At 55.5% G+C, this 55,905-nt stretch carries 56 protein-coding genes, 1 tRNA gene, 2 pseudogenes and 1 other annotated feature (2 of these 60 only partly in view); of the genes and pseudogenes, 21 read left to right on the top strand and 38 right to left on the bottom strand.

Features of this window, described 5'->3' with window-relative positions; all coding sequences use genetic code 11:
* A protein-coding gene (locus PGS10_RS11985; protein ID WP_316423076.1) for a PLP-dependent aminotransferase family protein crosses the window boundary here: on the top strand, positions 1–371 show its final stretch. Its footprint begins 1,084 nt before the window's first position; the window shows 371 of its 1,455 coding nt (coding positions 1,085–1,455); its start codon lies off the left edge, out of view; it ends in the stop codon at positions 369–371.
* Here PGS10_RS11985 and PGS10_RS11980 read toward each other — a convergent pair.
* From PGS10_RS11980 to acrA, 6 genes are all read right to left on the bottom strand, one after another.
* Positions 346–810 carry a YlaC family protein gene (locus PGS10_RS11980; protein ID WP_047047056.1) on the bottom strand — a complete coding sequence of 155 codons (465 nt, stop codon included), beginning with the start codon at positions 808–810 and terminating at the stop codon, positions 346–348. The genes PGS10_RS11985 and PGS10_RS11980 overlap by 26 nt on opposite strands.
* 127 nt (positions 811–937) lie before the next feature.
* Positions 938–1,498, bottom strand: a complete 561-nt coding sequence (gene maa, locus PGS10_RS11975; protein WP_045393539.1) for a maltose O-acetyltransferase — start codon at positions 1,496–1,498, stop codon at positions 938–940.
* A 131-nt stretch (positions 1,499–1,629) separates the two neighbouring features.
* Positions 1,630–1,848, bottom strand: coding sequence for an HHA domain-containing protein (locus PGS10_RS11970; RefSeq protein WP_015367918.1), 219 nt, complete (start codon positions 1,846–1,848; stop codon positions 1,630–1,632).
* Between the two features lie 26 nt (positions 1,849–1,874).
* Positions 1,875–2,249: an Hha toxicity modulator TomB gene (gene tomB, locus PGS10_RS11965; protein ID WP_045393536.1), complete on the bottom strand. Its 375-nt coding sequence runs from the start codon at positions 2,247–2,249 to the stop codon at positions 1,875–1,877.
* A gap of 473 nt (positions 2,250–2,722) precedes the next feature.
* Positions 2,723–5,869: a multidrug efflux RND transporter permease subunit AcrB gene (acrB, locus tag PGS10_RS11960; protein WP_047047062.1), complete on the bottom strand. Its 3,147-nt coding sequence runs from the start codon at positions 5,867–5,869 to the stop codon at positions 2,723–2,725.
* Positions 5,870–5,891: 22 nt separating this feature from the next.
* Positions 5,892–7,091, bottom strand: a complete 1,200-nt coding sequence (acrA, locus tag PGS10_RS11955; RefSeq protein WP_045393531.1) for a multidrug efflux RND transporter periplasmic adaptor subunit AcrA — start codon at positions 7,089–7,091, stop codon at positions 5,892–5,894.
* 141 nt (positions 7,092–7,232) lie between these two features.
* Here acrA and acrR point away from each other — a divergent pair, with 141 nt between their 5' ends.
* Positions 7,233–7,883, top strand: a complete 651-nt coding sequence (gene acrR / locus PGS10_RS11950) for a multidrug efflux transporter transcriptional repressor AcrR (protein ID WP_316422992.1) — start codon at positions 7,233–7,235, stop codon at positions 7,881–7,883.
* A gap of 129 nt (positions 7,884–8,012) precedes the next feature.
* On the top strand, positions 8,013–11,357 hold the full coding sequence (gene mscK, locus PGS10_RS11945) for a mechanosensitive channel MscK (protein WP_045393525.1): 3,345 nt from the start codon (positions 8,013–8,015) through the stop codon (positions 11,355–11,357).
* 37 nt (positions 11,358–11,394) lie between these two features.
* On the opposite strand, the gene rsmS is transcribed toward mscK, so the two are convergent.
* Both rsmS and priC read right to left on the bottom strand, forming a co-directional pair.
* Entirely contained in the window at positions 11,395–11,568 is a 174-nt protein-coding gene (gene rsmS / locus PGS10_RS11940; protein WP_015704613.1) for a pleiotropic regulatory protein RsmS, read from the bottom strand.
* 12 nt (positions 11,569–11,580) lie between these two features.
* Positions 11,581–12,108, bottom strand: a complete 528-nt coding sequence (gene priC / locus PGS10_RS11935) for a primosomal replication protein N'' (RefSeq protein ID WP_316422991.1) — start codon at positions 12,106–12,108, stop codon at positions 11,581–11,583.
* 69 nt (positions 12,109–12,177) lie between these two features.
* Here priC and PGS10_RS11930 point away from each other — a divergent pair, with 69 nt between their 5' ends.
* The 9 genes from PGS10_RS11930 to PGS10_RS11890 all read left to right on the top strand — a co-directional run bounded on the left by PGS10_RS11930 (position 12,178) and on the right by PGS10_RS11890 (position 21,634).
* Positions 12,178–12,555 carry a DUF454 family protein gene (locus PGS10_RS11930; RefSeq protein WP_316422990.1) on the top strand — a complete coding sequence of 126 codons (378 nt, stop codon included), beginning with the start codon at positions 12,178–12,180 and terminating at the stop codon, positions 12,553–12,555.
* A gap of 150 nt (positions 12,556–12,705) precedes the next feature.
* Entirely contained in the window at positions 12,706–13,257 is a 552-nt protein-coding gene (apt, locus tag PGS10_RS11925) for an adenine phosphoribosyltransferase (RefSeq protein ID WP_045393521.1), read from the top strand.
* Between the two features lie 92 nt (positions 13,258–13,349).
* Positions 13,350–15,260, top strand: a complete 1,911-nt coding sequence (gene dnaX / locus PGS10_RS11920; RefSeq protein ID WP_316422988.1) for a DNA polymerase III subunit gamma/tau — start codon at positions 13,350–13,352, stop codon at positions 15,258–15,260.
* Positions 14,593–14,657 (top strand) — a sequence feature (DnaX frameshifting element). (Overlaps the previous gene by 65 nt.)
* Before the next feature lie 56 nt (positions 15,261–15,316).
* Entirely contained in the window at positions 15,317–15,649 is a 333-nt protein-coding gene (locus tag PGS10_RS11915) for a YbaB/EbfC family nucleoid-associated protein (RefSeq protein WP_008805448.1), read from the top strand.
* Entirely contained in the window at positions 15,649–16,254 is a 606-nt protein-coding gene (gene recR / locus PGS10_RS11910; protein WP_015367906.1) for a recombination mediator RecR, read from the top strand. The genes PGS10_RS11915 and recR overlap by 1 nt, the downstream gene beginning before the upstream one ends.
* A 114-nt stretch (positions 16,255–16,368) precedes the next feature.
* Complete coding sequence (gene htpG / locus PGS10_RS11905; RefSeq protein ID WP_316422986.1) at positions 16,369–18,243, top strand: molecular chaperone HtpG; 1,875 nt, start codon at positions 16,369–16,371, stop codon at positions 18,241–18,243.
* 287 nt (positions 18,244–18,530) lie between these two features.
* Complete coding sequence (adk, locus tag PGS10_RS11900; RefSeq protein WP_015367904.1) at positions 18,531–19,175, top strand: adenylate kinase; 645 nt, start codon at positions 18,531–18,533, stop codon at positions 19,173–19,175.
* Positions 19,176–19,303: 128 nt separating this feature from the next.
* Positions 19,304–20,266 (top strand): ferrochelatase, encoded by a 963-nt coding sequence (hemH, locus tag PGS10_RS11895; protein ID WP_316422983.1) that lies wholly within the window; start codon positions 19,304–19,306, stop codon positions 20,264–20,266.
* A 63-nt stretch (positions 20,267–20,329) separates the two neighbouring features.
* Positions 20,330–21,634 carry an inosine/guanosine kinase gene (locus PGS10_RS11890; protein WP_015367902.1) on the top strand — a complete coding sequence of 435 codons (1,305 nt, stop codon included), beginning with the start codon at positions 20,330–20,332 and terminating at the stop codon, positions 21,632–21,634.
* 39 nt (positions 21,635–21,673) lie between these two features.
* Here PGS10_RS11890 and ybaL read toward each other — a convergent pair whose 3' ends face one another.
* Together ybaL and PGS10_RS11880 are read right to left on the bottom strand one after the other, a co-directional pair.
* On the bottom strand, positions 21,674–23,350 hold the full coding sequence (gene ybaL / locus PGS10_RS11885) for a YbaL family putative K(+) efflux transporter (protein WP_015367901.1): 1,677 nt from the start codon (positions 23,348–23,350) through the stop codon (positions 21,674–21,676).
* A gap of 235 nt (positions 23,351–23,585) precedes the next feature.
* Positions 23,586–24,806: an MFS transporter gene (locus tag PGS10_RS11880; protein WP_045393513.1), complete on the bottom strand. Its 1,221-nt coding sequence runs from the start codon at positions 24,804–24,806 to the stop codon at positions 23,586–23,588.
* A 369-nt stretch (positions 24,807–25,175) separates the two neighbouring features.
* Between PGS10_RS11880 and ushA the strand changes: the two genes are divergently transcribed.
* Positions 25,176–26,828, top strand: coding sequence for a bifunctional UDP-sugar hydrolase/5'-nucleotidase UshA (gene ushA, locus PGS10_RS11875; protein ID WP_063416585.1), 1,653 nt, complete (start codon positions 25,176–25,178; stop codon positions 26,826–26,828).
* 88 nt (positions 26,829–26,916) lie between these two features.
* Here ushA and ybaK read toward each other — a convergent pair whose 3' ends face one another.
* The 3 genes from ybaK to copA all read right to left on the bottom strand — a co-directional run bounded on the left by ybaK (position 26,917) and on the right by copA (position 31,026).
* Positions 26,917–27,396, bottom strand: a complete 480-nt coding sequence (gene ybaK / locus PGS10_RS11870; protein WP_015367897.1) for a Cys-tRNA(Pro)/Cys-tRNA(Cys) deacylase YbaK — start codon at positions 27,394–27,396, stop codon at positions 26,917–26,919.
* Positions 27,397–27,597: 201 nt separating this feature from the next.
* Positions 27,598–28,392 carry a TraB/GumN family protein gene (locus PGS10_RS11865; protein ID WP_047078637.1) on the bottom strand — a complete coding sequence of 265 codons (795 nt, stop codon included), beginning with the start codon at positions 28,390–28,392 and terminating at the stop codon, positions 27,598–27,600.
* 132 nt (positions 28,393–28,524) lie between these two features.
* Positions 28,525–31,026 carry a copper-exporting P-type ATPase CopA gene (gene copA / locus PGS10_RS11860; RefSeq protein ID WP_047049497.1) on the bottom strand — a complete coding sequence of 834 codons (2,502 nt, stop codon included), beginning with the start codon at positions 31,024–31,026 and terminating at the stop codon, positions 28,525–28,527.
* Between the two features lie 105 nt (positions 31,027–31,131).
* On the opposite strand from copA, the gene cueR reads away from it, so the two are divergent.
* Positions 31,132–31,542, top strand: a complete 411-nt coding sequence (gene cueR, locus PGS10_RS11855) for a Cu(I)-responsive transcriptional regulator (protein ID WP_045393501.1) — start codon at positions 31,132–31,134, stop codon at positions 31,540–31,542.
* On the opposite strand, the gene PGS10_RS11850 is transcribed toward cueR, so the two are convergent.
* Together PGS10_RS11850 and PGS10_RS11845 are read right to left on the bottom strand one after the other, a co-directional pair.
* Entirely contained in the window at positions 31,539–31,997 is a 459-nt protein-coding gene (locus tag PGS10_RS11850) for an NfeD family protein (protein ID WP_045393498.1), read from the bottom strand. The two genes, cueR and PGS10_RS11850, sit on opposite strands and share 4 nt — an antisense overlap.
* Positions 31,994–32,911 carry an SPFH domain-containing protein gene (locus PGS10_RS11845; protein WP_020079443.1) on the bottom strand — a complete coding sequence of 306 codons (918 nt, stop codon included), beginning with the start codon at positions 32,909–32,911 and terminating at the stop codon, positions 31,994–31,996. The genes PGS10_RS11850 and PGS10_RS11845 overlap by 4 nt, the downstream gene beginning before the upstream one ends.
* 139 nt (positions 32,912–33,050) lie before the next feature.
* Here PGS10_RS11845 and fetA point away from each other — a divergent pair, with 139 nt between their 5' ends.
* Complete coding sequence (gene fetA, locus PGS10_RS11840) at positions 33,051–33,728, top strand: iron efflux ABC transporter ATP-binding subunit FetA (protein WP_045393492.1); 678 nt, start codon at positions 33,051–33,053, stop codon at positions 33,726–33,728.
* Positions 33,715–34,497 carry an iron efflux ABC transporter permease subunit FetB gene (gene fetB / locus PGS10_RS11835; protein ID WP_045393489.1) on the top strand — a complete coding sequence of 261 codons (783 nt, stop codon included), beginning with the start codon at positions 33,715–33,717 and terminating at the stop codon, positions 34,495–34,497. Before fetA ends, fetB begins: the two co-directional genes overlap by 14 nt.
* Positions 34,498–34,938: 441 nt before the next feature.
* On the opposite strand, the gene PGS10_RS11830 is transcribed toward fetB, so the two are convergent.
* Genes PGS10_RS11830 through tesA form a run of 3 tightly spaced genes read right to left on the bottom strand, consistent with a single transcriptional unit; the run spans position 34,939 to position 37,271 of the window.
* A complete protein-coding gene (locus PGS10_RS11830) occupies positions 34,939–35,793 on the bottom strand; it encodes a co-chaperone YbbN (RefSeq protein ID WP_015367889.1) in 855 nt (284 codons plus the stop codon).
* A 58-nt stretch (positions 35,794–35,851) separates the two neighbouring features.
* The gene (locus PGS10_RS11825; RefSeq protein ID WP_316422978.1) at positions 35,852–36,658 is read right to left on the bottom strand and encodes an SDR family oxidoreductase; all 807 of its coding nucleotides are present in this window, start codon (positions 36,656–36,658) and stop codon (positions 35,852–35,854) included.
* Positions 36,648–37,271, bottom strand: a complete 624-nt coding sequence (gene tesA / locus PGS10_RS11820) for a multifunctional acyl-CoA thioesterase I/protease I/lysophospholipase L1 (RefSeq protein ID WP_047049514.1) — start codon at positions 37,269–37,271, stop codon at positions 36,648–36,650. Before tesA ends, PGS10_RS11825 begins: the two co-directional genes overlap by 11 nt.
* Between tesA and ybbA the strand changes: the two genes are divergently transcribed.
* From ybbA to PGS10_RS11805, 3 genes are all read left to right on the top strand, one after another.
* Complete coding sequence (gene ybbA, locus PGS10_RS11815; protein ID WP_047049495.1) at positions 37,242–37,928, top strand: putative ABC transporter ATP-binding protein YbbA; 687 nt, start codon at positions 37,242–37,244, stop codon at positions 37,926–37,928. The genes tesA and ybbA overlap by 30 nt on opposite strands.
* Positions 37,925–40,339 carry a putative ABC transporter permease subunit YbbP gene (gene ybbP, locus PGS10_RS11810; protein ID WP_316422977.1) on the top strand — a complete coding sequence of 805 codons (2,415 nt, stop codon included), beginning with the start codon at positions 37,925–37,927 and terminating at the stop codon, positions 40,337–40,339. The genes ybbA and ybbP overlap by 4 nt, the downstream gene beginning before the upstream one ends.
* A 181-nt stretch (positions 40,340–40,520) precedes the next feature.
* Positions 40,521–41,666 carry a porin gene (locus PGS10_RS11805; protein ID WP_047049491.1) on the top strand — a complete coding sequence of 382 codons (1,146 nt, stop codon included), beginning with the start codon at positions 40,521–40,523 and terminating at the stop codon, positions 41,664–41,666.
* Between the two features lie 314 nt (positions 41,667–41,980).
* On the opposite strand, the gene mnmH is transcribed toward PGS10_RS11805, so the two are convergent.
* The 6 genes from mnmH to ppiB form a co-directional block, all read right to left on the bottom strand.
* Positions 41,981–43,057: a tRNA 2-selenouridine(34) synthase MnmH gene (gene mnmH, locus PGS10_RS11800; protein ID WP_045393474.1), complete on the bottom strand. Its 1,077-nt coding sequence runs from the start codon at positions 43,055–43,057 to the stop codon at positions 41,981–41,983.
* A gap of 109 nt (positions 43,058–43,166) precedes the next feature.
* On the bottom strand, positions 43,167–44,234 hold the full coding sequence (gene purK / locus PGS10_RS11795; protein ID WP_049060698.1) for a 5-(carboxyamino)imidazole ribonucleotide synthase: 1,068 nt from the start codon (positions 44,232–44,234) through the stop codon (positions 43,167–43,169).
* Entirely contained in the window at positions 44,231–44,740 is a 510-nt protein-coding gene (purE, locus tag PGS10_RS11790; protein ID WP_047049486.1) for a 5-(carboxyamino)imidazole ribonucleotide mutase, read from the bottom strand. The genes purK and purE overlap by 4 nt, the downstream gene beginning before the upstream one ends.
* A gap of 96 nt (positions 44,741–44,836) precedes the next feature.
* Positions 44,837–45,169, bottom strand: coding sequence for a hypothetical protein (locus PGS10_RS11785; protein ID WP_045393468.1), 333 nt, complete (start codon positions 45,167–45,169; stop codon positions 44,837–44,839).
* 104 nt (positions 45,170–45,273) lie between these two features.
* On the bottom strand, positions 45,274–45,996 hold the full coding sequence (lpxH, locus tag PGS10_RS11780) for a UDP-2,3-diacylglucosamine diphosphatase (RefSeq protein ID WP_289577385.1): 723 nt from the start codon (positions 45,994–45,996) through the stop codon (positions 45,274–45,276).
* A 3-nt stretch (positions 45,997–45,999) separates the two neighbouring features.
* Positions 46,000–46,494: a peptidylprolyl isomerase B gene (gene ppiB / locus PGS10_RS11775; RefSeq protein ID WP_015367878.1), complete on the bottom strand. Its 495-nt coding sequence runs from the start codon at positions 46,492–46,494 to the stop codon at positions 46,000–46,002.
* Between the two features lie 173 nt (positions 46,495–46,667).
* On the opposite strand from ppiB, the gene cysS reads away from it, so the two are divergent.
* Positions 46,668–48,053 carry a cysteine--tRNA ligase gene (cysS, locus tag PGS10_RS11770; protein WP_316422974.1) on the top strand — a complete coding sequence of 462 codons (1,386 nt, stop codon included), beginning with the start codon at positions 46,668–46,670 and terminating at the stop codon, positions 48,051–48,053.
* A gap of 45 nt (positions 48,054–48,098) precedes the next feature.
* Here cysS and PGS10_RS11765 read toward each other — a convergent pair whose 3' ends face one another.
* The 5 genes and pseudogenes from PGS10_RS11765 to folD form a co-directional block, all read right to left on the bottom strand.
* Positions 48,099–48,929 (bottom strand): DUF2145 domain-containing protein, encoded by an 831-nt coding sequence (locus PGS10_RS11765; RefSeq protein WP_316422972.1) that lies wholly within the window; start codon positions 48,927–48,929, stop codon positions 48,099–48,101.
* Complete coding sequence (locus PGS10_RS11760) at positions 48,926–49,357, bottom strand: STM0539 family protein (RefSeq protein WP_047049479.1); 432 nt, start codon at positions 49,355–49,357, stop codon at positions 48,926–48,928. The genes PGS10_RS11765 and PGS10_RS11760 overlap by 4 nt, the downstream gene beginning before the upstream one ends.
* Before the next feature lie 8 nt (positions 49,358–49,365).
* Positions 49,366–49,732 (bottom strand): annotated as a pseudogene (locus PGS10_RS11755) (metal-dependent hydrolase).
* Between the two features lie 118 nt (positions 49,733–49,850).
* Positions 49,851–50,063 (bottom strand): ribosome-associated protein YbcJ, encoded by a 213-nt coding sequence (gene ybcJ, locus PGS10_RS11750; RefSeq protein WP_015367876.1) that lies wholly within the window; start codon positions 50,061–50,063, stop codon positions 49,851–49,853.
* Position 50,064: 1 nt separating this feature from the next.
* A complete protein-coding gene (folD, locus tag PGS10_RS11745; protein ID WP_015367875.1) occupies positions 50,065–50,931 on the bottom strand; it encodes a bifunctional methylenetetrahydrofolate dehydrogenase/methenyltetrahydrofolate cyclohydrolase FolD in 867 nt (288 codons plus the stop codon).
* Between the two features lie 320 nt (positions 50,932–51,251).
* Here folD and PGS10_RS11740 point away from each other — a divergent pair.
* Positions 51,252–51,328 (top strand) — tRNA-Arg (locus PGS10_RS11740).
* An 18-nt stretch (positions 51,329–51,346) separates the two neighbouring features.
* Here PGS10_RS11740 and PGS10_RS11735 read toward each other — a convergent pair.
* The 9 genes and pseudogenes from PGS10_RS11735 to PGS10_RS11695 form a co-directional block, all read right to left on the bottom strand.
* A complete protein-coding gene (locus PGS10_RS11735; protein WP_316422970.1) occupies positions 51,347–52,507 on the bottom strand; it encodes a tyrosine-type recombinase/integrase in 1,161 nt (386 codons plus the stop codon).
* A gap of 131 nt (positions 52,508–52,638) precedes the next feature.
* Positions 52,639–52,734 (bottom strand): annotated as a pseudogene (locus tag PGS10_RS11730) (helix-turn-helix domain-containing protein); the annotation flags it as partial.
* Between the two features lie 2 nt (positions 52,735–52,736).
* Positions 52,737–52,985, bottom strand: coding sequence for a hypothetical protein (locus PGS10_RS11725; RefSeq protein ID WP_316422968.1), 249 nt, complete (start codon positions 52,983–52,985; stop codon positions 52,737–52,739).
* 279 nt (positions 52,986–53,264) lie between these two features.
* Positions 53,265–53,582 carry a phage protein NinX family protein gene (locus tag PGS10_RS11720; protein WP_316422967.1) on the bottom strand — a complete coding sequence of 106 codons (318 nt, stop codon included), beginning with the start codon at positions 53,580–53,582 and terminating at the stop codon, positions 53,265–53,267.
* A gap of 274 nt (positions 53,583–53,856) precedes the next feature.
* Positions 53,857–54,024 (bottom strand): DUF2737 family protein, encoded by a 168-nt coding sequence (locus PGS10_RS11715; RefSeq protein WP_072259433.1) that lies wholly within the window; start codon positions 54,022–54,024, stop codon positions 53,857–53,859.
* A 15-nt stretch (positions 54,025–54,039) separates the two neighbouring features.
* Positions 54,040–54,324, bottom strand: a complete 285-nt coding sequence (locus PGS10_RS11710; protein WP_316422965.1) for a hypothetical protein — start codon at positions 54,322–54,324, stop codon at positions 54,040–54,042.
* 19 nt (positions 54,325–54,343) lie between these two features.
* Entirely contained in the window at positions 54,344–54,892 is a 549-nt protein-coding gene (locus PGS10_RS11705) for a 3'-5' exonuclease (RefSeq protein ID WP_316422963.1), read from the bottom strand.
* Between the two features lie 8 nt (positions 54,893–54,900).
* Complete coding sequence (gene ssb, locus PGS10_RS11700) at positions 54,901–55,416, bottom strand: single-stranded DNA-binding protein (RefSeq protein WP_316422962.1); 516 nt, start codon at positions 55,414–55,416, stop codon at positions 54,901–54,903.
* Positions 55,416–55,905 carry the 3' portion of an ERF family protein gene (locus PGS10_RS11695; protein WP_251715676.1) on the bottom strand. Its footprint extends 119 nt past the window's final position, so the window shows 490 of its 609 coding nt (coding positions 120–609); its start codon lies beyond the right edge, outside the window; it ends in the stop codon at positions 55,416–55,418. The genes ssb and PGS10_RS11695 overlap by 1 nt, the downstream gene beginning before the upstream one ends.

Below are 55,905 nucleotides of genomic sequence, written 5' to 3'. Positions count from 1 at the left end.
GCGCGCTGGCGCTGTTCATCGAAGAGGGGCATTATGCGCGCCATCTGGCTTCAATGTGCCGATTGTATCGTCGGCGTCAGCAGCTGTTACGCGAGGCGGTCGCAAGCGAATTCGAGCTGGCGAATGATATTTGGGGCGGAGAGGGCGGGCTGCATTTAACCGTCGCCATTGATGGCATCGACGATGTGCAAATTGTCGAGCAGGCGCGACGGTATCAAATGGCGCCAGCGGCGCTAAGCCGCTTTTATCTTAACCCACAGACCGCGCGTAGCGGCCTGGTATTGGGTTATGGTAATACGTCCGCGGCGCATTTCGTCGCGTCGCTGCGGACGTTGAACCGGCTAATCAGGCAGCAACGCGGGTCAGGGTGAAGACATCGTAGAACGAGAGTTCCCCTTTGGTGGCGATCATTTTCTGCAACTGGGCTTTCTGTTCATGGCCGACCTGCGGCGATTGCAGAATGCCGTCAATTAGCTGCTCAGGTACGAAGCGGGTGTTATACCATTCACCGTTATAACAGACGCGAAAATCGAGCACGTCGATATCTTCATAACGGTAGCGCGGGTAGACGTCAAAGAAGAAGAAGCCATTCAACAGGACAAACAGGACGACCAGTAGCCATACGGAATCAACCAGCGTCTCAGAGCGCAGCATGACGACGAGCGTGGCCAAAAAGGCGGCGTACATGGCGACAAATAGCCACGGGTGATTGCGAATAAAACTGATACTAAAACGCGGGCGATTATCGCGTTTTTCTTTTTCGTTCAGTTCCTCAATGGTGTTGGTTAGCAGGCGCTGTATTTCTGTCATTTTAGTCCCCGATTCTTCGTAGAGCCCGGCATTTCAGGCTCTACGGCTCAGTTTGGCGGTTATTTTATGTTGCCGGAGACTAGGGTTAAAGTAACAGATCAGTTACAGAAAAGCATAACAGTTACTATTATTCGGTTAATAGCAGCTTGATGATTTGTGCAGGATTACCGCCGACTACTGCATTGGCCGGCACATCTTTTACCACCACGGCACCGGATGCGATAACCGCGTTGTCACCGATGGTGACGCCGGGGTTGATGACCGCCCGGCCGCCAATCCACACGTTATGGCCGATAACCACCGGTTTTCCATACTCGATACCGCTATTACGTTCCGTCGGATCGAGCGGATGGGTCGCAGTATAGATGTGAACGCCCGGCGCCAGCATACAGTTATCACCAATCCGAATCGGGCAAACATCAAGCATTACGCAGTCAAAGTTAGCGTAAAAATTGGCGCCGAGGCTGATGTTATAGCCATAATCGCAGCGGAAAGTGGGCTCGATATACGCGTCGGTGGGCTTGCCAAATAGTTCGCTCAGCAGTGCCGCACGCGATTCGCGTTCATCCGGAGCAGAGTGGTTATAGCGGTGCAGTACCTGCCTTGCATACAGGCGGTCTGCTTTTAGCGTTGCGTCTCCAGCAAGGTAAGGTTCGCCGGCGATCATTTTCCTTTTTTCTTCGCTCATGGTCTTCTCCTGGTTAAAGAAGAAACAGTATAAAGCGAAACCGGTTTCATATGCAGCAATATGGGACTCAGGCGTTTAATATCCCGAGTGATCCCTGTTGACGCGCCGTGGTATTAATGACAGAAAATGAACTAGCGGATAAATTTCCATACTGAAGTTGGGATTTTGTCGTATAGCTTATTCATGGTCAATTCAGCAAGACGATGATCGGCTGCTGAGTAAAATACCGCCAATTCATTGTCGGAAAGTTCATATTTATTCTTTTCAATTACGCGCTCCAGCGTATCAATTGTCTGACAGCGGCGTAAACGCATCAAATAGTCTGTTTTAGTTAATGGTTTACCAGACATCATTTCACCTTTTGAATGTAATAATTCTAACAAGAAAGACTTACCGGGTTCTCCCGGCTGGCGTTCACAAAGCATCGGAATAAGCGATTGCCGGATTTACGCCATTTTTGGAGATCGCTTGTGTTTATGCCATAGCTACTGAACAGCATAAAAGTGTCATCCAGGTATTCGTCAAGCTGAGAAATCAGCTTATTATCCTCAGCATACTTAATTTTATAATTAAGCGCGTAAGTTGCTATGTGCTCGATCAATTCATTTAATTGAAGATTCACCGCCGAAGTGGGATCGTTAACCCAGCCGCGGTTGCTCTCTTCCAGGTTTGCAAGGCAGTCATGATACAGGGTTTCGCAGAGAAATCTAAGCTGCGCGATATCATGTCTTTTTGGCGAGTACTCGTCCATAACACATCCCCTTGTAAGTGGTTTAAACGACGACTAACAAACACCGTTGTGGGATGAAGACCAGGCTCAAACATTGTAATCCTGTGATTTAACTATAATCCAGTCTCAAAAACATTTCACCGTGCTATTACGAAAAATTACAATAAATACGGTTAATTTATCTTAAAAAAACAGATTCTATTATACGAATTCCTTTTATGTTTGGCGAAACTGGAACGTCAGCCTTATATATCATCAGGTTATCTGATTGACGCCTGCCTGCAGCGAAAAGGTTGTTGGGAGGTTGTTGGTAATTAAGAATATTCTGAATGAAGCCTGATGGTGAAGCCAATAACGGAAATCTTAATAAAGATAGAACAACGTTCATCAATGTATATTATATGTCAGAACGTAAAATAAACAATAACAATGTGTGCGTTTAAAAACCCCCTAAAGAAAAAGGGCCGCAAATGCGGCCCTTAGCTTAAGCAAGATTAATGATGCTCAACCGGATGGTTATGCTCAATATCTTCAGTTTTCTTACTGAAGCGGCGACGAACCACCACGAAGAATACCGGCACGAAGAAGATGGCCAGAACCGTCGCGGTCACCATCCCGCCCATTACGCCAGTACCGACGGCGTTCTGCGCGCCGGAACCTGCGCCGGAGCTGATAACCAGCGGCATTACCCCAAGGATAAACGCCAGAGAGGTCATCAGGATTGGACGCAGACGCATACGTACTGCTTCCAGCGTCGCTTCAATCAGGCCTTTGCCTTCTTTTTCCATCAGGTCTTTGGCGAATTCAACGATAAGTATCGCGTTCTTCGCCGACAGACCGATGGTCGTCAGCAGGCCGACCTGGAAGTAAACGTCGTTAGTCAGTCCGCGGAAGGTTGCCGCTAACAGCGCGCCGACAACACCCAACGGTACCACCAGCATGACGGAGAACGGAATCGACCAGCTTTCGTACAACGCCGCCAGACACAGGAAGACGACGATAAGCGAAATGGCGTACAGCGCTGGGGCCTGGTTGCCGGACAGGCGTTCCTGATAGGACATACCGGTCCAGTCGTAGCCGACGCCAGAAGGCAGTTTGCTTGCCAACTGTTCCATCATCGCCATCGCTTCACCCGTACTGCGTCCCGGTGCGGCCTGACCGAGGATTTCCATCGATGGCAGACCGTTGTAACGCTCCAGACGCGGTGAACCATATTCCCAATGGGAAGTGGAGAAGGCGGAGAACGGCACCATCTGACCATCGCTGCCGCGTACATACCAGTTGCCGATGTCTTCTGGCAGCATACGGTATTTCGCTTCAGACATGACGTACACTTTCTTCACGCGACCGCGGTCGATGAAGTCGTTGACGTAGCTGCCGCCCCAGGCCGCGCCAAGGGTAGTGTTGATGTCGCTAATTGAAACGCCAAGCGCCTGCGCTTTTTCCTGATCGATATCGATCTTGAACTGCGGCGTATCTTCCAGGCCGTTAGGACGCACGCCAACCAGAAGGTCAGGATGCTGAGCGACCATACCAAACAGCTGGTTACGCGCCTGAGTTAATTTCTCATGCCCTAAACCACCCTGATCGATGAGCTGGAAGTCAAAGCCGGTAGCGGTACCCAGTTCGACGATCGCCGGCAGGTTAAAGGCGAAGACCATCGCATCTTTAATCTGCGAGAAACGGGCCATCGCGCGACCGGTAATCGCTTCAACTTTGTTTTCTGAACCCGGGCGTTGGCTCCAGTCTTTTAACGACACGAAGGCGATACCGGTGTTCTGACCGCGACCCGCAAAACCAAAGCCGTTAACCGCGAACACCGATTCAACGTTGTTCTTCTCTTTGGTCAGGTAGTAGTCAGTCATCTCATCAAGGACTTTCTGCGTACGTTCCTGACTCGCGCCCGCCGGAAGCTGCGCCATACTCAGGAATACGCCCTGGTCTTCATCCGGCAAGAAGGAGCTTGGCAGACGAACGAACAGGTAAGCCATACCGATGACGATAATCAGATACAGCACCAGGTAACGACCGGTACTACGCAGAATGTTGCCTACGCTGTCGGTGTAGTGGTGCGTGCTCTTATCGAACATGCGGTTAAACCAGCCAAAGAAGCCTTTGTGCTCGCCATGGCCGCCTTTCTGAATCGGTTTCAGCATGGTGGCGCACAGCGCTGGCGTCAGAATCAGGGCCACCAGTACCGACAGCGCCATCGCGGACACGATAGTAATCGAGAACTGGCGATAAATCGCGCCGGTTGAACCGCCGAAGAAGGCCATCGGGATAAATACCGCAGACAGCACCATCGCAATACCGACCAACGCGCCCTGAATCTGACCCATTGACTTACGGGTCGCTTCTTTCGGCGGCAATCCTTCCTCCGCCATCACGCGCTCGACGTTTTCTACCACCACGATGGCGTCATCCACCAGCAAGCCGATGGCGAGCACCATCCCGAACATCGTCAGGGTGTTTATCGAGAAGCCAAATACCGCCAGGATGGCGAATGTCCCGAGCAATACCACCGGTACCGCGATGGTCGGGATCAGCGTGGCGCGGAAGTTCTGCAGGAACAGATACATGACCAGGAACACCAGGATGATCGCTTCCACCAGCGTTTTTACCACTTCATGAATAGAGATCTTCACGAACGGGGTAGTATCGTACGGGTAGACGATTTTCAGGCCTGACGGGAAGTACGGTTCCATCTTCGCCAGCTCGGCGCGGATGGCGTTGGCGGTATCCAGGGCGTTAGCGCCGGTCGCCAGTTTAATCCCCAGACCGGAAGCCGGTTGGCCGTTGAACTTCGCGATGATGTCGTAGTTTTCGCCGCCGAGCTCAACTTTCGCCACATCGCGCAGACGAACCTGTGAACCATCCTGATTGACTTTCAGCAGGATTTTGCTGAATTCATCTGCGGAGGTTAAACGAGTCTGGGCGATGATCGAGGCGTTCAACTGCTGGCCTTTCACCGGCGGCGTACCGCCTAACTGGCCCGCCGCGACCTGGGCGTTCTGCGCTTTAATAGCGTTGATGACATCTACCGGAGTCAACTGGAAGTTGTTCAGCTTCGTCGGGTCCATCCAGATACGCATCGCGTACTGGGAACCGAACAGCTGAACGTCGCCGACGCCGGAGGTACGGCTGATGGCATCCTTCATATTGGCGCCCACGTAGTCGGAAATATCCTCCTGCGTCATGGTGCCGTTAGTGTTGATAACCCCGACAACCATCAGGAAGCTACTGGAGGATTTCTCCACGCTCACGCCCTGTTGTTGTACTTCCTGCGGCAGCAGCGGCATCGCCAGCTGCAGCTTGTTCTGCACCTGTACCTGGGCGATGTCTGCGTCAGTACCGGACTGGAAGGTTAGGGTGATCTGCACCGTACCGGTGGAGTCACTGTTTGAGGACATGTACATCAGGTTATCGATACCGTTCATGTTCTGTTCGATAACCTGTGTCACGGTATCCTGCACCGTTTTCGCATCAGCCCCCGGGTAGGTGGCTGAGATCGTCACTGCTGGCGGCGCAATCGTTGGATATTGCGCCACGGGGAGTTTCATAATCGAAAGCCCCCCGGCCAACATGATGATTATGGCGATCACCCATGCAAATATGGGGCGATCGATAAAGAAATTAGGCATGTCTTAACGGCTCCTGTTTAAGTTAAGACTTGGTTTGTTCAGACTGAGCGTTCGCGTTACCGGCGGTTTGCTGTTGGTTGTCTGAAGCTACTTCCTGCGCTTTTACCTGTACGCCTGGTTTGACTTTTTGCAGGCCAGCGACGATCACGCGATCGCCGGATTTCAGACCTTCGGTCACTAACCACTTATCGCCGATAGCTTGAGTCGCGGTGACCTGGCGAACTTCAACTTTGTCGCCTTCGCCAACCACCATCACGCTGGCATCGCCGCGCGGGGTACGGGTAACTCCCTGTTGCGGAACCAGCAGCGCATCCGGGTTAATACCTTCTTCCAGGCGCGCGCGGACGAACATCCCTGGCAGCAGGGTGTGGTCCGGGTTCGGGAAGATCGCGCGCAGCGTGATAGAACCGGTGGTCTGGTCAACGGTGACATCAGAGAATTCCAGCGTGCCGTCTTGCGGGTATTTCAGACCGTCGTTGGTCACCAGTTCGACTTTCGCTTTGCCGTTTTCTTGCTTCAGTTTACCGTTCGCCAGTTCCTGTTTCAGACGCAGGAAATCGTTGCTCGATTGGGTAACGTCAACATAAATAGGATCTAACTGTTGAACGGTCGCCAGTGCGGTAGCTTGCCCGTTTTGCACCAGCGCGCCCTCGGTGACCGCGGATTTACCAATGCGGCCGCTGATTGGCGAAGTCACTTTGGTATAAGCCAGGTTGATGCGCGCGGTTTCAACCGCGGCTTTTGCCGCGACGACGGCGGCGTTGCTTTGCTGAGCGTCGGCAACGGCGGTGTCGTAGTCTTGTTGACTGATGTATTTCGTGCCAAGCAGTTTCTGATAACGTTTGACCGTCAACTGAGCGATGTTTGCGGCGGCCTGGGCTTTCGCTAAGTCGCCTTTGGCGCTTTCATAGCTGGCCTGATAGGTTGCCGGATCGATCTGATAAAGAGACACCCCCGCCTGAATATCGCTGCCTTCAACGAAGTTACGTTTCAGAATAATGCCACTTACCTGAGGACGGACTTCTGCGACACGATAAGCATTGGTACGGCCAGGAAGTTCAGTGGTGATTTGTAGAGGTGCGGATTTGAGCGTGACAATGCCAACTTCCGGCATTTGCTGGGCTCCTTGTTGAGCCGGTTTATCGTCACATCCTGTTAGCGCTAAGCTGCCTGAGAGCATCAGAACGACCGCCAGAGGCGTTAACCCTCTGTTTTTGTTCATATGTAAACCTCGAGTGTCCAATTTCAAATTTTCAGTGGCTCAAACGTCCACAAACCCACTTCAGTCTTTCTATTATGGTCATGCTATGGTACATACATTCATAAATGTATGTAAACGCAACCTCTGTAAAGTCATCAACCTATGGCACGAAAAACCAAACAACAGGCACTTGAAACCCGGCAACTGATTCTTGACGTTGCCCTGCGTTTGTTTTCGCAGCAAGGCGTATCATCTACCTCGTTGGCCGCGATTGCAAAAGCTGCCGGAGTGACCAGGGGCGCGATTTACTGGCATTTCAAAAACAAATCCGATCTGTTTAATGAAATATGGAGTCTTTCGGACGCCAGCATTAGCGATCTCGAAGTTGAGTATCGGGCAAAATTCCCTAACGATCCACTGTCAGTTGTTCGCGAAATACTGGTCTATATCCTCGAAGCGACGGTAGTAGAGGAGCGTAGACGCCTGATGATGGAAATCATCTTCCATAAATGCGAATTTGTCGGAGAAATGGCCGTTGTCCAACAAGCACAGCGCAGTTTATGGCTTGAAAGCTACGATCGTATTGAGCAAACATTAAAAGAGTGTATCACTGCTCAACAATTACCTGCGAATTTACTCACTCGCCGTGCGGCAATTCTGATGCGTAGTTATCTTTCCGGATTAATGGAGAATTGGCTTTTCGCGCCTGAGACCTTTAATCTTCATGTGGAAGCTCGCGCTTATGTAGACACGCTCATTGAGATGTATCAAACCTGTCCATCGTTGCGTAGCCCGTCTGCAATTGTGGCCTGACGACCGGGAGTAAATAAAGGTAAATTTTACTTATCTCTGCCGCTATTCGCGCGCGGGGAGAAGTGCTATTCTGCGCGCTGCGACGACCCCCGGTATTCTCCGGCATTTGCAACCATTCATGTTAATACTATGCAGCATACAAATCGTTGGCCTCATGCTATTTCCACCATTGTCTTTGCACTGGTCCTTATAGTTGGCACTCTGAGCTTCAGCCAGGTTCAGGCTGCAGATTTACCTGACCGTTCTGACATTCAAAGCCAGCTCACTACGTTAAATAAGCAAAAAGAACTCACGCCGCAGGAAAAATTAGTTCAGCAGGACCTGACCCAGACTTTAGAAACGCTCGATAAGATTGAACGTATAAAGTCTGAAACTGTGCAACTGCGTCAGCAGGTTGAACAAGCGCCGGCGAAAATGCGTCAGGCGGTAGACAGCCTGAATGCGCTGAGCGACGTTCCTGATGATGAAGTCACCCGTAAAACCCTGAGCACGTTGTCGCTGCGACAGCTAGAGTCGCGCGTGTCGCAGGCGCTCGACGACCTGCAAAGCGCGCAGAACGATCTGGCGACCTACAACAGCCAGTTGGTCTCGCTGCAGACGCAGCCGGAACGCGTGCAGAACGCGATGTATTCCGCCTCTCAGCAATTACAGCAAATTCGTAACCGTCTCAACGGCACCGCGCCGGGCGAAGAGACGCTGCGCCCGACGCAGCAGGGGCTGTTGCTGGCGCAGCAGGCGTTGCTGAACGCGGAAATCGAACAGCAGCGTAAGAGCCTGGAAGGCAATACCGTCCTGCAGGATACGCTGCAGAAACAGCGCGACTACGTCACCGCCCATAGCAACCGGCTAGAACATCAGCTGCAACTGTTGCAGGAAGCGGTGAACAGCAAGCGACTGACGCTCACCGAGAAAACCGCTCAGGAAGCGGTCTCGCCGGAGGAGACCTCGCGGATCCAAAATAACCCGCTGGTCAAGCAGGAGCTTGAAGTTAACCACCAGCTCAGCGAAAAGCTGATTCAGGCGACGGAAAACGGCAACCAGCTGGTGCAGCGTAATATCAGAGTGAAAAACTGGCTCGACCGCGCGCTGCAGTCCGAACGCGATATCAAAGAGCAGATTTCCGTATTGAAAGGCAGCCTGCTGCTGTCGCGTATCCTCTATCAGCAGCAGCAAACGTTGCCATCAGCAGACGAGCTGCAGGATATGACCAACCGCATTGCCGATCTGCGCCTGGAGCAGTTTGAGGTTAACCAGCAGCGCGATGCGTTATTCCAGAGCGATGCCTTTGTGGCAAAGCTGGAAGAAGGCCATAGCAGCGAAGTCACGCCTGAAGTTCACGACGCCCTGTTGGAAGTGGTGGACATGCGCCGTGAATTGCTCGACCAGTTTAACAAACAGCTGGGGAACCAGTTGATGATGGCCATCAACCTGCAGATTAACCAGCAGCAGTTGATGAGCGTCTCCAGCAATCTGAAATCGATCTTGACCCAGCAGATTTTCTGGGTGAACAGCAATAAGCCGATGGATTGGGAGTGGATTAAATCCTTCCCGGAAGCGCTGAAAGGCCAGTTCAAATCGATGAAAATCACCGTCAACTGGGAAAAAGCCTGGCCGGCGGTGTTTATCGCATTCCTTGCCGGGCTGCCGCTGCTACTGATTGCCGGTCTGATCCGCTGGCGCCTGCAGTGGCTGCGCGATTACCAGGCGAAGCTGGCCTCTCAGGTAGGTCAGTTACGCAACGATACCCAGCTCAACACGCCAAAAGCGATCCTGATTGATTTGATCAGAGCGCTGCCGGTGGTGCTGCTCATCCTCGCCGTCGGGCTTATCCTGCTGACCATGCAGCTGAATGTCAGCAACCTGCTGTGGGCTTACAGTAAGAAACTGGCAATGTTCTGGCTGGTGTTCGGCCTGTGCTGGAAGGTACTGGAAAAAGATGGCGTGGCGGTGAAGCATTTCAATATGCCCGCGCAGCTGACCAGCCACTGGCGGCGGCAGATCGTCCGCGTCAGCCTGGCGCTGCTGCCGCTGAATTTCTGGTCGGTCGTCTCTGAGCTCTCTCCGCTTAATTTGATGGACGACGTACTGGGGCAGTTCGTTATTTTCGTCAACCTGCTGCTGATTGCGGTGCTGGTGTGGCCGATGTGCCGCGAAAGCTGGCGTGACAAAGAGTCGCATAGCCTGCGCCTGCTAACGGTGACCGTGCTGTCGATTGTGCCCGTCGCGCTGATGGTCCTCACGGCGACCGGTTACTTCTATACCACGCTGCGTCTGGCTGGCCGCTGGATTGAGACCGTCTATCTGGTGATGATGTGGAACCTGCTGTACCAGACCGTGCTGCGCGGCCTGAGCGTGGCGGCGCGGCGTATTGCCTGGCGTCGGGCGCTGGCGCGTCGCCAGCATCTGGTGAAAGAAGGGGCGGAGGGCGCCGAACCGCAGGAAGAGCCGACGATCGCGCTCGAACAGGTTAACCAGCAAACGCTACGTATCACCATGCTGGTGATGGTGGCGCTGTTCGCGGTGATGTTCTGGGCGATTTGGTCCGATCTGATTACCGTGTTCGCCTATCTCGACAGTATTACGCTCTGGCACTACAACGGCACCGAGGCCGGAGCCAGCGTGGTGAAAAGCGTAACCATGGGCAGCCTGTTGTTTGCGATTGTCGCCTCGATGGTCGCCTGGGCGCTGATTCGCAACTTGCCAGGCCTGCTGGAAGTGCTGGTGCTGTCGCGTCTTAATATGCGCCAGGGCGCCTCCTATGCCATAACGACGATCCTTAACTACGCGATTATCGCCATCGGCGCGATGACGGTATTCGGCTCGTTAGGCGTATCGTGGGATAAACTGCAGTGGCTGGCCGCAGCGCTGTCGGTTGGTTTAGGTTTCGGCTTACAGGAGATCTTCGGTAACTTCGTTTCCGGTCTGATCATTCTCTTCGAACGCCCGGTGCGTATCGGCGATACGGTGACTATCGGCACCTTCTCCGGCACCGTCAGTAAGATCCGCATTCGCGCGACGACCATCACCGACTTCGATCGCAAAGAGGTGATCATTCCGAACAAGGCCTTCGTGACCGAACGGCTGATCAACTGGTCGCTCTCCGATACCATCACCCGCGTGGTGATCCGCCTGGGTGTGGCCTACGGATCCGATCTCGATAAAGTGAAAGAGGTGCTGCTGCAGGCGGCGCATGAACATCCGAAAGTGATGCAGGAACCGGCGCCGTCGGTCTTCTTTACCACCTTCGGCGCCAGCACGCTGGATCATGAACTGCGCCTCTACGTGCGTGAACTGCGCGATCGCAGCTACGCGGTGGACGAATTGAACCGTTCGATCGATCGCCTGTGCCGTGAAAACAATATCGATATTGCCTTCAACCAGCTGGAAGTTCATCTGCGTAACGAGAAGGGAGATGAAGTGACGGAAGTGAAGCGCGATAATAAAGGGGATGATACGGCGCCAGACGTCGCATAATCGCTAATCGGGGCGGCATATGCCGCCCCGAATCGTTTTATTCTTCTGACAAAGGCGCGTCAGGTTGGGCGTTTTTCAGTTTGTTTTCATAGTCGCGCTTAATAATATCCAACGCTCCCAGCACCGTTTTTGCGCTGACCCGGTTTTCCTCCAGCAACATGATTAAATCGACGGCCAGTTTGACTTCGTCTGGTGCATTTTCCAGCGACATAATCCTCTCCTGTTAGCGCGTTAAACGCGCCAGTACGTTTTCAATATTTTCCAGCGCATCGCGACAGCGGGCCAGGCGCCCGGCATAGGCCTCGACCTCTTTGGTCAGCCGCTGCTGTTCGGCAAGGGTTGTTGCCGACGCCAGCTGACGTTGACGACCGTTGCGCATCGCCAGCAGGCGGCGCTCATACTCCTGGTGCTGCAGGCGGCGGCGTTGCCAGCGGTTTAGCGTCGGCGAGGCGCTATCCCAGTGGCGTAACGACCAGGTCGCCGTCTCGCGGCTAATGGCGGCAATCTGCGCTACCAGCCGTTCGGCAAGCCAGGCGACCTGGGGCAGATGCTGATGTTCGACGGCATGCTGGAGCTCGGTAAAATTATGCCGCGCTTCGTCAAGGTAAGCCTGCATCTGCGTGTCGCGGGTACGGAACAGCTGGCGGTCGAAACGCGGGCTCAGCGTGGCGTGATTGGCGAACGGCGCCACCTGAAGCGCCAGCTCGGCCAGCTGACTTTCCAGCGTTTGTAAAAGCCGGGTTGTTTTCAAATAACTCCTCCATTCCCTACTCAGCAACTGTGCTACAGTAGCGACATCTGCTTGATAACGATTCGCATTATGCCACGTATTATTTTAATCATCATTGGCTGGCTGGCGGTAGTGCTGGGGACGCTGGGCGTCTTCTTACCGCTGTTACCAACAACGCCATTTATTCTACTTGCCGCGTGGTGTTTTGCCCGCTCGTCGCCGCGCTTTCACCACTGGCTACTTTATCGCTCGTGGTTTGGCGGCTATCTTCGCCACTGGCAGCAGTACCGGGCGATGCCGCCGGGGACCAAGCCGCGAGCCATTATCATGATTTTACTGACCTTTGCCATTTCTCTGTGGCTGGTTAAGCTTATGTGGGTGCGCATCCTGCTGCTGGCGATCCTCGCCTGCCTGCTGATATTTATGTGGCGCATTCCGGTGGTTGACGCAAAGCAACAAAAGCACTGATGCGCAATAATGCCTGTTGCAATTGTTGGCGACAGCCAGTAAATTCTGGCGTTTTCGAGCGCGGGTAAGCCTGGTCAAAGGTTAAACAAATGTTTCTTTGGCCCATTTTGCACGCCCGTGGGTAACACCGTTTCAATCAGGCATAAACTTATGACCGCAACTGCACAGCAGCTTGAATATCTGAAGAACAGCATCCAAAGCGTCCAGGATTATCCGAAACCGGGCATCCTTTTCCGCGATGTCACCAGCTTGCTGGAAGACCCTAAAGCCTACGCGCTTAGCATTGAACTGCTAACCGAGCGTTATAAAGACGCCGGCATCACCAAAGTGGTGGGGACCGAAGCGCGTGGTTTTCTGTTCGGCGCCCCGGTTGCGTTGGCGCTGGGCGTTGGCTTTGTTCCGGTTCGTAAGCCGCGCAAGTTGCCGCGCGAAACCATCGCCGAAAGCTATGAGCTTGAATATGGCACCGATCAGCTGGAAATCCACGTTGATGCCATTAAAGAAGGCGATAAAGTGCTGGTCGTTGACGACCTGCTGGCGACCGGCGGCACCATTGACGCCACCGTGAAGCTGATTCGTCGCCTGGGCGGCGAAGTTCACGATGCCGCTTTTATTATCAATCTTTTCGATCTGGGCGGCGAACAGCGCCTGGAAAAACTGGGTATCCACTGCTTTAGCCTGGTGCCTTTCCCGGGCCACTAAGCAAATCCCGACACATAGCCTCGCCGATCCGGCGGGGCTGTGATAGCATTACCCCCTCGTGAATTCACCTTCCAGCGTTTCAGAGCCAGCCCATGAGTTATCAGGTCTTAGCCCGTAAATGGCGCCCACAAACCTTTGCTGACGTCGTCGGCCAGGAACATGTGCTGACCGCACTGGCGAACGGCTTATCGTTAGGGCGCATCCATCACGCATATCTCTTTTCCGGCACCCGCGGAGTAGGGAAAACCTCCATCGCCCGGCTGTTGGCGAAGGGGTTAAACTGCGAAAGCGGTATTACCGCGACGCCGTGCGGCGTCTGCGACAACTGTCGCGAAATAGAACAAGGCCGCTTTGTCGATCTGATCGAGATCGATGCCGCCTCGCGCACCAAAGTGGAAGACACCCGCGATCTGCTGGATAACGTTCAGTATGCGCCGGCCCGCGGCCGCTTCAAGGTCTACCTGATCGATGAAGTGCACATGCTGTCGCGCCACAGCTTCAACGCGTTATTAAAAACGCTGGAGGAGCCGCCCGCGCACGTCAAATTCCTGCTGGCGACTACCGATCCGCAAAAGCTGCCGGTGACGATTTTATCCCGCTGCCTGCAGTTCCACCTCAAGGCGCTGGATGTCGAACAGATCCGCCATCAGCTTGAACACATTCTTGGCGAAGAGCAGATCGCGTTTGAGCCGCGCGCGCTGCAGCTGCTGTCGCGCGCCGCGGATGGCAGCCTGCGCGATGCGTTAAGTCTGACCGATCAGGCGATCGCCAGCGGCGATGGCCGCTTAAGCGCACAGTCCGTCAGCGAAATGCTCGGCACCCTCGACGACGATCAGGCGCTATCCTTGATAGAAGCGCTGGTAGCCGCCGACGGCGAGCGCGTGATGGCAGGCGTCAGCGACGCCGCTGCGCGCGGCGTTGAGTGGGAAGCGCTGCTGGTGGAAATGCAAAGTCTGCTGCACCGTATCGCGATGGTCCAGCTCTCGCCATCGGCGCTGGGGGCGGATATGGCCGCCGTCGAGCTACGAATGCGCGAACTGGCGCGTACCGTGCCGCCGGCCGACGTTCAGCTTTACTATCAGACGCTGCTGATTGGCCGTAAAGAGCTGCCTTATGCGCCGGACCGGCGTATGGGCGTTGAGATGACGCTGCTGCGCGCGCTGGCGTTTCATCCTCGCCAGCCGCTGCCAGAGCCGGAAGTGAAGCCCGTTCAGGTTCCAACCTCTGCGCCGGTACAACAAGCGGCACCGCCCGTATCGTCGCCATCAGCGCCGCCGCAGAATCTGCCGCAAAGCACCAGCCAGGTGCTGGCGGCGCGCAGTCGGCTGCAGCGAACCCCGGGAGCGACCACCCCAAAAAAGAGTGAACCGGCAGCCGCATCCCGCGCGCGGCCGGTGAATAACGCTGCGCTGGAACGACTGAGTTCGATTACCGAGCGCGTACAGGCTCGTCCGGCGGCGGCCGCGCTTGAGCAGGCCCCGGCGAAGAAAGAAGCCTACCGCTGGAAATCGACGGCGCCGGTTGAAGAAACCCAGGTCGAGGTCGCCACGCCGAAAGCGCTGAAAAAGGCGCTGGAGCATGAAAAAACGCCAGAACTGGCGGCGAAACTGGCGGTTGAAGCGGTCGAGCGCGATAGCTGGGCGGCGGAAGTGAGCCAACTGGCGGTACCGAAATTGGTTGAGCAGGTCGCGCTGAACGCGTGGAAAGAGCAGGACGGCAATCGCATTTGCCTGCATCTGCGCCCCAGTCAGCGGCATCTTAATTCCGCCGGCGCACAGCAGAAACTGGCCGAAGCGCTGGGCGTGTTGTACGGCGCGCCGGTTGAATTGACCATCGTTGAAGACGATAATTCGGCGATGCGCACGCCGCTGGAGTGGCGGCAGGCAATTTATGAAGAGAAGCTCGCGCAGGCGCGCGAGGCGATTATTGCGGATAACAACATCCAGACCCTGCGGAGATTCTTCGATGCCGATCTGGATGAAGAGAGTATCCGACCCATTTGATCGCCAGTCGGACTGGCGATCGGTACCTTAACGATGACTTACTGAGAGAGAAGCCTATGTTTGGTGGAAAAGGCGGCCTGGGTAACCTGATGAAACAGGCCCAGCAGATGCAAGACAAAATGCAGAAAATGCAGGAAGAGATCGCGCAGCTGGAAGTGACCGGTGAGTCCGGCGCGGGTCTGGTAAAAGTGACCATCAACGGCGCGCACAACTGCCGTCGCGTGGAAATCGACCCAAGCCTGCTGGAAGACGACAAAGAGATGCTGGAAGATCTGGTGGCTGCCGCGTTCAATGATGCCGCGCGCCGCATTGAAGAGACCCAGAAAGAGAAAATGGCCTCCGTTTCTGCCGGCATGCAGCTGCCGCCAGGCTTCAAGATGCCGTTCTGATGCAAACCAGCCCGCTGTTAACTCAGCTTATGGAAGCGCTGCGCTGTCTGCCGGGCGTTGGCCCGAAGTCGGCGCAGCGCATGGCGTTTACGCTACTGCAGCGCGATCGCAGCGGCGGTATGCGTCTGGCGCAGGCGCTGACGCGCGCGATGTCGGAAATCGGCCACTGCGCCGATTGCCGCACCTTCACCGAGCAGGAGGTGTGCAATATTTGCAGCAATCCGCGTCGTCAGGAAAACGGTCAGATCTGCGTGGTGGAGAGTCCGGCGGACATTTACGCCATTGAGCAGACCGGGCAGTATTCCGGCCGCTACTTCGTGCTGATGGGCCACCTGTCGCCGCTTGACGGTATCGGGCCGGATGACATCGGGCTCGATCGCCTCGAACAGCGTCTTGAAGCGGAGTCGATAAGCGAGCTGATCCTCGCCACCAACCCAACCGTTGAAGGCGAGGCGACGGCCAACTACATCGCTGAGCTCTGCGCGCAGTATGGCGTTGACGCCAGCCGCATCGCCCACGGCGTACCGGTTGGCGGGGAGCTGGAAATGGTCGACGGCACCACGCTGTCGCACTCTCTCGCAGGCCGCCACAAGATTATTTTCTGAACAAATGGAGGCTGCGTTCGCCGCCTCCGCTTGAAAAATCCCACCTCTATCCCCATCTCCTCCCCAACACGTTATTTCCATTAATAATAAATGGCATTGTTGAGGTCGACTTACATGAAAGGACAAGAAACCCGTGGTTTCCAGTCAGAAGTGAAACAGCTTCTGCACCTGATGATCCATTCTCTTTATTCCAACAAAGAAATCTTCCTGCGCGAGCTCATCTCTAACGCCTCGGATGCGGCGGATAAGCTGCGTTTCCGCGCGCTGTCCCAGCCGGATCTGTATGAAGGCGACGGCGAGCTGCGCGTACGCGTATCGTTTGATAAAGACAACCGCACGCTGACTATCGCCGATAACGGTATTGGTATGAACCGCGATGAGGTTATTGACCATCTCGGCACCATCGCCAAATCCGGCACCAAGGCGTTCCTCGAATCGATGGGCTCCGATCAGGCGAAAGACAGCCAGCTGATCGGCCAGTTCGGCGTCGGCTTCTATTCGGCCTTTATCGTTGCCGACAAAGTCACCGTGCGCACCCGCGCCGCGGGCGACAAGCCGGAGAACGGCGTGTTCTGGGAATCCGCTGGCGAAGGCGAATATACCGTTGCCGATATCACCAAAGCCGATCGTGGAACTGAAATTACGCTGCATCTGCGTGAAGGCGAAGACGACTTCCTCAACGACTGGCGCGTGCGCTCGATCATCAGCAAATATTCTGATCATATCGCGCTGCCGGTTGAGATTGAAAAACGCGAAGAAGTGGACGGCGAAACCGTTATTTCGTGGGAGAAAATCAACAAGGCGCAGGCGCTGTGGACCCGCAGCAAGTCTGAAGTCAGCGATGACGAATACAAAGAATTCTATAAGCATATTGCCCATGATTTCAGCGATCCGCTGACCTGGAGCCACAACCGCGTCGAAGGTAAGCAGGAGTATACCAGCCTGCTGTATATTCCGTCGCAGGCGCCATGGGATATGTGGAACCGCGATCATAAGCACGGCCTGAAGCTGTACGTGCAGCGCGTCTTCATCATGGATGACGCCGAGCAGTTTATGCCGAACTACCTGCGTTTCGTGCGCGGCCTGATAGACTCCAACGACCTGCCGCTGAACGTGTCGCGTGAAATCCTGCAGGATAGCAACGTCACCCGCAACCTGCGTACCGCGCTGACCAAACGCGTGCTGCAGATGCTGGAAAAGCTGGCGAAAGACGACGCCGAAAAATATCAGACCTTCTGGAAACAGTTCGGCCTGGTGCTGAAAGAAGGCCCGGCGGAAGATGCCTCCAACCAGCAAGCCATTGCTAAGCTTCTGCGCTTCGCCACTACTCATACCGATTCTTCCGCGCAGACCGTGTCGCTGGAAGAGTACGTCTCGCGCATGAAAGAAGGGCAGGAGAAGATCTACTACATCACCGCCGACAGCTATGCGGCGGCGAAGAGCAGCCCGCATCTCGAGCTGCTGCGTAAGAAAGGTATCGAAGTTCTGCTGCTGTCCGATCGCATTGACGAGTGGATGATGAGCTACCTGACCGAGTTCGACGGTAAAGCGTTCCAGTCGGTCGCTAAAGCCGACGAGTCGCTGGAGAAACTGGCGGACGAAGTTGACGAATCCGCCAAAGAAGCTGAAAAAGCGCTGGAGCCGTTCGTTGAGCGCGTGAAAGGCCTGCTGGGCGAGCGCGTGAAAGAGGTACGTCTAACGCATCGTCTGACCGACACTCCGGCGGTTGTAACCACCGATGCCGACGAAATGAGCACCCAGATGGCGAAGCTGTTCGCCGCTGCCGGTCAGGCGGCGCCGGAAGTGAAATACATCTTCGAGCTGAACCCGGCGCATCCACTGGTCAAACGCGCCGCCGATACCCAGGACGACGCGCAGTTTGGCGAGTGGGTTGAGCTGCTGCTGGATCAGGCGCTGCTGGCGGAACGCGGCACGCTGGAGGATCCTAACCAGTTCATCCGTCGTATGAACCAGCTGCTGGCGTCCTAAGCTTTACCCTCACCCTAACCCTCTCCCTAAAGGGAGAGGGGACTGCTCGCAGCTGGGGGCTTTTTCTCCCTCTCCCTAAAAGAGAGAGAGGACTGCTCGCAGCTGGGGGCCTTTTCTCCCTCTCCCTGCGGGAGAGGGCCGGGGTGAGGGCCTTAATCTTCCCCAACCGTAAAATATCTCACCATTAACCGTTTCAGCCGCACCGCCTTCCTTGAGCCATGGCCGTTCTGGTGGTATGGTTTAGCGTTTTTTGAAAAATTGAAACGACATTTGAGGGGATTTTCGTAATGCGTATTATTCTGCTTGGCGCTCCGGGCGCGGGTAAAGGAACTCAGGCTCAGTTCATCATGGAGAAATACGGTATTCCGCAAATCTCCACCGGCGACATGCTGCGCGCCGCGGTAAAATCCGGCTCCGAGCTCGGTAAACAAGCGAAAGACATTATGGATGCCGGCAAACTGGTGACCGATGAGCTGGTCATCGCGCTGGTGAAAGAGCGTATCGCCCAGGAAGATTGCCGTAACGGTTTCCTGCTGGACGGCTTCCCGCGCACTATCCCGCAGGCTGACGCTATGAAAGAAGCCGGCATCGCCGTTGACTACGTTCTGGAGTTCGCGGTACCGGACGAACTGATCGTCGATCGTATCGTGGGCCGCCGCGTACACGCCGCTTCCGGCCGCGTCTATCACATCAAATTCAACCCGCCGAAGGTGGAAGGTAAAGACGACGTGACCGGCGAAGAGCTGACCACCCGTAAAGACGATCAGGAAGAAACCGTACGTAAGCGTCTGGTGGAATACCATCAGATGACTGCGCCGCTGATCGGCTACTATCAGAAAGAAGCGCAGGCGGGTAACACCCAGTACGCGAAAGTCGACGGCACTAAAGCGGTGGCTGACGTGCGCGCCGATCTGGAAAAAATCCTCGGCTAATTAAGCCCTTTCTCATCCTGCTGCGGCAGGATGAGAACACCTCTCATTTCTACCTTTTGCTATGATTGGTTCCGTTTAACGCCATTTACGCTACAATTGTCAGCGATTCAAATGGTTAAGAGGCGGTAATGCATCAGACGAAAACAGGTATTTTGCTAGCCAATTTAGGCACTCCCGATGCGCCCACGCCCGACGCGGTGAAGCGCTATCTGCGACAATTTCTTAGCGACAAACGGGTAGTGGATACGCCTCGTCTGCTGTGGTGGCCGCTGCTGCGCGGCATCATACTGCCGATTCGCGCTCCCCGCGTGGCGAAGCTCTATCAGTCCGTATGGATGGCGGAAGGCTCGCCGTTGATGGTGTATAGCCGTCAGCAGCAGCAGGCGCTGGCGGCCAGATTACCGGATGTCCCGGTGGCCCTGGGGATGAGCTACGGCACGCCGTCACTGGCAAGCGCTGTCGATGAGCTACTGGCCCATGATGTTGACCATATCGTGGTATTGCCGCTGTATCCGCAATATTCGTGTTCTACCGTGGCGGCGGTATGGGATGAGCTGGCGCGGATCCTCGCGAAAAAGCGCGCTATTCCGGGCGTTTCGTTTATCCGCGACTATGCCGATAATGCTGACTATATCCACGCCCTGGCGGCAAGCGTGCGCGCTTCGTTCGCCGTTCACGGCGAACCGGATGTGCTGCTGCTCTCCTATCACGGTATTCCGCAACGCTACGCCCATGAGGGCGATGATTACCCTCAGCGCTGCCGGGTAACCACTCGCGAGCTGGTCTCAGTGCTCGGGCTGCCGCCGGAGCGGGTGATGATGACCTTCCAGTCGCGCTTTGGCCGCGAACCCTGGTTGACGCCATACACCGACGAAACGCTAAAAATGCTTGGCGAAAAGGGCACACAGCACGTTCAGGTTATCTGTCCGGGCTTCTCCGCTGACTGTCTGGAAACGCTGGAAGAAATCGCGGTGCAAAACCGGGAAATTTTCCTTGAGGCTGGCGGTAAGCAATATGAGTATATTCCGGCGCTTAATGCCGATCCGGCGCATATTGAAATGATGGTGAACCTGACCGCGTCGTATCGCTGATCGCGCGCGTAGCGGGGAATATGCTACTATTCCCCGCTTGTTCCCTGTCATTAAATCGCCACTATGAAATTTCCCGGTAAACGCAAATCTAAACACTATTTCCCCGTTAGCGCTCGCGATCCGCTGCTGCAACAAATTCAGCCAGAAAATGAGTCCAACGTCTCCTGGGTGGTTGGCATCGACCAGACGTTGGTGGATATCGAAGCGAAAGTGGATGAGGCGTTTATCGTACGCTACGGTCTGAGCGCCGGTCATTCGCTGGTGATTGAAGATGATGTCGCCGAAGCGCTGTATCAGGAACTGGTACGCGACGGCCTGATCACCCATCAATTTGCCGGTGGCACCATTGGCAATACCATGCACAACTACTCGGTACTGGCTGACGACCGCTCGGTGCTGCTCGGCGTGATGTGCAGCAATATTGAGATCGGCGGCTACGCTTATCGCTACCTGTGCAATACCTCCAGCCGTACCGATCTCAACTACCTGCAGGGCGTCGATGGCGCTATTGGCCGCTGTTTTACGCTGATTAGCGATAGCGGCGAACGTACCTTTGCCATCAGTCCTGGCCACATGAACAAACTGCGTCCGGAAAGCATTCCGGAAGAGGTGATCGCCGGCGCTTCCGCGCTGGTGCTGACCTCCTACCTGGTGCGCTGTAAGCCGGGCGAGCCGATGCCGGACGCGACGATGAAAGCCATTGAGTATGCCAAAAAGCATGACGTGCCGGTGGTGCTGACGCTGGGCACGAAATACGTGATTGCCGACAACCCGCAATGGTGGCAGCAGTTCCTCAAGGAACACGTTTCGATTCTGGCGATGAATGAAGAGGAAGCGGAAGCGCTGACCGGTATCGCCGACCCGCTCACCGCGGCGGATAAAGCGCTGGACTGGGTCGACCTGGTGCTGTGCACCGCAGGTCCGGCGGGCCTGTATATGGCGAGCTTCACCGAAGAGGAAGCGAAGCGTAAAACGCAGCATCCGCTCCTGCCGGGGGCGATTGCCGAGTTCAACCAGTATGAATTCAGCCGCGCGATGCGCCATCAGGATTGCGTTAATCCGCTGCGTATCTATTCGCACATCGCGCCTTATATGGGCGGCCCGGAGAAGATCATGAACACCAATGGCGCAGGGGACGGCGCGCTGGCGGCGTTGTTGCATGATATCACCGCCAATAACTACCATCGTAATAACGTGCCGAACTCCAGCAAACATAAGTGCAAATGGCTGACCTACTCATCGCTGGCGCAGGTGTGCAAATACGCCAACCGCGTCAGCTATCAGGTGCTGAATCAGCATTCACCGCGTTTAACCCGCGGCCTGCCGGAGCGGGAAGATAGCCTGGAAGAGGCCTACTGGGACCGTTAATCCCGCGATAAAAGTACGCCCCGCGAGCGGGGCGTCGTATCAACCGGTAACAATCTCGCCAGCCGGCGGCGTTTCCAGCAGACGTAACATCGCCCGCGCGATTTCGCGTTCCCCCATCACCACCTGATTGGCTCCGCGTTCGGTAATATAATCGACCTCATCGTCGTAATGGGCGCGGGCGATAATCTCAATGTTCGGGCATTTTTCCCGCGCTGAGGCGACAATTTCACCGGCTTCATAGCCGTTAGGAATGGTCAGCAGCAGCCAGCGGGCGCAGTCGAGATGCGCCAGATTCATGATTTCTTCGTTGGCGGCATTGCCCAACACGGCGCTGATGCCGCGTTCGCGTAGCTCATCCACGCGGGTGCGGGAGGTTTCAATCACCACCAGCGGGATCCCCTGGGCCATTAGTTTCTCGCCAAGCAGGCTGCCGACGCGGCCAAAGCCGACCAGCAGCGCATGGTTGCAGATATCCACAGGCACCTGTTTTTCGTCTTCCAGCACCTCTTCCAGCGTCTGTTCGTCGAGGGTTTCGGTTTTATCGAGATATTTTTCCAGCAGGGTAAACAGCACCGGGTTGAGCATAATCGAAATTATCGCCCCGGCCAGCACCAGGTTCTGCCCGGCCTGCGGCAGCAGATCCAGCGCCATGCCGAGACCGGCAAGGATAAAGGCGAATTCCCCGATTTGCGCCAGGCTGGCGGCGATGGTCAGGGCGGTACGCGGCGAGTGGCCGAACATACGTACCAGGAAGAAGGCGGCGGCGGATTTACCAAAAATGATAATCGCCAGCGTTGCCAGCACCGCCAGCGGCTGTTCGACCAGAATCATCGGGTCAAACAGCATCCCGACGGAGACGAAGAATAGCACCGCGAAAGCGTCGCGTAGCGGCAGCGTATCGTGAGCGGCGCGGTGGCTGAGTTCGGATTCGTTAAGCACCATCCCGGCGAAGAATGCGCCGAGGGCGAAGGAGACGTCGAACAGCTCAACGGCGCCGAAGGCGATGCCGAGCGCCAGCGCCAGCACCGACAGGGTAAACAGTTCGCGGGAGCCGGTTGCCGCGCTGCGCGACATGATCCACGGCACCAGACGGCGTCCCACCAGCATCATAATGGCGATAAAGGCGACCACTTTACCGATGGTAATGCCCATGTCGAGCGCCAACGACGCCAGCCCGACATCGCCTTTTTCGACCATCCCGGCGATAGCGGGCAGCAGCACCAGCGTCAGTACCATCACTAAATCTTCAACGATCAGCCAGCCGATGGCGATTTGCCCACGCTGGCTATCAATAAGCTGCCGTTCCTCCAGCGCGCGCAGCAGCACCACGGTACTGGCGGTGGAAAGACACAGGCCAAAGACGATGCCGGTCATCAGCGACCAGCCGAGCAGGGAAGAGAGCGCCATCCCGAGCAGCGTCGCCACGGCTATCTGGGCGATGGCGCCGGGAATGGCTATCGACTTTACCGCCATGAGATCTTTCAGCGAAAAGTGCAGCCCGACGCCAAACATCAGCAAGATGACGCCGAGTTCGGCCAGTTCAGGCGCAAGTTTAGTATCAGCAACAAAACCAGGAGTAAATGGACCGGCCAGCACGCCCGCTAATAAATATCCTACCAGTGGTGAAATACGTAGCTTATTGGCAATCATGCCGAGGATAAAGGCGAGCACAAGGCCGCCGACAATGGTGGTGATTAGCGGTGTTGCGTGATGCATTCCGTCTCCTTGCGTGTGGTGAGCCGATCCATTTTCGCTACTTAAAGCAAAAAACCGATTAATAGTTTATGACACTTTTGCTCGTTTTGTTTATGAATAATTATTGAAATTTGCGAAAAATTGGAATTACGGCAGAAAAAAGCACAGACAGGAAAATGGCGGCAGGTCATGGTGAGGTAATGCTGATGAGATAAGGGATTGCGGCGGCCAAACTTTCACTTTGGCCGCCAGATACTCAGGCTTTTTGATGGTTATTAGGCAGGAATATCGTCAGAATGCCGAGAAGCGGCAGGAAAGCACAGATTTTATAGACCAGATCGATGCTGGTATGGTCGGCTAACAACCCCAACACCGCGGCGCCAAGGCCGCCCATGCCAAACGCGAATCCGAAGAACAGGCCGGAAACCATACCGATTCTCCCCGGCAACAGCTCCTGGGCATAGACCAGAATAGCGGAAAAGGCTGATGCGAGGATAAAACCAATTATCACGGTCAGGATCCCGGTCCATTCGAGCGATGCGTACGGTAAAATGAGGGTAAATGGCGCCACGCCGAGGATAGAGCCCCAAATTACATATTTACGACCAATTTTATCGCCAACTGGCCCGCCAATCACCGTTCCTGCGGCCACCGCGAACAGGAAGGCGAACAAGTGAAGCTGGGCGTTTTGCACCGATAATCCGAACTTGTGCATCAGATAAAAGGTGTAATAGCTGCTAATACTCGCCATGTAGAAGTATTTGGAGAAAATCAGCATTAACAGGATGCAGACGGCCAGGATAACCTTGTTACGCGGCAGAGGATTAACGATAACCGGCTTCGGCTTGCCTTTATTCATCCTATGTTGCGCGGCGTACCAGCGGCTGATTTGCGACAGCACGACGATCGCCAGCAGCGCGGCCAGCACGAACCAGGCGACGTTGCCTTTGCCGTAGGGGGCGATAATCACCGCCGCCAGCAGCGGCCCCAGCGAGCTGCCGAAGTTGCCGCCAACCTGGAATAGCGATTGCGCCAGACCGTGACGGCCGCCGGAGGCCATCCGCGCCACGCGCGAGGATTCCGGATGGAAGACCGAAGAGCCGGTGCCGACAAGCGCAGCGGCCAGCAGTACCATGCCGAAGCTACCGGCCAGCGCTAACAGAATTAAGCCGCAGAGGGTGAAACACATCCCTACCGGTAATGACCACGGCATCGAGCGTTTATCGGTGATGTAACCAATCACCGGCTGGAATAGCGATGACGTCAGCTGGAAGGTGAGGGTGATCATGCCGATCTGCACGAAGGTTAACGAGAACTCCGCCTGCAGTAGCGGATAAATCGCCAGGATGAGCGATTGGATCATATCGTTTAGCAGATGGGAGAGGCTGATTGCCCCCAGGATGCCAAATGAGGTGCGCGCTTTTTGCGGCGGCGCGCCGGTACCGGGTAAGGATTGAGCGGATTGGTTGGTTGTCATAGGTTCACTTCAGCGAGTTCTATTTGTTGTAGAGAATGCAGGTTGATACCCTAAATAATTCGAGTTGCAAGAAGGCGGCGACACAGAGAATCCCCAGGAGCTTACTCTAGTAAGTGACTGGGGTGAGCGAGGACAAATTCGTCAGGAACGAATTTGAACGCAGTTCACTGCGCCCGTAAGGGCGAGGCCCAGGGATGGGCCGAGTTATTGCCAACGCACATGCAACTTGAAGTATGACGGGTAGAATTATTATCAGACTAACATACCTGTCCCTAAGGTTTGAAGGAAGTCGCAATTCTGAAAACATATTTGTCAAAGCGGCTGACTCGCTATACTTTCGGCACTTGTTATTAAGTCAGGGAGTGAAACATGCATTATTTAAAACGCGGCGTGGCGCTGGCGTTATTCGCCGCCTTATCGCTGGGCAGCCTGTCAGCGCAGGCCTATGAGCAGGACAAAACCTATAAAATCACCATCCTGCACACCAACGACCACCACGGTCATTTCTGGCGCAACGACTACGGCGAATATGGCCTTGCGGCGCAGAAGACGCTGGTGGACGGTATTCGCAAAGAGGTGGCGGCCGAAGGCGGTAGCGTCCTGCTGCTGTCCGGCGGCGATATCAATACCGGGGTGCCAGAATCCGATTTACAGGATGCTGAACCCGATTTTCGCGGCATGAACCTGATTGGCTACGATGCCATGGCGGTGGGCAACCATGAGTTTGATAACCCGCTCAGCGTGCTGCGCCAGCAGGAGAAGTGGTCGAAGTTCCCGTTCCTGTCGGCCAATATCTATCAGAAAAGTACCGGCGAGCGCCTGTTTAAACCCTGGGCGCTGTTTAAGCGCGGCGGGCTGAACATTGCGGTGATTGGCTTAACGACCGACGATACGGCGAAAATCGGCAACCCGGAATATTTCACCGATATCGAATTCCGTAATCCGGCGGCGGAAGCCAAGCTGGTGATTCAGGAACTGCAGCAAAATGAAAAGCCGGACGTGATTCTGGCGACCACCCACATGGGCCACTATGACAACGGTAATCACGGCTCTAACGCGCCTGGAGACGTTGAAATGGCGCGGAGTTTACCAGCGGGATCGCTGGCGATGATCGTCGGCGGCCATTCGCAGGATCCGGTCTGCATGGCGTCGGAGAATAAAAAGCAGGTCGATTATGTCCCCGGTACCCCGTGCGCGCCGGATCGCCAGAATGGCATCTGGATCGTGCAGGCGCACGAGTGGGGGAAATATGTCGGCCGCGCCGATTTTGAATTCCGCAACGGTGAGATGAAGCTGGTGCACTATCAGCTGATCCCGGTCAACCTGAAGAAGAAAGTCACCTGGGATAACGGTCAGAGCGAGCGCGTGTTGTATACGCCGCAAATTGCCGAAAACCCGCAGATGCTCTCGCTGTTAACGCCATTCCAGAATAAAGGCAAGGCGCAGTTACAGGTGAAAATAGGTAGCGTCAACGGCCATCTTGAAGGCGATCGCAGCAAAGTCCGCTTCGTACAAACCAATATGGGGCGCCTGCTGCTGGCGGCGCAGATGGCGCGCAGCAATGCTGATTTCGCGGTGATGAGCGGCGGCGGTATTCGCGACTCCATCGAAGCGGGTGATATTACCTATAAAGACGTGATGAAAGTGCAGCCGTTCGGCAACGTGCTGACTTACGTCGATATGAGTGGTAAAGAGGTGATTGAGTACCTGACCGCCGTCGCGCAGATGAAGCCGGATTCCGGCGCTTATCCGCAGTTCGCCAACGTCAGTTTCGTTGCCAAAGATGGCAAGCTTAACGATCTGAAAATCAAAGGCGAACCGGTGGATCCGGCGAAAACTTACCGTATGGCGACGCTGAGCTTTAACGCCACCGGCGGCGACGGCTACCCGCACATCGATAAAAAACCGGGATACGTAAATACCGGCTTTATCGATGCCGAAGTGCTGAAAGAGTACATCGAGAAGAACTCGCCTCTGGATGCGGCAGCCTACGAGCCGAAAGGCGAGGTCAGCTGGCAGTAAGCCTGGGCTTCAGGTTGGCTATTCATACCGTGGCTACCCGTTGGGTAGCCCGGATAAGGCGCGTGCGCCGCTATCCGGGATAGTGTGCTCAATCGCGGCGGGCGATATCGGCGAACTTCGCGTCCAGAAGCTTCGCCAGATCGCTTGCCGCCAGTTCGATATCGAGCCCGCGTTTGCCGCCGGAAATATAGATGGTGGCAAACTCCTGCGCCGGGGCATCAATCACCGTCGGCAGGCGCTTTTTCTGCCCAAGCGGGCTGATGCCGCCGACCAGGTATCCGGTGATCCGCTGCGCGACCATTGGGTCGGCCATATCTACCTTCTTGGCGCCCAGCGCTTTGGCCACTTTCTTCAAATCCAGCTGTCCGGCAACCGGGGTGACGGCGACCGCCAGATGTTTCATATCGCCGTTAACGGCCACTAATAGCGTCTTGTAAACCTGATCCGCATTGAGCCCCAGCTTGCGAACCACTTCATCGCCAAAATTGGTCTCTTGAGGATCGTGTTCGTAGCTGTGGATCTGAAAGGTAATTTTGTTTTTTTCGAGTAATTTAACGGCGGGAGTCATAGTAATCCTTCTTACCAACCGACCTAACGTATGACCAGCATACGCGTGAGGGTTGTATAAAAAATAGTACCATCTTGCGCAATAGTATTGGCAGTGATGGTCACTTTGAGCGACAATCAGACGATCCGGGATGTATATCCCGGGATAATAATAATGATGAAATTCCTCTTTGACGGGCCAATAGCAATATTGGCCATTTTTTTACGTCAACATATCCGGCAGGTTCCCTTCGCCATACAGATGCAGCGCGCCGACGGCGACCACGTAACGCCCCGGCGGTAGGGCAAGCAGCGTGTCGCGCCAGGCCACATTGCGCTGATGCATCAACACATCATATAAGGACTGGCTGAAGGTCGTCGGCAGCGTTTCCGCGCCGCGCGACGGCGGTTGCTCCAGCCACCAGCCAATCATGACCTGCAGTAAACGGGCGTTGGTGCGCCAGTGGGTCAGCGTATCTTCCAGCAGCGCCTTACCGCCGTCTGGCAGATTGCGCAGGAGCGCGATTTGGCTATCGGCGCCTTCCAGCTCCATCACCCTTATGTTGCTCTCGCGAGCGGCCATCAGCAACTGGTAATCAATACCGTAATCGGGGCGTAACCCTAGCTTTTGCGCCTGAGTAGCTTGTAGCACCATCGCTACCTGCCATAGCGGCTGGCTATCGAAAAGATCGACCGATAAACCCAGCTCGCCGGCGCGTGAGCGTAATTCTGCTAATTGTGTTTCGCTCAGACGTTCAGCCAGCGGTGGATAAGAGGGGAGATTACTGAAAGGCGTTTCATTACCGGTGATGTCCGCTTCGACGATTAAGGCGTCGGCCTGACGTATCTTTTTCAGTAACTTAGCCGGCGGCGGCGCCATGTCGCGGGTGCCCATATGGATGCTGCCGACGAGGTGTAAATAACGTTCGCCGGGCAGGACGATATCCATTGCAGGCCAGGAATAAGACGAGCCGACGGCGGCTCGCCACAGCATTTTTATTCGGTTTAACAGGCCCATACGCGCTCCGAAGTGTGAGGCATTCATGCTAGCGCATATGGTGGTGGCCGTCATCTTTCCCGCGGTTTTTTATTGTCGCCAGGAAATAAACGGGCGCTGAGTAACCTCAGCGCCCGTTTTCCGGTGACTGCGCTAATCTTTCGGTTTAAAGCGCAGCAGGCGATTAGCGTTACTGACCACGGTGATTGACGACAGCGCCATTGCCGCGCCGGCGACCACCGGGTTCAGCAGGGTACCGGTCAGCGGCCAGAGGATCCCGGCGGCAATCGGGATGCCCAGTGAGTTGTAAACAAATGCGCCCAGCAGGTTCTGTTTCATGTTGCGTAACGTCGCTTTCGAAATCGCTAAAGCATCGGCCACGCCGTTAAGGCTATGGCGCATCAGGGTGATCGCCGCGGTCTCAATGGCGACATCGCTGCCGCCGCCCATGGCGATACCAACATCCGCCTGCGCCAGCGCCGGGGCGTCATTAATACCGTCGCCGACCATCGCCACTTTGTGCCCCTGGCTCTGCAGACGTTTAATGGCGTCGGCTTTACCGTCCGGCAGCACGCCGGCGATCACTTCATCAATGCCCGCTTCTTTGGCGATGGCATTGGCGGTGGTCGGGTTATCCCCGGTGAGCATTACCAGACGATAGCCCTGCCGATGCAGGCGCGCCAGCGCGTCGACGCTATCTTCACGTAGCGGGTCGCGGATGGCGAACAGCGCCGCGGCCTGACCATCGATCGCCAGCAGTACCGGCGTGGCGCCGCGCGAGGCCTGTGTCGTCATCTCGCTTTCCAGTTCCGCGGTGGCGATATGCTGCTCGTTAAGCAGCGCCTGGTTGCCGAGCAGCAGTCGATGACCTTCCGCTTCACCGCTGACGCCAAGCCCGCGCAGGGTACGGAAGCCGCTTACTTCCGGTAAAGTGCTGTCGGCGGCTTTATCGAGGATCGCCCGCGCCAGCGGATGGCTTGAGCCTTGCTCGAGCGCGGCGGCAAGACGCACCGCGGTTGTTTCATCAAACCCTGCGAAGGTTTTCACGGCCACCACCTGCGGCTTGCCTTCGGTCAGGGTACCGGTTTTATCGAACACCAGGGTGTCGAGTTCACTGGCGCGCTGCAGAGCATCGGCGTCACGCACCAGCACGCCGTATTCCGCCGCCCGGCCGACGCCGGAAATAATCGACATCGGCGTCGCCAGGCCCAATGCGCATGGACAGGCGATAATCAGTACCGTGGTGGCAATGACCAGGGTATAGACGATTTGCGGCGCCGGGCCGAAGAAGTACCAGATACCGGCGCTAATCAGCGCAATGGCTACCACTGCCGGAACAAATACCGCAGAGATTTTATCTGCCAGTTGGCCGATTTCCGGTTTGCTACTTTGCGCCTGGCGCACCATGCGAATAATCCGCGCCAGCGTGGTCTGGCTGCCGACGGCGCTGGCGGTAAACAGCACGCTGCCGTCCTGCACCACGGTACCGGCATGAATGGCGTCGCCATCGCCTTTTTGCTGCGGTACCGGTTCGCCGGTGAGCATGGCTTCATCAAACCAGGCTTCGCCCTGGCTTATCACGCCGTCAACCGGAACGCGATCGCCAGTGGTCAGACGCAGCGTCATACCCGCCTCAACTTCCGCGAGCGGCAGATCTTTCTCGCCTTCAGCCGTCACGACGCGTGCCGAAGGCGGCGTCAGGTCGAGCAGTTTTTCCAGCGCTTTCGAGGAGCGCTGGCGCGCGCGGGCTTCCAGCATATGGCCGAGGTTGATAAGACCAATGATCATCGCGCTGGCTTCGTAATACAGGTGGCGCGCTTCCATCGGGAACCACTGCGGCCACAGGTTGACGCTCATGGAGTACAGCCAGGCCACCCCGGTTCCCAGCGCCACCAGCGTATCCATGGTGGCGGTGCCGTTTTTCAGGCTTTTCCAGGCGCTGCGGTAGAAGTGACCGCCAGCGAAGACCATCACCGCGAGGGTGATGAGGCCGATGACCAGCCACAGCGATCGATTGTCGTCGCTGACCATCATGTTATCGCCAATCATGCCCCAGACCATGACCGGCACGCCGACCAGCAGGGCGACAATCGCCTGCCAGCGAAAACGTTTCATGGTGGCGATGGCGGTTTCCTGCTGCCGTTCGCGGCGTTTCAGATCGTCTTCGATAGCCTCCGCGCCGTAGCCGGCTTTTTCCACCGCCTGCACTAATTCTGCGGCGGACGCGCTGCCCATCACCAGCGCAGTGCGTTCCGCCAGGTTTACCCGCGCCTGTGAGACTCCCGGCACCGCGGCAAGCGCGTTTTGTACCCGGGAAACGCAGCTGGCGCAGCTCATGCCGTTGATCAGCAGCTGTTGACTGTCATCCTCGTCATGGGCTGCCGGAAGCTCGGGAGTGGCCGCTGTCAGTGCTTCCGACGGGATTGATGATTCTGCCAGCGGTTTAGCCTTTGGGTGGCTGAGCTCCGCGCCGTATCCGGCTTGTTTGATGGTCTCAATCAGGGCTTCAGCGCTGGCGCTGCCCGTGACGTGGGCTTCGGTAACGGTAACCTCCGCCTGTTCAACGTCGGGACGCTGTTCCAGGCTCTCTTTCACGCGTTTAACGCAGTGGCCGCAGGAGAGGCCATCAAGCGTCAGGTCGATAGTGTTAGACATAAATAACTCCTGAATAATTTCCGGTTAATGATTGACCGAACACACTCTTTCATCGAGTATTAAGAAGGTTAAACCTTCCAGCAAGGGGAAGGTCAAGGGGGAAAAATGAATATTAGCGATGTGGCGAAAAAAACCGGCTTAACCAGCAAAGCGATTCGTTTTTACGAAGAGAAAGGGCTGGTGACGGCGCCGCTGCGTAGCGATAACGGCTACCGTACCTATAGTCAAAAGCATCTGGATGAACTGACGCTGCTGCGCCAGGCGCGGCAGGTGGGATTTAATCTGGAGGAGTGCCGCGAGCTGGTGGCGTTATTCAACGATCCGTCGCGGCACAGCGCTGATGTGAAAAAAAGAACGCTGGAGAAAGTCGCGGATATTGAGAACCATATCCGCGAGTTGCAAAACATGCGCGCGCATCTGCTGGCGCTGGCGGACGCCTGCCCTGGTGATGAGAGCGCGGATTGCCCGATTATTGATAATCTTTCCGGCTGTTGTCACCGCAAAGCGCAGGCTTAGCGGACGGCGGCTCTTATCCGCAAGGTAATGCCTTCGACGGCGACCACTTCAACCTTGCTGCCCGCCGCGAGGTCTTCATCGGCAATCACCGGCCAGGAGCTATCGCCGACGCGGACGTGGCCGCGACCGTTTTCCAGCGCGTTGTCGAGTGTGAAACGACGGCCAACCAGCTGCTGGCCGCGCTGGTTAAGCTGCGCGTCGGCGGGGCGCTGCTGCCTCATGCGTTTACGCAGCCATTTTGACCACAGCCACGCCGCCAGCAGGGTAAGGACGGCAAACAGCGTCCCTTGCCATTCCCAACTAAATGGAATAACCCAGGTCAGCAGGCCGGTAACCACGCCAGCTACGCCGCTCCACAGCAGGTAGCCATTGCTGCCGAGCATCTCTGCCGCCAGCAACAGCCCGCCAAGGGTCAGCCAGAAAATATGCGGATGAGCGAGGATCAGGGCGATCATGATTTTTTCCGCTCGGCGCTACTCTCTTTCAGCAGTTCGCCGATCCCGGCGATCGAGCCCATCAGACTGCTGGCATCCAGCGGCATCAGCACCACTTTACTGTTGTTGGCGGCGCCAATCTGCTGCAGCGCGTCGGTATATTTCTGCGCCACGAAGTAGTTAATCGCCTGAATGTCGCCTGACGCAATCGCCGATGAGACCATCTGGGTGGCGCGGGCTTCCGCTTCGGCGGAACGTTCGCGGGCTTCCGCCTGCAGGAAGGCCGACTGCCGTTCGCCTTCGGCTTTGAGGATCTGCGACTGCTTTTCACCTTCGGCTTTGAGGATTTCCGCCTGACGCACCCCTTCCGCCTCGAGGATATAAGCGCGTTTGGTTCGCTCAGCTTTCATCTGGGCGTTCATCGAGGAGATAAGCTCCGCCGGCGGGCGAACGTCGCGGATTTCGACACGGGTGATTTTCACCCCCCACGGATTGGTGGCATCGTCGACGATATGCAGCAGGCGAGTGTTAATGCTATCGCGCTGGGAGAGCATTTCATCCAGCTCCATCGAGCCGAGTACGGTACGAATGTTGGTCATCGTCAGATTGACGATCGCCAGCTCAAGATTACTGACTTCATAGGCGGCTTTTGGCGCATCGATCACCTGGATGAAGCAGACGGCGTCAATGGTGACGTTGGCGTTATCGCGGGAGATGACTTCCTGCGAAGGGATATCCAGTACCTGCTCCATCATGTTCACTTTGCGGCCGATGCGATCCATAAACGGTACCACTAAACTTAAGCCCGGCTGCAGCGTCTGCGTGTAGCGGCCAAAGCGTTCGACGGTCCATTGATAACCCTGCGGCACGATTTTTACTGCCGCCCCCACAATGACCAGTGCGACAAAAATAAGAACGGGGATAAAAATCAGCATCAAAAACCTCCTGTCTTGTTGCCTGATGGGCGCCGCAGCGAAATGGCGCAGATTTAAACAGAGTATAACTTTCTCCTTGTTCCGGTGAAAGAAAACTGGAGTAAACTGTCTGCGTTTTAGGAAATTAATTGGACATATAATGAAGGAAAATAACGCGATTTTGCGCCTCGAGGGCGTTGGTTTTAAAACCGACGACGCGGTCATCCTGAATAATATCGATCTCCGGATTAGGGCTGGAGAGTTTAAGTTAATTACCGGGCCATCCGGATGCGGCAAAAGTACGTTACTGAAAATCATCGCCTCTCTGCTGAGCCCGACCAGCGGAGAGATTTTTTTCAACGATACCGATATCACTACGCTGTCGCCGGAAAACTATCGCCAGCAGGTCTCTTATTGCGCGCAAACTCCGGCGCTATTCGGCGATTCGGTCTACGACAACCTGGTTTTCCCATGGCAGATCCGCAACAAACAGCCGGATCCTAAAGCGCTGATTGCCGATCTCGAACGCTTCGGGCTGGCGGATAATACGCTGGAGAAATCGATTAACGAATTGTCCGGCGGCGAAAAACAGCGGGTCTCGCTCATTCGTAATCTGCAGTTTCTGCCGCAGGTGCTGCTGCTGGATGAAATTACCAGCGCGCTGGATGAGAGCAATAAGCGCAACGTTAACGAGATTATTCATCGCTACGCGACGGAAAAAGGAATGGCCATTCTGTGGGTCACTCACGACCAGAACGAAATTGCCCACGCTGATGAAGTGATTACGCTACAGCCTGCTGGCGGGAAAATGCAGGAGGGGAAAAATGAACGGGCATAATATTACTAACGAATCGCTGGCGCTCTCGATGGTGCTGGTGCTGGTGGCGATCGTTGTGAGCTATCGGGAAAAGCTGGCGCTGGAAAAAGATATTATCTGGAGTATTTGCCGGGCTATAGTGCAACTCATCATCGTCGGCTACGTGCTGAAATATATCTTTAACGTTAACCATGCGGTGTTAACGCTATTGATGGTGCTGTTCATCTGCTTTAACGCGGCGTGGAATGCGAAGAAGCGCAGTAAATATATCGACAAAGCTTTTGTCTCATCGTTTATCGCTATTACCACCGGCGCCGGACTAACCCTGGCGGTGCTGGTCTTCTCGGGGTCGATCGCCTTTGTGCCGATGCAGGTTATTCCGATTGCCGGCATGGTGGCCGGTAACGCTATGGTGGCGGTAGGGCTGTGCTACAACAATATGGGCCAGCGTTTTAACAGTGAGCAGCAGCAGATTCAGGAGAAGCTAAGCCTCGGCGCGACGCCGAAGATGGCCTCCGCGCGGCTGATCCGCGACAGCATACGCGCCTCGTTGATTCCCACGGTAGATTCAGCGAAAACGGTCGGACTGGTGAGTCTGCCGGGGATGATGTCGGGGTTGATTTTCGCCGGGATTGACCCGGTGAAGGCGATTAAGTATCAGATTATGGTCACATTTATGTTGCTGTCGACCGCCAGCCTGTCGACGATTATTGCCGGCTATCTGACTTACCGGAAGTTCTTCAATACCCGTCATCAACTGGTGGTGACGCAGTTGAAAAAGCGCCCGTAAGCATTCCCGGGTAGCGGCTTACGCCTTACCCGGGCTACCACAGGGCTGCAGATACTGTTATCGGTATACAACTGTTTTGCTTGGGGAAAAACATGTGCTTTGTGTTAATCCTGTAAGCATTCCCGGGTAGCGGCTTACGCCTTACCCGGGCTACCACAGGGCTGCAGATACTGTTATCGGTATGCAACTGTTTTGCTTGGGGAAAAACATGTGCTTTGTGTTAATCCTGTAAGCATTCCCGGGTAGCGGCTTACGCCTTACCCGGGCTACCACAGGCTGCAGATACTGTTATCGGTTTGCAACTGTTTTGCTTGGGGAAAAACATGTGCTTTGTGTTAATCCTGTAAGCATTCCCGGGTAGCGGCTTACGCCTTACCCGGGCTACCACGGCGTAATCTGTAGCCCGGATAAGCGTAGCGCTATCCGGGTCAGCGCCTCTGATTAGTACAGCAATGAATACAGCTGGCGGCGGTATTTCGCCGCCAGGGCGTCTCCGGTACCGAGCGCCGCGAGGATCTCCTGCAGCATTTTGCGAACCTGGCCATCGCCGGCGCCTAAATCTTTTTGCAGATGCGTGAACAGCAGCGCCAGCGCTTCTTCGTTGCGCCCGACCTGGTGCAACTGCAACGCCAGCTGAGACGCCAGCGCCGCGTCGTCCGGGTTCTGCTCGACCTGCTGCTGCAGTTGCTGGATTTCCGGGGTATCGGCGGCCTGCTTAAGCAGCTCAATCTGCGCCACCAGCCCCTGATAACGGGTGTCCTGATCCTGCAGCGGCACGGTTTTCAGCACGCTTTCAGCCTCATCGGAACGCTGCAGGGCAATGAGCGTTTCCGCCAGCAGCAGGCCAATCTGGCTATCCTGGTTAGACAACTGCCAGGCATCTTTCAGCAGCGGCAGCGCATCGGCGTATTTTTCTTCCTGCATCAGCGCCAGCGCTTCTTGCGCTTTCAATTCTTCTTCGCGCGGCAGTACTTTATCCAGCAGGGCGCGGATGGCTTCTTCCGGCTGCGGGCCTTCAAAACCATCTACCGGCTGGCCGTTCTGGAACAGATACACCGTCGGTATCGCGCGCAGACCAAACTGCGAAGCTAGCATTTGCTCCGCGTCGCAATCTACCTTCGCCAGCGTAAACTGACCGTGGTATTGGGCGGCCAGGCGCTCAAGCACCGGCGTCAGCTGTTCGCAGTGCTGGCTGCGGGCGGACCAGAAATAAAACAGCACCGGCGCGTTCATGGATTGCTGCAGCGTCTGCTGCAGGTTGGCTTCGGTAATATTGACAATATTCTGTTCGGACATGGGCGTATCTCGTTAGTCGATTTCTGTTTTAGATGGGGGCGACATTCAGCGCTTCAACTCAGCCCTGGATAATTTTGTCCATTGCACGGGCCGGCAGCAGGCGTTTTAACCAGCCTACCGCGTGGGTGACCAGCGTCACCGGATAGCGCAGTTTCGGCTTGTCGCTGACGAAGGCGTGACGCACTTTTTCCACCACCGCCTCCGGGCCGAGCGTAAAGCGCGCGGCAATGCCTGGGTTCTCTACCGTCTTGTCGCCGGTCTGGTTAACGTTGTTGGTAAAGCGGGTGCGTATCGGCCCAGGTTCAATCAGGCTGACTTTAATGCCGCTGTGGCGGAGCTCCATGCGCAGGGCATCGGACCACGCCTCCAGCGCGTATTTACTGGCGGCATAGGCGCCGCGGCCGGGGCTGGAAATCAGCCCCATCACCGAAGAGGTCATCACGATGCGGCCCTCGCCGTGCGGCTGCATAGCGGGCAGCAGCAGCATGGTGAGCTGGTGGGCGCCGAAAAAGTTGGCGGAAAACTGCTGTTCCATTTGCTGACGGCTGATGGTGATGAGCGGACCGTAGACGCCGTAGCCAGCATTATTGAACAGGCCATACAGGCGGTTCCCGGTCAGCGCGATGACCTCGGCGGCGGCGTTTTCGACGCTTTGCGGGTCATCGAGATCCAGCAAAATACCGGTCAGACCCAGTTCCTGCATACGGGCGACATCCTCCCCCTTACGGCAGGCGGCCAGTACCCGAAAGCCCTGGCGTTTTAAATCGAGCGCGCTTTCGAGGCCAATTCCGCTGGAACATCCTGTAACTAAAACCGATTTTTGCATAACTTTACCTGTGAATGACTCCCGGCGTTCAGGAGTCATGATTAACTAAGGGAGCCAACCGGGTTGCCATCCAGTCGGCAATAAACGGTTGCGCATCGCGATTAGGATGAATGCCGTCGTCCTGCATCCATTGTGGCTTGAGATAAACCTCCTCCATAAAAAAGGGCAGCAGAGGAATATCGAACTCTTTGGCCAGTTGCGGATATATCGCGCTAAAGGCTTCATTATAACGGCGCCCATAGTTGGCGGGCAGGCGTATTTGCATCAGCAGCGGCTGGGCCTTCGCCGCTTTGATATCCTGAATAACGGTACGCAGCGTCTGCTCCGTTTGCTGCGGCGGGAAACCACGCAGCCCGTCGTTGCCGCCCAGTTCCACCAGCACCCAGCGCGGCTGGTGCTGCTTCAGTAGCGCCGGCAGGCGCGCCAGTCCCTGCTGCGAGGTGTCGCCGCTGATACTGGCGTTGACCACCGTCGTTTTGGCCTGCCACTTCTCATTAAGCAGAGCAGGCCAGGCCGTATTGGCCGCCATTCGATAGCCGGCGCTCAGGCTATCGCCAAGCACTAACAGCGTATCCGCCGCCATTGCGCGGCAGGTAAACAGAACCATAAACAGGAAAGGCAAATGCCAGCGGAAAACATACTTGAAGTTCATCATCTTAAGAAATCCGTCGGTCAGGGAGAGCATCAGTTGTCCATCCTTACCGGAGTTGAGCTGGTTGTCAAACCGGGGCAAACCATCGCCCTGATTGGCGAGTCCGGTTCCGGGAAATCCACGCTGCTGGCGATACTTGCCGGGCTCGACGACGGCAGCAGCGGCGAAGTGTCTCTTTTGGGGCAGCCGCTGCATCAGATGGATGAAGAGGCGAGGGCGACGTTACGCGCGAAGCACGTAGGCTTTGTCTTTCAATCGTTTATGTTGATTCCGACGCTAAACGCCCTGGAGAACGTCGAGCTGCCGGCCTTGCTGCGCGGCGCCAGCGATAGCCAAAGCCGCGGCGATGCGCGCGCGCTGCTTGAACAGCTGGGGCTTGGCAAACGCCTGCACCATTTGCCGGCGCAGCTTTCCGGCGGCGAGCAGCAGCGAGTGGCGCTGGCCCGCGCCTTTAACGGCCGTCCGGCGCTGCTATTTGCCGATGAGCCGACCGGTAATCTCGACCGTCACACCGGCGATAAAATCGCCGATCTGCTGTTCTCACTCAACCGCGAACACGGCACCACCCTAATTCTGGTGACCCACGATCCGCTGCTGGCGGCGCGTTGCGATCGTCGCTTACGCCTGGTGGATGGCAAGTTGCAGGAGGAAGCATGATAGCCCGCTGGTTCTGGCGCGAATGGCGCTCGCCTTCACTGCTCATCGTCTGGCTGGCATTGAGCATGGCGGTGGCCTGCGTGCTGGCGCTGGGCTCAATCAGCGACCGTATGGAAAAAGGGTTGAGCCAGCAAAGCCGCGAATTTATGGCCGGGGATCGCACCTTGCGCAGTTCACGCGAAGTGCCCGCCGAGTGGATCGCTGAGGCGCGCGCGCTCGGGTTAACCGTGGGCGAACAGCTGAGCTTCGCCACCATGACTTTCGCTGTAGATACTCCGCAACTGGCGGATGTCAAAGCGGTTGATGATACTTATCCGCTGTACGGCACGCTGGAGACCTCTCCGGCGGGATTAAAACCGCAGCGCGGCAGCGTCCTGCTGGCGCCGAGGCTGATGGCGCTGCTGAATCTAAAAACCGGCGATAACATTGATGTTGGCGACGCTACCTTGCGCATCGCCGGCGAGGTCATTCAGGAGCCTGACGCCGGCTTCAACCCCTTCCAGATGGCGCCGCGGCTAATGATGAATATCGCCGATGTGGCGAAAACCGGCGCGGTACAGCCCGGCAGCCGCGTCTCCTGGCGCTATAAGTTCGCCGGTAGCGCGCAGCAGCTGGCGGCCTACGAGCGGTGGCTATTGCCGAAGCTCGGTGCGGAACATCGCTGGATTGGCCTGGAGCAGGATGATAGCGCGTTGGGTAAATCGCTGGAGCGCTCGCAGCAATTTTTACTGCTGTCCGCGTTACTAACGTTGCTGCTGGCGGTCGCCGCGGTCGCGGTCGCGATGGGGCATTACTGCCGCAGCCGCTACGATCTGGTCGCTATTCTCAAAACCTTAGGCGCCGGGCGGGCGCAGCTGCGTAAACTTATCGTCGGTCAGTGGCTAATGTTGCTGATGCTGGCGGTTGCGGCGGGGGGCGCGATGGGGCTGCTGCTGGAAAAAGCCCTGCTGCTGATGCTTAAACCGGTGCTGCCCGCCGCGCTGCCGCCCGCCAGCGGCTGGCCGTGGCTTTGGGCTATCGGCGCGATGGTGGTGATTTCGCTGCTGGTCGGCTGGCGGCCCTATCGGCTGCTGCTGGCGACCCTGCCGCTGCGGGTATTGCGGCAAGATGTGGTGGCTAACGTCTGGCCGTTAAAACACTATATTCCCGTGGTCTGCGCGGTGGTTGTCGGCGGACTGGCCTGGCTGATGGGCGGTAGCCCGCTACTGTGGTCGGTGCTGGTCGGGGCCTTGGTGCTGGCGCTGCTATGCGGGCTGGTAGGCTGGGCCTTGCTGTGGTTGCTCAAGCGCGTCACGCTAAAAGCGTTGCCGCTGCGCCTGGCGGTGAACCGTCTGTTGCGCCAGCCGTGGTCAACGCTGAGCCAACTGGCGGCGTTTTCACTGTCGTTTATGCTGCTGGCTCTGCTGTTGGTGTTACGCGGCGATTTGCTCGAACGCTGGCAGCAGCAGCTGCCGCCGGAAAGTCCGAACTACTTTCTGATTAATATCGCTCCCGAACAGGTAGTTCCGGTGAAGACATTCCTCGCCGAACACCAGACCCGGGCGGCGGAGTTTTACCCCATCGTGCGCGCGCGGCTGACGCAGATTAACGGTCAAACCACCGAGGGCAATAAAGACGAAGCGCTAAACCGCGAGCTTAATCTCACCTGGAGCGAGCAGCGCCCGGATCATAATCCGCTGGTGGACGGGAGCTGGCCGCCGAAGGCGGGCGAGGTGTCGATTGAAGAGGGGCTGGCGCAGCGGCTGGGCGTCAGGATCGGTGATAGCGTCACCTTTACCGGCGACACCCAGCAATTTAGCGCTAAGGTGACCAGCGTGCGCAAAGTTGACTGGGAGAGCCTGCGGCCCAACTTCTTCTTTATTTTCCCGCCGGGGGCGCTGGATGGGCAGCCGCAAAGCTGGCTTACCAGCTTCCGTTGGGATAATGGCAACGCGATGCTGACCCAGCTTAACCGCGAGTTTCCCACCGTTAGCCTGCTGGATATCGGCGCCATCCTGCGCCAGGTCGGCCAGGTGTTGACGCAGGTCAGTCGGGCGCTGGAGGTCATGGTGGTGCTGGTCACCGCCTGTGGCGTGCTATTGCTGCTGGCCCAGGTGCAGGTCGGGATGCGCCAGCGGCATCAGGAGCTGGTCGTCTGGCGGACGCTGGGGGCCGGTAAAGTCTTGCTGCGCACCACGTTGTGGGTGGAGTTCGCCCTGCTTGGCGTGGTTTCGGGGCTGGTGGCGGCCATTGGCGCCGAGGTGGCGCTGGCGATGCTGCAAACCAAAGTGTTTGATTTTCCATGGACGCCGGACTGGCGGCTGTGGGTGATGCTGCCACTCTCAGGCGCTATTTTATTATCGTTGTGCGGCGGTTGGTTGGGATTACGCTTATTAAAAGGTAAAGCGTTATTCCGACAATTTAACCAGTAAATAGATTTCATTTTTATGAAGCGCCGCGCAATTTCGCGGCGCTTTTATTTTAACGGCACAAAATGATAATTCCTTGATTTTTAAGCGCACAAAACATTAAAAACCCAACAACACGTCGTGCTAATTCGCAGTTAATATTCAACTGGCAAATATAAGGTTGCTTATTACTCAAGGAAAAAGCATGGCACATAAAATAAAAGCGCTGGCGATCTCGATCGGCGCAGCATTAGCGTTAACCTCTTTTGCATCCCAGGCTGAGATTACGCTGCTGAAACAAGATCCGCAGGCGGGCGATCCGTTAAGTCGCCTTAACTTTACCGTCGGCGGGAGTATTCGTCCGCAGTTCAATATGATGACCGGCGATGGCGATAAAGGTTCCTACAAGCGTAACGGTTTCGATGGCGGCACCCGTTTCCGTTTCGCGGCTGATTACTATCTCTTTGATGATATTAGCTGGATCAGCTACTACGAACTGGGCGTCAATATTCCGGCGCTGTTCGATTGGGACAATCACTACGCGGAAGGGGCGAATAATACCACCCGCCGTATGTTGTTCACCGGTCTGAAGAGCGATACCTGGGGTACCTTAACCTACGGTCAGCAAAACAGTATTTACTATGATGTCGTCGGCGTGAAAACCGATATCTGGGACTACGATATGATCGGTCAGGCTCCGGGTAACGGTATTAACGGCGATTACGATGGTTCTTATCGTTCACGCAATATGTTGAAATATAAGAAAACCGTCGGTGATGTCGATCTGTATGGCTCCTATCTGTTTGAAGATAGCGAATATCTGCCGGGCGATGGTCTGCGCTACAAGCGTAAAGGCGGCGGGTCTATCGGCGTGGATTACCACATCATGAAGGACCTGACCTGGGGTACCGCGTGGAACTACACCCGCGCCGAAATGCGCGATCCGTCAAGCTCCAATAGCAAAACCTACGACCAGAATATTGTCGGTACCGCGTTGAGCTGGACTCCGGATAACTGGACCTTCTCCTTCGGCGGCGGCTGGTATCAGAACTTCCTGACTACCAAGAAAACCGATGTTCATAACTATTTCGCCGGCGATGCCTGGGGTATTGAATACTTTGCGGGCTATAAATTCCCGATCAATCAATACGCTGTTAAATCTATTCAACCGTACTTTATGGGCGACCGCCTGGAGTACGTGAATGGCCGCAACTACCAGCGTATTGATAACGGTTTGGGTATTAGCTTCCAGCTGGATTACGGTTTCCGTGTTGATTACGAGCACGTGTTTACCTCCAGCACCGATGATCTGGGCGATATGAACCTGGTGCGTCTGCGCTACGACTTCTAACGATGAGCCGCCGCAAGCCGGGAATTTCCCCGGCTTGCGCGGGCCTACAGATCACATGCCGGCGTAGATACTGTTATCGGTTGGCAACGATTTTGTCGCACTGGGGTTTTCCCGGAGGCGGCGCGTTGCGCCTTCTCCGGGCTACCAAATCGCACAGCGCTGTAGCCCCGGTAAGCGGCAGCGCCACCGGGGGTTTTGAGGCCATTGGTACCGGCAGTTTCAGCCAGCACGATGATTGAATTAAAGGGAGGCCGCACGGACCGTAGGTAGGGTAAGGCGCCAGCCGCTACCCGGAAAGCCGTCTGGTTGGGGAACTACTTCGCCAGCCAGGCGGCGACATCCTGCCAGTTACCGCGAAAGATAATCTTCCCGGCTTTTTTCCCCAACTGATAGCGATACATCGGGTCGTAGTATTCATTTAACAGCGGAACCAGCCAGGCGAAGTGCGCCTCGGTACTGGCGGTACGCTGCTGCTGCGACAGCGCCGCGTCGAGCAGTTCGCTTAGCTGGGCAAAGCGCTGTAGCCCTAGCCGACGCCGGATGGCAAACAGCCCGTGATGCAGATACTCGCTATATTCCTGCCAGCCTTTCTCTTCGCCATAGGCGGCAATAAAGTCGCGATGCATACGATCGAAGTACTCTTCGCGCAGTCGCTCCAGACGAACGTCAAACGGATCTTCCACCACCGCCAGCGGCGATTGCGCCATGCGGATACGCAGGCACTCCGGCAGGTGGTTCGCGCCGATCATATGGCCTTCATCTTCCAGCACCCAGCGTGTCTGTTGTTCAGCTTTTTTAAGCAGGGTGACCGCCAGATGGTTTTCGAACGTCGCCTGCGGGTGTTGCTGCAGTAGCGTTCGGCCAAATGACGAACCGCGGTGGTGGGCGTGACCTTCAAGATCGATACCGTCCGGGCGCGAGCAAACCAGCTGGGTTTTGCCATTGCCGGTGCAGCCGCCAATCAGCACGATAGGGCGCTGTACCAGCTCCTCGGTAGCCTGTATTGCCGCCTGGCGTAGCGCTTTGTAGCCGCCGACAATCAGCGGATAATCGACGCCCGCTTCCCGCAGCCACTGCTGCACGATATGCGAGCGCTGGCCGCCGCGGGCGCAGCACAGATAGCCCTGCGGATAGCGGGCGCAGGCCTCCAGCCACGCCTTGAGACGGCTGGCTCGCAGGTCGCCATCGACCAGCTTATGGCCGAGGGCTAATGCCGCTTCCGGCCCCTGGCGCTTGTAACAGGTGCCGACGGCGGCGCGTTCGTCATCGTTCATCAGCGGTAGGTTAATCGCCGCGGGCATCGCGCTTTGCTGAAATTCCACCGGTGCGCGGACGTCGATAAGCGGCGTATCCGCGCTGAGGATGGCGCGATAGTGTCTCCCATTTTCCATGGGTCGTCCTTTTGAGTTAAAACCAGATGTGCTTACTGCGAGGTGGGGATTCTACGCGCCGAAGGGCGTGCCGGGGAAGGGGATAGATCAAATCCCCGGCACGAATGGCTTAATTAAGCTGCGATTGCGCCCAGAAAACACCGCTGGCGTATTCGGCTGGCAGGAGCGGTTTCAGCGCTTCCAGCGTGGCGCTCAGGCGATCGGTATCGCTGTCGGTCAGATTCAGGTGGCCGACTTTACGCCCCGGACGAACCTCTTTGTCGTACCAGTGCAGATGCACCAGCGGCAGTTTTAGCCAGTCGTAGTTCAGATCGCTGCCGATCAGATTGATCATCACCGACGGGCTGTTGACCACCGGTGGCGGCAGCGGTAGATCGGTAATGGCGCGCAGGTGCAGTTCAAACTGGCTAATGGAAGCGCCGTTCTGTGTCCAGTGGCCGCTATTATGTACGCGCGGCGCCAGCTCGTTGATCAGCAGTCCCTCGGCGGTGACGAAGCACTCCATGGCCATCACGCCCACGTAGTCGAGCTCGTTCATGATCGCCGTCAGCATGCTTTCCGCCTGCGCCTGCTGGCGGGCATTGGCCTGCGGGAAGGCGACGCTGGCGCGCAGAATGCCGTCCTGGTGCAGGTTGCGGGTCAGCGGATAAAACACCGTGCTGCCGTCGCGGCCGCGGGCGCCGACCAGCGACACCTCGCCGGAGAAGTTAATACCCTGCTCAACGATACACTCGCCGTAGTTATCATCGGGTAGTTGTGTGGTTTCGTTCTCGCGTAAACGCCACTGGCCGCGGCCATCGTAGCCGCCAACGCGGCGCTTGACGATAGCCAGTTCGCCCAGACGGGCAAACACGGCGGGCCACTCGCTTTTATCCGCCAGTAGCTGCCACGGCGCGGTGGCGAGGCCAAGTTTGTCGAACAACTGTTTCTGGGTCAGGCGGTCGGCGATGATCGGAAAAACGTCGCGGTTAACGAACGCCGGATGGCGCGCCAGCTCACGGGTTAAAGCGGTTTCCGGCCAGCGTTCGATTTCGGCGGTGATGACGCTTTGCTGGAACGGCACCGCTTCCGGGTCGGCTTCCAGGCCAACCGGCCAGACGGCGATGCCCAGCGGTTCACCGGCCTGACGCAGCATGCGGCCTAACTGTCCGTTACCGAGGACGCAAACCTGTTTCATGCCGCACCTCGCGGGTCCGGGTTATCCAGCACCTCATCGGTTTGCGCCTGACGCCAGGCGCTCAGACGCTGGTGCAGCTCAGCATCATGCTGGGCGAGAATTTGCGCGGCGAGCAGGGCGGCGTTAGCGGCGCCGGCTTTGCCGATGGCCAGCGTGCCGACCGGGATGCCGCGCGGCATTTGAACGATAGAGTAGAGGCTGTCAACGCCGCTTAACGCTGCGCTCTGAACCGGCACGCCAAGCACCGGCACCAGAGTTTTCGCTGCAATCATGCCCGGCAAATGCGCCGCGCCGCCCGCACCGGCGATGATCACCTGATAACCGTTGCTTTCGGCGCTTTCGGCGAAGCTAAACAGTTTATCGGGCGTACGGTGGGCGGAAACCACTTCAACATGGTGCGGAACGTTCAGGGTATCAAGGATTTCTGCGGCGAACTGCATGGTAGTCCAGTCGCTTTTGGACCCCATCACGATGGCGATACGCGCCGGATTATTGCGGGAAGACATGCGTCTGAAAACTCCTGTGGGTGTGCTTCACACTGCTTTAGAGGCCACAGAGAATAGCACGATATCCCGCCAAGGAAAACGGTTGCGTACGCGTGGTTAGCCGTCTTTTGTCTCGCTTGCCGACGATGAAGTACGTTGTTTATTTGCCTTTATCTCATTCATGATACAGGTGATAAGCAGCACTAACCCCCAAGGAAGCATCAGGGTACCCATGATCAGTAAATAGATTTGTACCAGCCGCCCATCGTGGGGCCGGGTACAGAGCAAATAAATAGCATAAAAATAAATTGCCCATGCCAGCATTGCACACCAGACAAATGCCAGTGTGTTGCCGATAGCGACGCCGATTAAGGCGATATAGCTTACCCCTAACGGATTGAGGATCGCGATGATCATTCCCCAGATTAGGGGCTGGTTCCATTTTTTCATACTCGTTCCTTGAGTGAGATTTAGCCAAAGGCTAGCAGGCGGAGAACAGATAGCGTCAGTCATTCCCCCTTCAGAAGAAGGTTTTCGGAATTGTGCCTGGGAGATTAAAACGGGAAATAGATAAGTTCGACGCCGTCGGCGCTGACTTTAACCATTGACCCTTCGCTGTGCCACGCGCCGAGGACCACGCGCCATGCGCGCTGCCCGTTGGCCTGGAGTTCATGGACGGCCGGACGATGGGTATGGCCGTGAATCAGCCACTGCACCTGATGCCGCTCCATCGCGTCGACGACCGCCTGCGGATTCACATCCATAATTTCCATCGATTTGCTGCTGTTGGCGGCTTGGCTATCGGCGCGCATTTTGGCGGCGATGCGGCGGCGGATAAACAGCGGCAGGGCGAGAAACAGACGTTGGATCCACGGGGTGTGGACTTTAGCGCGAAACGCCAGGTAACCGGGGTCATCGGTACATAAGGTGTCGCCATGCATAATCAACACTTCACGGCCATAGAGGTCCAGCCGCTCTTCTTCAGCGAGCAGGATCATGCCGCTCTGGCGGGCGAAGCGCTGGCCGACGAGAAAATCGCGGTTGCCGTGGATGAAGTAGCAGGGAACGCCGGCGTCGACGACGGCTTTGATTGCCGAAGCGATTTGCTGATGCAGCGGGTTCGGATCGTCATCGCCGATCCAGGCCTCGAACAGGTCGCCGAGTATATACAGCGCGTCCGCTTCGCGGGCGCTGCCGGCTAAAAAGCGCAGAAAACCGGCGGTGATCGCCGGTTCTTCTGTTTGCAGATGCAGGTCTGCAATAAAAAGTGTCGCCACGAATTATTCGCTGACGGTGACGCTTTTGATTACAACATCTTCTTTCGGCACATCCTGGTGCATGCCGCTGCGGCCGGTGGCAACCGCTTTGATTTTGTCTACCACGTCCATACCTTCAACCACTTCGGCAAAGACGCAGTAGCCCCAACCCTGCAGGCTTTCGCCAGAGAAGTTCAGGAAGTCGTTGTCTACTACGTTGATGAAGAACTGCGCGGTGGCGGAGTGCGGCGCCTGAGTACGGGCCATCGCCAGGGTACCACGGGTATTTTTCAGACCGTTGTTGGCTTCGTTCTGAATCGGAGATTTGGTCGCTTTCTGATTCATGCCCGGCTCAAAGCCGCCGCCCTGAATCATGAAGCCATTGATAACACGGTGGAAAATGGTGTTGTCGTAGAAACCTTCGCGGCAGTAGTCCAGGAAGTTTTTAACTGTTTCCGGCGCTTTGTCGTCAAACGTTTTGATTACGATATCGCCATGATTGGTGTGGAAAGTAACCATTTTTGCATCCTGTTCCGATGATTGTAGTGCTGAACCCAGGGTTGGGTATGACATAGGTGGCTGTTATAGCATAACCGCGGGGGTCGATGCACCTTGCAATGTGTGCTGCTTCCGGTTTGAATTAGGGTTAGAATAAGCGACTTATATCCACACACGTCTACACGGAATCTTCGATGTTAAAAATTTTTAATACACTGACGCGCCAAAAAGAAGAATTTAAACCTATTCATGCCGGGGAAGTTGGCATGTACGTGTGTGGAATTACCGTTTACGATCTCTGTCATATCGGCCATGGCCGCACCTTCGTCTCCTTCGACGTTGTCGCTCGTTACCTGCGCTTCCTTGGTTACAAGCTGAAGTACGTGCGCAACATTACCGATATCGACGATAAAATCATTAAGCGTGCTAATGAAAACGGCGAAAGCTTTGTCGCGCTGGTCGATCGCATGATCGCTGAAATGCACAAAGATTTTGACGCCCTGAACATTCTGCGCCCGGACAACGAGCCGCGCGCCACCCATCATATCGCCGAAATTATCGAAATCACCGAGCAGCTGATCGCCCGCGGCCACGCTTATGTGGCGGATAACGGCGACGTGATGTTCGACGTACCGACCGACCCGAACTACGGTCTGTTGTCGCGCCAGGATCTCGACCAGCTGCAGGCGGGCGCCCGCGTCGACGTGGTTGACGTTAAGCGTAACCCAATGGACTTCGTCCTGTGGAAGATGTCGAAAGAGGGCGAGCCGAGCTGGCCGTCGCCGTGGGGAGAAGGGCGTCCGGGCTGGCACATTGAGTGCTCGGCAATGAACTGCAAACAGCTGGGTAATCACTTTGATATTCACGGCGGCGGTTCGGATCTGATGTTCCCGCATCACGAAAACGAGATCGCGCAATCGACCTGCGCCCACGATGGCGAATACGTCAACTACTGGATGCACTCCGGAATGGTGATGGTCGATCGCGAGAAAATGTCGAAATCGCTGGGCAACTTCTTCACCGTTCGCGACGTGCTGAAGTACTACGATGCCGAAACCATCCGCTACTTCCTGATGTCCGGCCACTATCGCAGCCAGCTGAACTACAGCGAAGAGAACCTCAAGCAGGCGCGTTCGGCGCTGGAGCGTCTGTACACCGCGCTGCGCGGAACCGATAAATCCGCGCAGCCTGCCGGCGGCGAAGCCTTCGAAGCGCGCTTTATCGAAGCGATGGATGACGACTTCAATACCCCGGAAGCCTACTCGGTGCTGTTCGATATGGCGCGTGAAGTAAACCGTCTGAAAACGGAAGACGTGGCAGCCGCGAACGCGCTGGCGGCCCATATGCGTAAGCTCTCCTCGGTGCTGGGGCTGCTTGAGCAGGAGCCGGACGCTTTCCTGCAGAGCGGCGCGCAGGCCGATGATGGCGAAGTGGCGGAAATAGAAGGGCTTATTCAACAGCGTCTGGATGCGCGTAAAGCGAAAGACTGGGCGGCGGCGGATGCGGCGCGCGATCGTCTTAACGAGATGGGTATCGTGCTGGAGGATGGTCCGCAGGGCACCACCTGGCGTCGTAAGTAAGCGCCATTGCTAATGAAAAGGCCACGCTTGCGTGGCCTTTTTGCGTTAGGGACTGACTTCCAGTGGTGTAGGCTGAAAAACGCATACGGATTCGGGCAGATTCAGATGCAGGCAGGAGGATATGTTGCGGCTGTAACGGGCAATAAACTGAATAACGCTATCGCCACTGTTTAAACCTACTTTGCCACTTGCCAATAGTTGTTCCGGCTGATCGTCGGTAAAAACATTGCTGGCAACTATTTTTGCCCCAAGGCGTTCGAAAATCGTGACCTTAACTAACGAGGGTTGATAACCCTGCTGTAAGAGCCAATGTCTGGCCTGCTCGCGTGACCAGATGTTGCTATCGCCCGCTCGGGCAAAGACTTCCAGCAGCCAGCCATTAGAGTTTTGATACGGCCCGGAGAAGGGCCAGGCGATCAGGTTATAGTGCGGGCTGTGAAACAGGTTCAGTTTGACAGGGTTGTGCAAAAGCGCTTGTAGCGCAGCGTTAAGTTCGCCGCTCGGACGTAAAATCGCAATCTGCTGGTTAACCAGTTCATCGGCGAGAAACTCATATAATCCCTGGACGTACAGCGCCGATCGCGCGGTGCCGCAGGTATTCAGATTATGATAAACCCGCCAGCTGTTATCGGCCTGCCGTAGGGCGTAGCCGGCATGTGACCAGGTTAACCCACGGCTGGACATATCTTGCCCCTGGCGGACCAAAATAACCACCGCTTCCGGTTCGCTATTTAATTGTTGTTTGAGCAACTGTGCCTGATGCATGGTTGCGGCAATGGTTTCCGCCGATGGCGACCCCGTGCCGCAATCGGTGCTGGCTGCAGTCGCGCTTACTGATGCCACGCTCAGGCACAAGGCGAGCGCCAGGCGCTTCATTTCGCCGACAGCGGTTGGTTAGCGGAGAGCGAGGCGTCCTCTTGATTCACCATATGGGTCAGGACCTTACCTTCTTTTTTCAGCAGTGCGCCGGTGCCTTCCGGGGCTTTCTCCAGCGTCAGCTTGTCCCCGGTTTTGAGATCCGCCTCTTCCACCACCTGCAGCGGCAGCACCATTTTGACGGTGTTCTGTTTAGGGTCTTTGGTGGTCAACAGCGCGGTTTTCTGCTCTTTATTTTTGTCGACAGAAGCGGTAATCAGTGCGGCGGGGAGCAGGACTGGCGAGAGAATGATGCCGCTCACCAGCGCCGAACTGCCGATACTGGTAATGGTCGAAGAGACGGCATAGGCGTTTGTATGATCCTCGGCGTGAATCGGGCACGAAACCGCCAGCAGTGCTGCAGCGGCAAGGATGGTCGTTTTATACATGTTAATCCCTAACGTTGAATAGATTGACGATATAGCCAGAGTAGTAGCGCCAGTGCGCTTCCCGGCAGCCAGACCCACTGCAGCTCGGAGAGGATCACCTGATGGCCATAAGGCGTGGCATAACGCGATAGCGCGAATGGCACCACTTTAATCACCTGCCAGGGCAGGAAGAAGCGTTGATCGGAGCAGGGCCACAGCCAGCCGACGCCTTTACCACCATCGGTGATGGCATCGAGCAGGCTATGGGATAAGAGGCAGATACTAAGAAATGCCCAACGCCACGCCAGCCAGCAGCAGGCGAGGGGGAATGATTTTGCATCCCAGCCCTAACCCCAGACACAGCGGAACGGCGGCATCAGTGATGATGGTTGGCATTGGCTTATATTCTACAAATAAAAGCCTATTATCAGTAGGGTATTTGAGGATTACATCCCCGCATTATTCTGATTTTCCTGCGGGAGAGCGCTGGCGCCGGGACCGGCGCCAGAAAGGATTAGGCGATAACGGTAATGCTTTGACCGTCAAAGGTCACCGTTTGCCCGGCGACGATTTTACAGCGTTTGCGGGTTTCCACCGCGCCGTCGACTTTCACCAGCCCTTCGGCGATGAAGATTTTGGCCTGCGCGCCGCTTTCGCTCCAGCCTTCCAGCTTCAGCAGGTCGCACAGTTCAACATGCGGGTGTTTGCCCAGAGAAAAATTCGCCATCTTAGGCCTCCTGAATGTCGTGATACTCTTCGCACGCCTGCAGCGTATTCTGAATGAGGGTCGCTACGGTCATCGGGCCGACGCCGCCCGGCACGGGCGTAATGTAGGAGGCGCGTTCCGCCGCGTCTTCAAACACCACGTCGCCGACCACTTTGCCGCTTTCCAGACGGTTAATGCCGACGTCCACCACGATGGCGCCTTCTTTAATCCATTCACCCGGAATAAAGCCCGGTTTACCGACCGCGACAATCAGCAGATCGGCATTTTCGACGTGGTGGCGCAGGTTTTTGGTAAAGCGGTGGGTGACGGTAGTAGTGCAGCCCGCCAGCAGCAGCTCCATGCTCATCGGACGGCCGACGATGTTAGAAGCGCCAATCACCACCGCGTTGAGGCCATAAGTATCGATATTGTAGCGCTCAAGCAGGGTAACAATGCCGCGCGGCGTACAAGGACGCAGACGTGGCGCACGTTGACACAGGCGACCAACGTTGTACGGATGGAAGCCGTCGACGTCTTTGTCCGGGGCAATGCGCTCAAGGACTTTAACATTGTCGATGCCGGCAGGCAGCGGCAGCTGCACCAGAATGCCGTCGATAGTGTTATCGGCATTAAGCGTGTCGATAAGTTCCAGCAGCTCGGCTTCGCTGGTGGTTTCCGGGAGATCGTAAGAGCGGGAGACGAAGCCCACCTCTTCACATGCCTTGCGTTTGCTGCCGACATAAATCTGCGATGCAGGGTTGCTGCCGACCAGCACAACGGCGAGCCCGGGGGCGCGTTTTCCGGCCGCTACGCGCGCCTTCACTTTTTCCGCGACCTCAGAGCGCACCTGCTGCGCAATCGTTTTACCGTCAATAATTTTTGCTGCCATCAGAGAGAGGATTCCATCTGTCACTTTACGAAAGGGGGATGTGGATATTTTGTCAGAAGCCAGCCCCGCTGTCAGTTATCGTTTGCGTTTTTATCGGTTTTCCGCCGCGGGGCGGAGGAAAACAGGCTATTTTCCCGCGCTATAGCGACGTAATGGACGAGTCGCCAACGAGTTGGGCGAACAATCCTTAACCAGACATCGCGTTAATAATCGACAAGCTCGCTATGCTACTGTCTTTTCCCGGCAAAATGCATTGACTCACCGGAGGTTGACCGTATAATTTCACGCGATTGCACCTCCCGAAGCTCCCGCTTCTCAGTGCGCCCTTAGCTCAGCTGGATAGAGCAACGGCCTTCTAAGCCGTAGGTCACAGGTTCGAATCCTGTAGGGCGTGCCATTTAAAATCAACCACTTATCAACTTTCTCCAATCGCTGATTTTTCCTTGTGGGACATATTTGGGACATCTTCCTCAAAAATTGAGTCAATTTGCCTCGCATGTTCCGTTAAATGGTTAGGTGCCAGGTGAGCATATCGACGAACCATTTCGATGCTTTCCCACCCACCCATCTCCTGAAGTACAGAAAGTGGGACGCCTGACTGAATTAGCCAGCTTGCCCAAGTATGCCTCAGGTCATGAAAACGAAAGTCTTCTATTCCGGCGCGTTTGCATGCAGAGTTCCATGCTCTGTTATCATCAACTCGCATCTTCCTTATTGCTGGAGTTAGCGAGCTATCAGGTCTGTGCCACGCTCTGGTATGGACGAACACCCATTTATGATGGTTTCCTATCTGATCGCGCAGAACCTTACAGGCAGTATCATTAAGCGCTACGCCAATAGCGCGGTTTGATTTGCTTTCTTCCGGGTTAACCCATGCAACGCGACGCTGCATATCTATTTGCTGCCATTCCAGGTTGATGATGTTCGACCTCCGTAGGCCTGTTGCCAGTGCAAACTTAACAACCGACTTCAACGGCTCCGGACATTCATCAATCAGCCTTTTCGCCTCTTCATGCTCAAGCCACCGAACGCGCTTATTTCTCACTGACGGTATCTTGATAACTGGCGCTTTCTCCAGCCACTTCCAGTCACGCTCTGCCGCCCGGAGAATGGCTTTCATCAATGCAAGATGTTTTGCTTTGGTGGACGTAGTGACCGGTTTTGCTTCAAACGCCGGGGCATCCTTTCCCTTTCTTGCTGCGGCATCAACTCGCTGCTGCCATATCTCCTTTGCCTTCCTGTTCTGCATCCTGCTCACTGCGGCGTAAATCTTTGCCTCTGTGATATCCTTAATCTTCATTCCTTCGAAATGCTCAAGCCAGAATCCGATCCGACCTTTATCAGTATCGAGAGACTTCTTGTCTGCTTTCTCTTCAAGCCAGCGTAAACAGGCTTCTTCGAAAGTCACATCAGGAAAGTCTCCCAGCCTGTCTACTCGCCAGAGTTCAGCCTTTCTTTTGTCGTGGAGCTCCTGTGCTTGCCGCTTGTCCTCTGTACCAAGAGATTCCTTAATTCGCTTCCCGCCCGGGAGCGAGTACGAGGCGTACCATATTTCACCTCTGCGGAAGATTGACATTTATTTCCCTCTTTAAATGCATCACCCGCGCTCACATCGACAGTATGCAGCGGTGAATTGAGTGCCGCAATGCATGCCTGTCGAGTGGTTAGGTAAGGGGACTTTGGTTTGGTGGGGTCTTTACGTGTGGCCTGAAGTCTTCCGGATCGTATCCAGTTAGTTGCGGTAGGTCTGGATATATTCAGGAATGAACAGGCCTCATCGAGGGTGAGGCTGTGTGATTCCATGGTTATTTCCTTGATGCTTTCTGTGCCGCATCATTAATCTGTGCCACAAGGCAAACATCAAGCTGTGGATACAAATCTCCAGACCACTGAGCACCTGTGAATGGGGTTGTTCCTGTACATACAGCGCGGAATAGATCATCAAATATCCATTTACTCCACCAATGCTTCTTAACCATCCTTTTAATTGTTACTTCCGTTCCTATTATTTCTCCCCCATGGAAGTCGAATAAAAATTCGTACTTGTGTTTCATTATTTATCCTCAATAAAACTAGATCTTGGCACTCCATATTTATTCTATGGTCACTAATTCAGAAAGACCTACCTTTGCCACACCTTAGGCAAATCTGAGATCTACCCTCCATGAATGGCGCATTCCACCAATCATGAGAACAAGACGATTGCATTTCGCTTTTGCTAACGTGGGGTAATAGCATCCTATAAGCCTCCAGCTGGTAATCTTCCTTAATAGACCTTGTTCCTGATTCCAGTTCAGCGATACGAGCGGATAGTGATTCTTTGGTGACTTGAGTCATTTGGCCTCCTGCATCATAAGGAAGACAATCATTGCAGCGCGGAGTGGGTTTGACTGGTACTGAATTCTGCATTCATCGAACTGATCAACAGCGTTCCACCATTCTGAGTTGGCATCTTCAGAACAATCCCAAAGCATTCTGATACGATTACTCAGGATAATTGGCCATGCATCTGCTGGGTTGTTGCAGTATTTAGGCCAAATATCCTCGCTATCTTCATATCTAATAAAACAAATTGTTTTTCTCGGCTTCACTCCCAAAGCGATTGCAACGTGTCTATTTATCTCTCCATCACTCATCTTGCTGTAATCCATCAATAGCACCCTCCGACTTTAAATGTTGCAGCACCTGGAGTGCCATTTGGGGAGCAGTAGAAATACAGAGGCCACCATTTCCCAAAGCAGCGAAAAGGAAGCCTAAAGCAGATGTATCCCCATCTCTTTGTCCTGATGTTCACTGCCCAGTGCATAGCGTTCTCTCCGTAAATGGTAACTGTCCCTATTCTGATGTGACCTCCCATAAAGTTCTCCCACCATGAAAGTGATTTAAATTCCTTTCTATTGAGAACTGCATCTTTTAACCAGCCCATCACATCCCCCTCATCTTCTTCAGCAAAGCATCCAGAAACTTATTCTCGTTAACCGACTGGAAGCTATTACGCTTCATCAGCTCATCTCTTGGCGGCATTGCTCTTTGTCTGCGACGTACTGATAAATCATCTGGGAATATAGATGGATCGTAAGAACGGCCTATCATGATGAAATCTCCGAATCAGTTATTACTAATCATGCCGTTGCGAGAGCGATAAAGTTTGAAACGCTCATCTTCACGAGTTGGGCGCATCGGTCCGACTGGCACGAATTGAGGGAATTTGCTTGCTTCCAGATTGTCGTACCAGACATCTTTCTCGAATCGTTCATGAATGCGAGCCTCCATGCTCGGCGTCTGATAATCGTTATTTGCGATAGCATCAAAGCACCGCGCCAAAACCTCTTCGCGGCTTCCTGATGCTTTTGGTGGGCGTAAGTAACCCGCCTCGTGAAGAGGTGATGACATTTTTGTTACTCAGGTGTGATTATTTGATTAGCTTCTGCCAGATTGCAGAAACGTATTTAGACTGGTGAATTGCGTCGGCTAATGCGTTGTGGCGAGTTCCTTCAAATGGCATATCTCGTTTTGGGTCAAACCCGATCGCTTTACCCATCTCGACGACGGTGCGCACATCACGGTCGTTCCACCATTGCCATGGCGCTTCCCGTCCTGTCAGTGAGTAGCTGTTTCGGAGAATGACGCAGTCGAACGATGCGCCGTTACCCCATACCTGAACGAATCGCGGATTGGCGTTCTTGGAGATGAAATCAGACAGCCAGCCAAGGGCGGTGGAAAGCTCCTGCGTGTCAGTAGTTAATGCCTTACGTGCATCCTCTCCTTGCTCCATCCACCATAGGACCGTTGATGCGTCAGGCCGTGCGCGGAACCGCATTGATGATTCAAGCGATACATTCACCTGGAAGTCTTCGCCTGTTGCACCAGTGCTAGGGTCGAAAAATACAGCGCCAATGGAGACGATCGGCGCGTACGGCCCATTACCCATCGTTTCTAGGTCAATCATTAAGTGGTTCATGCTATTCCTTAAATTGCGTATACAGCGTGGCGAGGGAAGGGAAGAGTTGCCGGAGCAAAAGGTATATCGTCGTCAAAATCCATAGGAGGTTCACCGTGCTGAGATTGTTGCTGTGGTGATGGACTCTGTGGCTGACCGTTATTGCGTGGTGCCTGTGTCTGCTCGCTTCCACCTTGCTTGCCGCCAAGCATTTGCATAGTGCCATTAATGCCTACCTGAATCTCGGTGGTGTATTTATCTACGCCGTTCTGATCTGTCCATTTTCGTGTGCGCAGTTTTCCTTCCAGATAAACCTCAGAGCCTTTACGCAGATATTCACCGGCAATTTCAGCTAATTTCCCGCTGATTACTACCCGGTGCCATTCAGTCTGCTCTTTCTGTTCGCCTGTTTGCTTATCACGCCACTGCTCGGATGTAGCAACTGTTAGATTGGCAAATGCAGCACCAGAAGGTGCGTAGCGCACCTCCGGATCCTGACCTAACCGACCAATGATGATTACCTTATTAACGCCTCTGCTAGCCATTAAGCGATTGCTCCTTCAAGTTCATCTTTACGAATCATATATACGTCCTGCGCCTTCTGTCGCTCATCAGTACCTTCAAGCATTTTCCATGCCTGAGCGAAAGCCTGTTTAAGCTCATCCACAGAGGTCTTTTGTGCGGCCGCATCAGTGAATGCCTTCAGAACCTGCGCAGGAGTAGGTGATGGTTTTGATTGCTTTGCTGGCGCTGAATTTTGCTGATGCTTATGCTCGTCAGTGTCAGCGTCTTTGGAATCATCAATGCCAAACAATCCATTAAGGCAATATTTGCGAGCGTATGAGCTTGTAGCGCCAGTTACTTGAGCTGCATCCATTCCCTTCTTGCTTTCCTCTTCACGCGCCATAGCGGTTGCTGAGTGCTTATTATCACCGTCTGTGATGGTCGCTGTGGCTTTCACGTAATACCGATCACCAATCAGGACTATCTCATCACTGATAGACAGGAAAAGACCATCAAGAAGCGGCTTAACC

It is taken from the genome of Klebsiella sp. 141153, from assembly GCF_032601995.1.
Classification (GTDB): Bacteria; Pseudomonadota; Gammaproteobacteria; order Enterobacterales; family Enterobacteriaceae; genus Klebsiella; species Klebsiella aerogenes.
The sequence above is the reverse complement of the archived record's forward strand: the minus strand, read 5'-3'. Positions and strand labels throughout refer to the sequence as shown.

What these genes read in the sequence shown, in the direction of transcription:
- PGS10_RS11980 (WP_047047056.1), bottom strand. Translation starts at nt 810, where the DNA reads ATGACAGAAATACAGCGCCTGCTAACCAACACCATTGAGGAACTGAAC.
- maa (WP_045393539.1), bottom strand. Translation starts at nt 1,498, where the DNA reads ATGAGCGAAGAAAAAAGGAAAATGATCGCCGGCGAACCTTACCTTGCT.
- PGS10_RS11970 (WP_015367918.1), bottom strand. Translation starts at nt 1,848, where the DNA reads ATGTCTGGTAAACCATTAACTAAAACAGACTATTTGATGCGTTTACGC.
- tomB (WP_045393536.1), bottom strand. Translation starts at nt 2,249, where the DNA reads ATGGACGAGTACTCGCCAAAAAGACATGATATCGCGCAGCTTAGATTT.
- acrB (WP_047047062.1), bottom strand. Translation starts at nt 5,869, where the DNA reads ATGCCTAATTTCTTTATCGATCGCCCCATATTTGCATGGGTGATCGCC.
- acrA (WP_045393531.1), bottom strand. Translation starts at nt 7,091, where the DNA reads ATGAACAAAAACAGAGGGTTAACGCCTCTGGCGGTCGTTCTGATGCTC.
- acrR (WP_316422992.1), top strand. Translation starts at nt 7,233, where the DNA reads ATGGCACGAAAAACCAAACAACAGGCACTTGAAACCCGGCAACTGATT.
- mscK (WP_045393525.1), top strand. Translation starts at nt 8,013, where the DNA reads ATGCAGCATACAAATCGTTGGCCTCATGCTATTTCCACCATTGTCTTT.
- rsmS (WP_015704613.1), bottom strand. Translation starts at nt 11,568, where the DNA reads ATGTCGCTGGAAAATGCACCAGACGAAGTCAAACTGGCCGTCGATTTA.
- PGS10_RS11930 (WP_316422990.1), top strand. Translation starts at nt 12,178, where the DNA reads ATGCCACGTATTATTTTAATCATCATTGGCTGGCTGGCGGTAGTGCTG.
- apt (WP_045393521.1), top strand. Translation starts at nt 12,706, where the DNA reads ATGACCGCAACTGCACAGCAGCTTGAATATCTGAAGAACAGCATCCAA.
- dnaX (WP_316422988.1), top strand. Translation starts at nt 13,350, where the DNA reads ATGAGTTATCAGGTCTTAGCCCGTAAATGGCGCCCACAAACCTTTGCT.
- PGS10_RS11915 (WP_008805448.1), top strand. Translation starts at nt 15,317, where the DNA reads ATGTTTGGTGGAAAAGGCGGCCTGGGTAACCTGATGAAACAGGCCCAG.
- recR (WP_015367906.1), top strand. Translation starts at nt 15,649, where the DNA reads ATGCAAACCAGCCCGCTGTTAACTCAGCTTATGGAAGCGCTGCGCTGT.
- htpG (WP_316422986.1), top strand. Translation starts at nt 16,369, where the DNA reads ATGAAAGGACAAGAAACCCGTGGTTTCCAGTCAGAAGTGAAACAGCTT.
- adk (WP_015367904.1), top strand. Translation starts at nt 18,531, where the DNA reads ATGCGTATTATTCTGCTTGGCGCTCCGGGCGCGGGTAAAGGAACTCAG.
- hemH (WP_316422983.1), top strand. Translation starts at nt 19,304, where the DNA reads ATGCATCAGACGAAAACAGGTATTTTGCTAGCCAATTTAGGCACTCCC.
- PGS10_RS11890 (WP_015367902.1), top strand. Translation starts at nt 20,330, where the DNA reads ATGAAATTTCCCGGTAAACGCAAATCTAAACACTATTTCCCCGTTAGC.
- ybaL (WP_015367901.1), bottom strand. Translation starts at nt 23,350, where the DNA reads ATGCATCACGCAACACCGCTAATCACCACCATTGTCGGCGGCCTTGTG.
- PGS10_RS11880 (WP_045393513.1), bottom strand. Translation starts at nt 24,806, where the DNA reads ATGACAACCAACCAATCCGCTCAATCCTTACCCGGTACCGGCGCGCCG.
- ushA (WP_063416585.1), top strand. Translation starts at nt 25,176, where the DNA reads ATGCATTATTTAAAACGCGGCGTGGCGCTGGCGTTATTCGCCGCCTTA.
- ybaK (WP_015367897.1), bottom strand. Translation starts at nt 27,396, where the DNA reads ATGACTCCCGCCGTTAAATTACTCGAAAAAAACAAAATTACCTTTCAG.
- PGS10_RS11865 (WP_047078637.1), bottom strand. Translation starts at nt 28,392, where the DNA reads ATGGGCCTGTTAAACCGAATAAAAATGCTGTGGCGAGCCGCCGTCGGC.
- copA (WP_047049497.1), bottom strand. Translation starts at nt 31,026, where the DNA reads ATGTCTAACACTATCGACCTGACGCTTGATGGCCTCTCCTGCGGCCAC.
- cueR (WP_045393501.1), top strand. Translation starts at nt 31,132, where the DNA reads ATGAATATTAGCGATGTGGCGAAAAAAACCGGCTTAACCAGCAAAGCG.
- PGS10_RS11850 (WP_045393498.1), bottom strand. Translation starts at nt 31,997, where the DNA reads ATGATCGCCCTGATCCTCGCTCATCCGCATATTTTCTGGCTGACCCTT.
- PGS10_RS11845 (WP_020079443.1), bottom strand. Translation starts at nt 32,911, where the DNA reads ATGCTGATTTTTATCCCCGTTCTTATTTTTGTCGCACTGGTCATTGTG.
- fetA (WP_045393492.1), top strand. Translation starts at nt 33,051, where the DNA reads ATGAAGGAAAATAACGCGATTTTGCGCCTCGAGGGCGTTGGTTTTAAA.
- fetB (WP_045393489.1), top strand. Translation starts at nt 33,715, where the DNA reads ATGAACGGGCATAATATTACTAACGAATCGCTGGCGCTCTCGATGGTG.
- PGS10_RS11830 (WP_015367889.1), bottom strand. Translation starts at nt 35,793, where the DNA reads ATGTCCGAACAGAATATTGTCAATATTACCGAAGCCAACCTGCAGCAG.
- PGS10_RS11825 (WP_316422978.1), bottom strand. Translation starts at nt 36,658, where the DNA reads ATGACTCCTGAACGCCGGGAGTCATTCACAGGTAAAGTTATGCAAAAA.
- ybbA (WP_047049495.1), top strand. Translation starts at nt 37,242, where the DNA reads ATGCCAGCGGAAAACATACTTGAAGTTCATCATCTTAAGAAATCCGTC.
- tesA (WP_047049514.1), bottom strand. Translation starts at nt 37,271, where the DNA reads ATGAACTTCAAGTATGTTTTCCGCTGGCATTTGCCTTTCCTGTTTATG.
- ybbP (WP_316422977.1), top strand. Translation starts at nt 37,925, where the DNA reads ATGATAGCCCGCTGGTTCTGGCGCGAATGGCGCTCGCCTTCACTGCTC.
- PGS10_RS11805 (WP_047049491.1), top strand. Translation starts at nt 40,521, where the DNA reads ATGGCACATAAAATAAAAGCGCTGGCGATCTCGATCGGCGCAGCATTA.
- mnmH (WP_045393474.1), bottom strand. Translation starts at nt 43,057, where the DNA reads ATGGAAAATGGGAGACACTATCGCGCCATCCTCAGCGCGGATACGCCG.
- purK (WP_049060698.1), bottom strand. Translation starts at nt 44,234, where the DNA reads ATGAAACAGGTTTGCGTCCTCGGTAACGGACAGTTAGGCCGCATGCTG.
- purE (WP_047049486.1), bottom strand. Translation starts at nt 44,740, where the DNA reads ATGTCTTCCCGCAATAATCCGGCGCGTATCGCCATCGTGATGGGGTCC.
- PGS10_RS11785 (WP_045393468.1), bottom strand. Translation starts at nt 45,169, where the DNA reads ATGAAAAAATGGAACCAGCCCCTAATCTGGGGAATGATCATCGCGATC.
- ppiB (WP_015367878.1), bottom strand. Translation starts at nt 46,494, where the DNA reads ATGGTTACTTTCCACACCAATCATGGCGATATCGTAATCAAAACGTTT.
- cysS (WP_316422974.1), top strand. Translation starts at nt 46,668, where the DNA reads ATGTTAAAAATTTTTAATACACTGACGCGCCAAAAAGAAGAATTTAAA.
- PGS10_RS11765 (WP_316422972.1), bottom strand. Translation starts at nt 48,929, where the DNA reads ATGAAGCGCCTGGCGCTCGCCTTGTGCCTGAGCGTGGCATCAGTAAGC.
- PGS10_RS11760 (WP_047049479.1), bottom strand. Translation starts at nt 49,357, where the DNA reads ATGTATAAAACGACCATCCTTGCCGCTGCAGCACTGCTGGCGGTTTCG.
- ybcJ (WP_015367876.1), bottom strand. Translation starts at nt 50,063, where the DNA reads ATGGCGAATTTTTCTCTGGGCAAACACCCGCATGTTGAACTGTGCGAC.
- folD (WP_015367875.1), bottom strand. Translation starts at nt 50,931, where the DNA reads ATGGCAGCAAAAATTATTGACGGTAAAACGATTGCGCAGCAGGTGCGC.
- PGS10_RS11735 (WP_316422970.1), bottom strand. Translation starts at nt 52,507, where the DNA reads ATGTCAATCTTCCGCAGAGGTGAAATATGGTACGCCTCGTACTCGCTC.
- PGS10_RS11725 (WP_316422968.1), bottom strand. Translation starts at nt 52,985, where the DNA reads ATGAAACACAAGTACGAATTTTTATTCGACTTCCATGGGGGAGAAATA.
- PGS10_RS11720 (WP_316422967.1), bottom strand. Translation starts at nt 53,582, where the DNA reads ATGGATTACAGCAAGATGAGTGATGGAGAGATAAATAGACACGTTGCA.
- PGS10_RS11715 (WP_072259433.1), bottom strand. Translation starts at nt 54,024, where the DNA reads ATGATAGGCCGTTCTTACGATCCATCTATATTCCCAGATGATTTATCA.
- PGS10_RS11710 (WP_316422965.1), bottom strand. Translation starts at nt 54,324, where the DNA reads ATGTCATCACCTCTTCACGAGGCGGGTTACTTACGCCCACCAAAAGCA.
- PGS10_RS11705 (WP_316422963.1), bottom strand. Translation starts at nt 54,892, where the DNA reads ATGAACCACTTAATGATTGACCTAGAAACGATGGGTAATGGGCCGTAC.
- ssb (WP_316422962.1), bottom strand. Translation starts at nt 55,416, where the DNA reads ATGGCTAGCAGAGGCGTTAATAAGGTAATCATCATTGGTCGGTTAGGT.